Source organism: Phaeobacter sp. CAU 1743 (assembly GCF_039839315.1).
Taxonomy (GTDB): domain Bacteria; phylum Pseudomonadota; class Alphaproteobacteria; order Rhodobacterales; family Rhodobacteraceae; genus Phycobacter; species Phycobacter gallaeciensis_A.
Map to the genome: position 1 here is coordinate 1 of NZ_JBDOQR010000016.1, position 57,671 is coordinate 57,671.

The 57,671-nt window shown below is 61.9% G+C and carries 49 protein-coding genes and 1 riboswitch (1 of these 50 running past the window's edge); of the genes, 29 read left to right on the forward strand and 20 right to left on the reverse strand.

Annotated features, from left to right (window positions below; all coding sequences use genetic code 11):
* Positions 1-126: 126 nt before the first annotated feature.
* Positions 127-2,112, forward strand: coding sequence for an ATP-binding protein (locus AAFO90_RS08450; RefSeq protein ID WP_347509098.1), 1,986 nt, complete (start codon positions 127-129; stop codon positions 2,110-2,112).
* Positions 2,113-2,218: 106 nt separating this feature from the next.
* Here the strand turns inward: AAFO90_RS08450 and AAFO90_RS08455 are convergent, their stop codons facing one another.
* On the reverse strand, positions 2,219-3,796 hold the full coding sequence (locus AAFO90_RS08455) for a bifunctional metallophosphatase/5'-nucleotidase (protein WP_347509155.1): 1,578 nt from the start codon (positions 3,794-3,796) through the stop codon (positions 2,219-2,221).
* A gap of 174 nt (positions 3,797-3,970) precedes the next feature.
* On the opposite strand from AAFO90_RS08455, the gene AAFO90_RS08460 reads away from it, so the two are divergent.
* Genes AAFO90_RS08460 through arsC form a run of 4 tightly spaced genes read left to right on the forward strand, consistent with a single transcriptional unit; the run spans position 3,971 to position 6,130 of the window.
* Entirely contained in the window at positions 3,971-4,309 is a 339-nt protein-coding gene (locus tag AAFO90_RS08460) for a DUF952 domain-containing protein (RefSeq protein ID WP_347509099.1), read from the forward strand.
* On the forward strand, positions 4,306-4,737 hold the full coding sequence (locus AAFO90_RS08465) for a DUF1330 domain-containing protein (RefSeq protein ID WP_347509100.1): 432 nt from the start codon (positions 4,306-4,308) through the stop codon (positions 4,735-4,737). Before AAFO90_RS08460 ends, AAFO90_RS08465 begins: the two co-directional genes overlap by 4 nt.
* Positions 4,734-5,792 carry a quinone-dependent dihydroorotate dehydrogenase gene (locus AAFO90_RS08470; RefSeq protein ID WP_347509102.1) on the forward strand — a complete coding sequence of 353 codons (1,059 nt, stop codon included), beginning with the start codon at positions 4,734-4,736 and terminating at the stop codon, positions 5,790-5,792. Before AAFO90_RS08465 ends, AAFO90_RS08470 begins: the two co-directional genes overlap by 4 nt.
* Positions 5,789-6,130, forward strand: a complete 342-nt coding sequence (gene arsC / locus AAFO90_RS08475) for an arsenate reductase (glutaredoxin) (RefSeq protein ID WP_347509104.1) — start codon at positions 5,789-5,791, stop codon at positions 6,128-6,130. The genes AAFO90_RS08470 and arsC overlap by 4 nt, the downstream gene beginning before the upstream one ends.
* Here the strand turns inward: arsC and AAFO90_RS08480 are convergent.
* From AAFO90_RS08480 to AAFO90_RS08490, 3 genes are read right to left on the reverse strand one after another with little or no spacing between them, the layout of a single operon-like run.
* Positions 6,127-7,449, reverse strand: a complete 1,323-nt coding sequence (locus AAFO90_RS08480) for an MATE family efflux transporter (RefSeq protein ID WP_347509105.1) — start codon at positions 7,447-7,449, stop codon at positions 6,127-6,129. The genes arsC and AAFO90_RS08480 overlap by 4 nt on opposite strands.
* Positions 7,450-7,462: 13 nt before the next feature.
* Positions 7,463-7,981, reverse strand: coding sequence for a PaaI family thioesterase (locus tag AAFO90_RS08485; protein WP_065273350.1), 519 nt, complete (start codon positions 7,979-7,981; stop codon positions 7,463-7,465).
* Positions 7,978-8,400, reverse strand: coding sequence for a PaaI family thioesterase (locus AAFO90_RS08490; protein WP_065273823.1), 423 nt, complete (start codon positions 8,398-8,400; stop codon positions 7,978-7,980). Before AAFO90_RS08490 ends, AAFO90_RS08485 begins: the two co-directional genes overlap by 4 nt.
* 173 nt (positions 8,401-8,573) lie before the next feature.
* On the opposite strand from AAFO90_RS08490, the gene AAFO90_RS08495 reads away from it, so the two are divergent.
* The 9 genes from AAFO90_RS08495 (at position 8,574) to AAFO90_RS08535 (ending at position 17,610) form a co-directional block, all read left to right on the forward strand.
* Positions 8,574-8,942, forward strand: a complete 369-nt coding sequence (locus AAFO90_RS08495) for a MerR family DNA-binding transcriptional regulator (RefSeq protein ID WP_065273349.1) — start codon at positions 8,574-8,576, stop codon at positions 8,940-8,942.
* Between the two features lie 351 nt (positions 8,943-9,293).
* A complete protein-coding gene (locus AAFO90_RS08500; RefSeq protein ID WP_347509107.1) occupies positions 9,294-9,695 on the forward strand; it encodes a MerR family DNA-binding transcriptional regulator in 402 nt (133 codons plus the stop codon).
* Positions 9,696-9,773: 78 nt separating this feature from the next.
* A complete protein-coding gene (locus tag AAFO90_RS08505; protein ID WP_347509109.1) occupies positions 9,774-11,555 on the forward strand; it encodes an acyl-CoA dehydrogenase C-terminal domain-containing protein in 1,782 nt (593 codons plus the stop codon).
* Between the two features lie 84 nt (positions 11,556-11,639).
* Positions 11,640-11,852, forward strand: coding sequence for a hypothetical protein (locus AAFO90_RS08510; protein WP_274832081.1), 213 nt, complete (start codon positions 11,640-11,642; stop codon positions 11,850-11,852).
* 35 nt (positions 11,853-11,887) lie between these two features.
* Positions 11,888-13,039 (forward strand): acyl-CoA dehydrogenase family protein, encoded by a 1,152-nt coding sequence (locus AAFO90_RS08515; RefSeq protein WP_347509110.1) that lies wholly within the window; start codon positions 11,888-11,890, stop codon positions 13,037-13,039.
* Between the two features lie 30 nt (positions 13,040-13,069).
* Complete coding sequence (locus tag AAFO90_RS08520) at positions 13,070-13,702, forward strand: glutathione S-transferase (RefSeq protein ID WP_274827892.1); 633 nt, start codon at positions 13,070-13,072, stop codon at positions 13,700-13,702.
* Positions 13,703-13,712: 10 nt separating this feature from the next.
* Entirely contained in the window at positions 13,713-14,924 is a 1,212-nt protein-coding gene (locus AAFO90_RS08525) for an acetyl-CoA C-acetyltransferase (RefSeq protein ID WP_274827891.1), read from the forward strand.
* Complete coding sequence (locus AAFO90_RS08530; RefSeq protein ID WP_347509112.1) at positions 14,924-15,409, forward strand: cupin domain-containing protein; 486 nt, start codon at positions 14,924-14,926, stop codon at positions 15,407-15,409. The genes AAFO90_RS08525 and AAFO90_RS08530 overlap by 1 nt, the downstream gene beginning before the upstream one ends.
* Complete coding sequence (locus AAFO90_RS08535; RefSeq protein WP_347509113.1) at positions 15,406-17,610, forward strand: 3-hydroxyacyl-CoA dehydrogenase NAD-binding domain-containing protein; 2,205 nt, start codon at positions 15,406-15,408, stop codon at positions 17,608-17,610. Before AAFO90_RS08530 ends, AAFO90_RS08535 begins: the two co-directional genes overlap by 4 nt.
* A 125-nt stretch (positions 17,611-17,735) precedes the next feature.
* On the opposite strand, the gene AAFO90_RS08540 is transcribed toward AAFO90_RS08535, so the two are convergent.
* From AAFO90_RS08540 to AAFO90_RS08550, 3 genes are all read right to left on the reverse strand, one after another.
* Positions 17,736-18,398: a Hint domain-containing protein gene (locus AAFO90_RS08540; protein ID WP_274832077.1), complete on the reverse strand. Its 663-nt coding sequence runs from the start codon at positions 18,396-18,398 to the stop codon at positions 17,736-17,738.
* Positions 18,399-18,507: 109 nt separating this feature from the next.
* Positions 18,508-19,158 carry a sulfotransferase family 2 domain-containing protein gene (locus AAFO90_RS08545; RefSeq protein ID WP_347509114.1) on the reverse strand — a complete coding sequence of 217 codons (651 nt, stop codon included), beginning with the start codon at positions 19,156-19,158 and terminating at the stop codon, positions 18,508-18,510.
* A 52-nt stretch (positions 19,159-19,210) separates the two neighbouring features.
* Positions 19,211-20,134, reverse strand: a complete 924-nt coding sequence (locus AAFO90_RS08550; protein WP_347509115.1) for a DMT family transporter — start codon at positions 20,132-20,134, stop codon at positions 19,211-19,213.
* A gap of 77 nt (positions 20,135-20,211) precedes the next feature.
* Here AAFO90_RS08550 and AAFO90_RS08555 point away from each other — a divergent pair, with 77 nt between their 5' ends.
* The 3 genes from AAFO90_RS08555 (at position 20,212) to AAFO90_RS08565 (ending at position 23,277) form a co-directional block, all read left to right on the forward strand.
* Positions 20,212-21,840, forward strand: a complete 1,629-nt coding sequence (locus tag AAFO90_RS08555; protein ID WP_274833829.1) for an AMP-binding protein — start codon at positions 20,212-20,214, stop codon at positions 21,838-21,840.
* Between the two features lie 110 nt (positions 21,841-21,950).
* Entirely contained in the window at positions 21,951-22,142 is a 192-nt protein-coding gene (locus AAFO90_RS08560) for a DUF2892 domain-containing protein (RefSeq protein ID WP_065273337.1), read from the forward strand.
* Positions 22,143-22,266: 124 nt separating this feature from the next.
* Positions 22,267-23,277, forward strand: coding sequence for a hypothetical protein (locus AAFO90_RS08565; RefSeq protein WP_065273336.1), 1,011 nt, complete (start codon positions 22,267-22,269; stop codon positions 23,275-23,277).
* A gap of 72 nt (positions 23,278-23,349) precedes the next feature.
* On the opposite strand, the gene AAFO90_RS08570 is transcribed toward AAFO90_RS08565, so the two are convergent.
* The 7 genes from AAFO90_RS08570 to AAFO90_RS08600 form a co-directional block, all read right to left on the reverse strand.
* The gene (locus AAFO90_RS08570) at positions 23,350-25,128 is read right to left on the reverse strand and encodes a methyl-accepting chemotaxis protein (protein WP_347509117.1); all 1,779 of its coding nucleotides are present in this window, start codon (positions 25,126-25,128) and stop codon (positions 23,350-23,352) included.
* A 255-nt stretch (positions 25,129-25,383) separates the two neighbouring features.
* On the reverse strand, positions 25,384-26,160 hold the full coding sequence (locus tag AAFO90_RS08575) for a transporter substrate-binding domain-containing protein (protein ID WP_274827884.1): 777 nt from the start codon (positions 26,158-26,160) through the stop codon (positions 25,384-25,386).
* A gap of 324 nt (positions 26,161-26,484) precedes the next feature.
* Complete coding sequence (gcvP, locus tag AAFO90_RS08580) at positions 26,485-29,334, reverse strand: aminomethyl-transferring glycine dehydrogenase (RefSeq protein ID WP_347509118.1); 2,850 nt, start codon at positions 29,332-29,334, stop codon at positions 26,485-26,487.
* A 110-nt stretch (positions 29,335-29,444) separates the two neighbouring features.
* On the reverse strand, positions 29,445-29,804 hold the full coding sequence (gene gcvH / locus AAFO90_RS08585; RefSeq protein ID WP_065273332.1) for a glycine cleavage system protein GcvH: 360 nt from the start codon (positions 29,802-29,804) through the stop codon (positions 29,445-29,447).
* Between the two features lie 40 nt (positions 29,805-29,844).
* Entirely contained in the window at positions 29,845-30,984 is a 1,140-nt protein-coding gene (gene gcvT / locus AAFO90_RS08590) for a glycine cleavage system aminomethyltransferase GcvT (protein ID WP_347509119.1), read from the reverse strand.
* A gap of 91 nt (positions 30,985-31,075) precedes the next feature.
* Positions 31,076-31,160, reverse strand: a riboswitch (glycine riboswitch).
* 186 nt (positions 31,161-31,346) lie between these two features.
* The gene (locus AAFO90_RS08595) at positions 31,347-32,801 is read right to left on the reverse strand and encodes a glutamine synthetase family protein (protein WP_347509121.1); all 1,455 of its coding nucleotides are present in this window, start codon (positions 32,799-32,801) and stop codon (positions 31,347-31,349) included.
* Positions 32,802-32,879: 78 nt separating this feature from the next.
* Positions 32,880-34,196, reverse strand: a complete 1,317-nt coding sequence (locus tag AAFO90_RS08600; RefSeq protein ID WP_065273329.1) for an aromatic ring-hydroxylating dioxygenase subunit alpha — start codon at positions 34,194-34,196, stop codon at positions 32,880-32,882.
* Positions 34,197-34,375: 179 nt separating this feature from the next.
* Between AAFO90_RS08600 and AAFO90_RS08605 the strand changes: the two genes are divergently transcribed.
* From AAFO90_RS08605 to AAFO90_RS08620, 4 genes are all read left to right on the forward strand, one after another.
* Positions 34,376-35,152: an IclR family transcriptional regulator C-terminal domain-containing protein gene (locus AAFO90_RS08605; protein ID WP_347509123.1), complete on the forward strand. Its 777-nt coding sequence runs from the start codon at positions 34,376-34,378 to the stop codon at positions 35,150-35,152.
* 199 nt (positions 35,153-35,351) lie between these two features.
* Positions 35,352-36,182, forward strand: a complete 831-nt coding sequence (locus AAFO90_RS08610; RefSeq protein WP_347509124.1) for a bifunctional allantoicase/(S)-ureidoglycine aminohydrolase — start codon at positions 35,352-35,354, stop codon at positions 36,180-36,182.
* Positions 36,183-36,277: 95 nt separating this feature from the next.
* Positions 36,278-36,670: a hypothetical protein gene (locus AAFO90_RS08615; protein ID WP_274827877.1), complete on the forward strand. Its 393-nt coding sequence runs from the start codon at positions 36,278-36,280 to the stop codon at positions 36,668-36,670.
* A gap of 121 nt (positions 36,671-36,791) precedes the next feature.
* On the forward strand, positions 36,792-37,778 hold the full coding sequence (locus AAFO90_RS08620) for a glyceraldehyde 3-phosphate dehydrogenase NAD-binding domain-containing protein (protein ID WP_347509125.1): 987 nt from the start codon (positions 36,792-36,794) through the stop codon (positions 37,776-37,778).
* A gap of 273 nt (positions 37,779-38,051) precedes the next feature.
* On the opposite strand, the gene AAFO90_RS08625 is transcribed toward AAFO90_RS08620, so the two are convergent.
* The 3 genes from AAFO90_RS08625 to puuE all read right to left on the reverse strand — a co-directional run bounded on the left by AAFO90_RS08625 (position 38,052) and on the right by puuE (position 41,467).
* Positions 38,052-39,479 (reverse strand): nucleobase:cation symporter-2 family protein, encoded by a 1,428-nt coding sequence (locus AAFO90_RS08625; protein WP_347509126.1) that lies wholly within the window; start codon positions 39,477-39,479, stop codon positions 38,052-38,054.
* 87 nt (positions 39,480-39,566) lie between these two features.
* Positions 39,567-40,055, reverse strand: coding sequence for an ureidoglycolate lyase (locus AAFO90_RS08630; protein WP_347509127.1), 489 nt, complete (start codon positions 40,053-40,055; stop codon positions 39,567-39,569).
* Entirely contained in the window at positions 40,052-41,467 is a 1,416-nt protein-coding gene (puuE, locus tag AAFO90_RS08635) for an allantoinase PuuE (RefSeq protein ID WP_347509129.1), read from the reverse strand. Before puuE ends, AAFO90_RS08630 begins: the two co-directional genes overlap by 4 nt.
* 182 nt (positions 41,468-41,649) lie before the next feature.
* Here puuE and uraH point away from each other — a divergent pair, with 182 nt between their 5' ends.
* Complete coding sequence (gene uraH, locus AAFO90_RS08640) at positions 41,650-42,006, forward strand: hydroxyisourate hydrolase (RefSeq protein WP_347509130.1); 357 nt, start codon at positions 41,650-41,652, stop codon at positions 42,004-42,006.
* 12 nt (positions 42,007-42,018) lie between these two features.
* On the opposite strand, the gene AAFO90_RS08645 is transcribed toward uraH, so the two are convergent.
* The gene (locus tag AAFO90_RS08645) at positions 42,019-42,954 is read right to left on the reverse strand and encodes a LysR family transcriptional regulator (RefSeq protein ID WP_347509131.1); all 936 of its coding nucleotides are present in this window, start codon (positions 42,952-42,954) and stop codon (positions 42,019-42,021) included.
* A gap of 139 nt (positions 42,955-43,093) precedes the next feature.
* On the opposite strand from AAFO90_RS08645, the gene AAFO90_RS08650 reads away from it, so the two are divergent.
* The 3 genes from AAFO90_RS08650 (at position 43,094) to AAFO90_RS08660 (ending at position 49,781) form a co-directional block, all read left to right on the forward strand.
* Positions 43,094-44,323, forward strand: a complete 1,230-nt coding sequence (locus AAFO90_RS08650) for a urate hydroxylase PuuD (RefSeq protein ID WP_347509132.1) — start codon at positions 43,094-43,096, stop codon at positions 44,321-44,323.
* Positions 44,324-44,490: 167 nt separating this feature from the next.
* The gene (locus tag AAFO90_RS08655; protein ID WP_347509134.1) at positions 44,491-46,302 is read left to right on the forward strand and encodes a BamA/TamA family outer membrane protein; all 1,812 of its coding nucleotides are present in this window, start codon (positions 44,491-44,493) and stop codon (positions 46,300-46,302) included.
* On the forward strand, positions 46,299-49,781 hold the full coding sequence (locus tag AAFO90_RS08660) for a translocation/assembly module TamB domain-containing protein (protein WP_347509135.1): 3,483 nt from the start codon (positions 46,299-46,301) through the stop codon (positions 49,779-49,781). Before AAFO90_RS08655 ends, AAFO90_RS08660 begins: the two co-directional genes overlap by 4 nt.
* A 54-nt stretch (positions 49,782-49,835) precedes the next feature.
* Here AAFO90_RS08660 and AAFO90_RS08665 read toward each other — a convergent pair whose 3' ends face one another.
* Entirely contained in the window at positions 49,836-50,804 is a 969-nt protein-coding gene (locus AAFO90_RS08665) for a glucokinase (protein WP_347509136.1), read from the reverse strand.
* Positions 50,805-50,986: 182 nt separating this feature from the next.
* Between AAFO90_RS08665 and AAFO90_RS08670 the strand changes: the two genes are divergently transcribed.
* Complete coding sequence (locus AAFO90_RS08670) at positions 50,987-52,075, forward strand: glycosyltransferase family 2 protein (protein WP_347509137.1); 1,089 nt, start codon at positions 50,987-50,989, stop codon at positions 52,073-52,075.
* Complete coding sequence (locus tag AAFO90_RS08675) at positions 52,068-53,057, forward strand: glycosyltransferase (RefSeq protein WP_347509138.1); 990 nt, start codon at positions 52,068-52,070, stop codon at positions 53,055-53,057. The genes AAFO90_RS08670 and AAFO90_RS08675 overlap by 8 nt, the downstream gene beginning before the upstream one ends.
* An 8-nt stretch (positions 53,058-53,065) precedes the next feature.
* On the opposite strand, the gene AAFO90_RS08680 is transcribed toward AAFO90_RS08675, so the two are convergent.
* Entirely contained in the window at positions 53,066-53,818 is a 753-nt protein-coding gene (locus AAFO90_RS08680) for a WecB/TagA/CpsF family glycosyltransferase (RefSeq protein ID WP_347509140.1), read from the reverse strand.
* A gap of 257 nt (positions 53,819-54,075) precedes the next feature.
* Here AAFO90_RS08680 and AAFO90_RS08685 point away from each other — a divergent pair, with 257 nt between their 5' ends.
* Together AAFO90_RS08685 and AAFO90_RS08690 are read left to right on the forward strand one after the other, a co-directional pair.
* Positions 54,076-55,539: a hypothetical protein gene (locus AAFO90_RS08685; RefSeq protein ID WP_347509142.1), complete on the forward strand. Its 1,464-nt coding sequence runs from the start codon at positions 54,076-54,078 to the stop codon at positions 55,537-55,539.
* Between the two features lie 346 nt (positions 55,540-55,885).
* On the forward strand, positions 55,886-57,671 hold the beginning of the coding sequence (locus tag AAFO90_RS08690; protein WP_347509143.1) for a beta-ketoacyl synthase N-terminal-like domain-containing protein. It continues 4,760 nt past the right edge of the window; the window shows 1,786 of its 6,546 coding nt (coding positions 1-1,786); it begins with the start codon at positions 55,886-55,888; its stop codon lies off the right edge, out of view.

The following is a 57,671-nucleotide window of genomic DNA, read 5'->3' on the forward strand; positions in this document are numbered from 1 at the left end:
GCCGCATTGGAAAAACACCGCGACCCACAAAATGATGCGCTGGTTGACCCGTTGGATCAAGCCGCATAACCATGAAATCCGCAGCGTCGCCCGAAACGCTTTTCAACATCGTTCGGGACATTCCCCTTGCTGCCGATCGCCTGGTCCTTCTTTGTCTTCGACTACACGATGAATTCCAGCCGCAAGCGGCAACCGATCCGGTTGTTGCTCTATGTCGCTCTGCCAATCCTTGTCGCCCTCATCGCTGCCACCAACAGTCAGACGCAGCTGTTGTATGGTCCTGACACCCGGCTTGTGACCGAGGGCAAAAATACATTCGTCATTTTTGACCATGGCCCCCTGTTTTATGCGGTTGCGGCTGGGCTTTATATTTTTGTGAGCACCGCCCTTGGGCTGCTGACCTATGCGCTGATCCGGGCCAGGAAAATCATTCGGCCATTCCTCGCGGTGCTGATTTTCATCACCGCAGCGCCGCTCACGGCCAATCTGGCCTATATCTTCAATGGTTTCACTGTTTTCGGATATGATCCCACCCCCTTCATGTTTGCCGTGACCCTTATCGCGCTGAGCTGGCTGCTGCTGAACAATACGATGATGGATACCGTCGCACAGGGCCGGAGCCTGTTGTTCTATGCCACCCATGATCCGGTGATCATTCTGGACGCAGACGGTCGCTTTGCAGGGGCCAATCCCGCCGCCAAAATGCTGTTTGGTGAAACCCTTCCACGCCATGGCGACACGCTGGATCATCTGGACAAGATCGGTACGACACTGCAGTCCTTCCTGAACAGTGGCGTTCTGGCCAACGCGGAACCGATCCGGCTCAACCAGCGTATCTTTGATCTGCGCGCGCTGCCGATCGAAAGCCCGATGCAAAGCAAGAGCCCGCTCCTGGGTTGGTCCGTTTCCCTTGTCGACATCACCGAAAGAGAACGGTCTGCCGAGGCCCTGCGCGAGGCGCTGGCGACAGCAGAAGCCGCAAACCGCGCGAAATCGCATTTTCTGGCAAATGTCAGCCACGAAATCCGTACGCCGTTGAATGGCATTCTGGGGATGGCCTCGGTGCTGAGCGAAACCGCGCTGGACAGGGAACAGCATGACTATCTTCGCATTATCGAGGATTCCGGTCAGGTGCTGCTCACGACGATCGGCGATGTTCTCGATCTGTCAAAGATCGAAGCGGGACGGATGGCTCTGGAAACCCGGCCTTTCGCACTCCGCGATGCAATCGAAGGTGCGCGATCACTGTTTTCAGCTAGAGCCGAAGAAAAACACCTGCAGCTCAGCGCCAGCATTCACGAGGATTTGCCTCAGATGATAGTCGGCGACGGACACCGGTTCCGCCAGGTCCTCCACAATCTGGTCTCCAATGCCATCAAGTTCACCCAGTCAGGCAGCGTCACCATCACAGCGGAACCCACGGCTGAGGGCAGCGAGCTGTTGGTCCGGGTCAGTGATACCGGTGCCGGCGTTCCCATCGGGGCCCGGCAGGCGATCTTTCTTCCTTTTCAGCAGGCGGATGCGGGCGACACACGCAAGTTCGGCGGAACCGGTCTGGGGCTGTCGATCTCCCGTCAATTGTGCCACCTGATGGGCGGCAGCCTGGAACTGGCCGATAAAGCCGGGAAAGGCGAAACCTTTGAAATCAGACTACCGCTGGTCCCAGGCCCTGACGTAGACACGGGACCGCTTCAGTCCACCACGGATGTCGCCACAGTGTCAGACGCTCCGGCGATGGAGGTTCTGGTAGTCGATGACAACAAGACCAACCGGCTGATCCTCGAAAAGTTCCTCTGCCATACCTCCTGCGAGGTTCACAGTGCCTGTAGCGGCACAGAAGCGCTCGACATGGTGCGCGCTTCTGCCTTTGATGTGGTTCTGATGGATATTCAGATGCCCGGTATGGACGGCGTAGAGGCGACGCAGAAGATCCGTGCCATGGAACAGGCCACCCGTCGGCCGCCCTGCTTTATCGTCGCCGTCACCGCCAACGCCATGCCTGAGCAACTGGAACAATATTTGGCGGCAGGCATGGACGAGGTTCTGGCGAAGCCGGTGTCAAAGCCTCAGTTGCTGTCGCTCTTGCAACAGGTCCCCCGGAAGGCCGCATAGGGGCAGTTCAGTGTTCCAGAACCGGCCCCATAGAGGCGGGGCACGTCAAATGTATGATTTGCGCGCAGCCTTTGACCGCGCGCGAATCCACTACCCGCAAGCCCGATTACTTCTGCGCGATGCGCCCATCGGTATAGGGCGAATATGCCCCTTGCTCTGCCAAATATTCCGCCAGCACATCCGCAAGATCGGGACCAAAGTCATAGGCGTTCTTGTCATCGCCTGAGAAGACCTTGTAGCCATCGCCGCCATTGCGCACGTAGTTGTTGGTTACAACCAGATAGGTCTTGGCCGGATCCAGCGGGGTAAACCCGTCGCCCATATCGACCATCACCTCCTGCACGCGACCTTCGTTCGGGGCAACCGTAGGATCCCAGGTGAAAGTCAGCCCGGCTACCTGCGGAAAGCGGCCTTTCACCTCTTCCACCTGGCTGACACCGTTTTCAAGCGCAGCAACCAGTTCCTGACCTGAGATTTCAAAGGTCGAAAGCGTATTCTGGAACGGCAGGATGGTCAGAACCTCGCCCATCGTCACCTCGCCCGGCTCCAGGCTGGCGCGGATGCCGCCCGAGTTGGCAATGGCGATCTGTACGCCCTGATCCTTGACCCGGTCCAGCATCGCATCCGCAACAAGATTACCCATCTGGCATTCCTGAATACGGCAGGTCTGGCGGTCTCCGTCCACCGCAGCCGCAGCCTCGGCCACCACCTTGTTGCGGATCTCATCAAGCGGCTGCGCCAGCTCGGCGATACGGGCGACGGTGGCTTCATCCTCAGCCACGGTGCCATCCATGATCAGCGGCTCACCTTTCGCCTCGACCAGGTTCCCAGCCTCATCAAAGGTCACGTTCAGTTCGCCCAGAAATTTGCCATAGGCATAGGCTTGCACGATGGCCACACCGTTCACCATCGTCGGATAAGGCCCAACCGCCCGATCCGAAACATTGGAGAGATAAGTGTTACTGTGCCCTCCTACGATCACATCGACGCCCTTGGTTTCGGCCGCAACGCGCTGATCTACGCCATAGCCCGAATGGCTCAGCACGATGATCTTGTTGACGCCTTCCGCTGTCAGACGGTCGACCTCGTCCTGCACGGCAACCACCGGATCGGAGAAGGTGATATTCTTGCCGGGGCTGGCCAGCTCATGTGTGTCTTCGGGCGTAAGGCCGATCAGACCGATCTTTTCGCCGCCGCGCTCGATCACAGTGGATTTCTTCAGCACATCCGCCAGCGCCGGTTCCGCGCTGACATCGGCGTTGGACATCAGCACCGGAAACCCGACGGAATCCATGAACCCGCGCAGCACCTCGGGGCCGTCGTCGAACTCGTGGTTGCCGACGGTCATCCCGTCATAGCCCATCTTGTTCATCATCTCGGCCGCGGCTTTACCCTTGTAATAGGTGTAAAACAGCGAGCCCTGGAATTGGTCACCACCATCCACCAGGATCGAATTGTTGCTGCGAGTTCGGGCATCGGCAATCGCGCTCACCAGACGGGCGGAACCGCCAAAGCATTTGCCCTCGGCGTTGTCACCCTCGCGGCAGCCGCTGTCGTATTTGCTGATTGGTTCAAACCGGGAGTGGAAATCATTGGTGTGCAGAATGGTCAGCTTGTAATCGGCGGCCGCAACGCCGGCCGTCAGCCCCAGTGCCGCAACCGACAAAAGGAAACGTGTCATCATCATCAGGACTCCCTTGTTTTATGATTGGAGGAATGGTGCGACCAAACAACGCGCCAGTCAAAGGGGAAAAACAACCAGACCGGGTTTCCTAGGGTCAGCCTGCGCAGGCAGTGGGCATCAGCAACGCCGGATTACAGGCTTGATTCCATACGCGGCGCGGGGCATCACGATTTCATGCTGATCTACAAAATTTTCCGGGCGGACGAATGGGCCGCATTTGAGGCTGCGGGCACCACCCGTGGCGCGCCGATCGACCTTTCCGATGGCTATATCCACTTCTCTACCGCCGCGCAGGCCGCCGAAACCGCGGCCAAGCATTTCGCGGGCGCGGAGGGGCTGTTTCTCCTCGCGCTGGAGGCTGACACCCTGGGCGATGCGCTGAAATGGGAAGTCTCTCGCGGCGGCGCGGAGTTCCCCCATCTTTATCGCGAAATGAAGCTGGACGAGGTGCTTTGGGCCAAACCGCTTCCGCTGAAGGATGGCCGCCACCAATTCCCGCAGGAGATGACATGAGCCATTATATCGACCCGGACCGCGCCCAGTTCGAAGCCTTCAAGGGGCTGGACCGCGACCAGCCCATCGAGATGCTGAACCTTGTGAAGTTCCGCGACGCTGCCGCCTACCCCGAGGATCACGCGCTGGCTGGCACCGGGCTGACGGGGGCCGAGGCCTACAAGAATTACGGTCGCGAAACCGCGCCGATCATCGCGCGCCTGGGCGCCGGTATCGTCTGGCGCGGCAATTGGCAGGCAACCCTGATCGGCCCGGGGGATGAGGTCTGGGACGAGATGTTCATCGCCCGCTACCCCACTGCCCATGCGTTTCTGGAGATGGTGACCGACCCCGATTACCGCAAGGCGGTGGTGCACCGTCAGGCCGCGGTTGAGACCTCGCGCCTGATCCGCACCAGCCCTGCGAAAGGCGGAGCGAGTTTCGGATGAAGCTGACAGAGAAGCTAGCCCTTGCCGCCCTGCACCGCGTTGATCCCGAAACCGCACACGGGCTGTCGATCAAGGCGCTGACATCGGGGCTCACACCGACGCCCGGCCCGGTGACGTCGCCGCGTCTGAAGACAACGCTGGCCGGGATCGAGTTGCCGAACCCGGTGGGTCTGGCGGCAGGGTTTGACAAGAACGCCGAGGCGTTGTTGCCGCTGTCACGCGCCGGTTTCGGGTTCATCGAGGTGGGCGCCGCAACGCCCCGCCCGCAGCCCGGCAACCCCAAACCGCGCCTGTTCCGCCTGACCGAGGATAGCGCCGCCATCAACCGCTTTGGCTTCAATAACGAAGGCATGGAGGTGATCGGCAAGCGCCTTTCGCAGCGTCCCCGCGATGCCATCATCGGTTTGAACCTTGGCGCCAACAAGGACAGCGAAGACCGCGCTGCCGATTTCGCCCGGGTCCTGGCCCATTGCGGTGCGCATCTGGATTTCGCCACCGTCAATGTGTCCTCCCCCAATACCGAAAAACTGCGCGACCTGCAGGGCAAGGCAGCGCTGTCGGCGCTGCTGGCCGGGGTGATCGAGACCCGCGATGGTCTGCCGCGCCGGGTTCCCGTGTTCCTGAAAATCGCCCCCGATCTGGACCGCGCCGGGATCGAGGACATCGCCGCCGTGGCGCTGGAAAGCGGCATCGATGCGGTGATCGCCACCAACACCACCCTGTCGCGCGACGGGTTGAAAAGCGCCCATCGGGACGAGGCAGGCGGGCTATCCGGGGCGCCGCTGTTTGATCGCTCTACCCGGGTTCTGGCGCAGCTATCAGAGCTGTTGCAAGACCGGGTACCGCTGATCGGGGTTGGCGGGATCAGCAACGCAGAACAAGCCTATGCAAAGATCTGTGCAGGGGCCTCGGTGGTGCAGTTCTACACGGCGATGGTCTTTGGCGGTCTGTCGCTGGCGGGCGATATCGCACGCGGGCTGGATGCCCTTTTGGCACGCGACGGCTTTAACAGCGTTGCGCAAGCTGTTGGAACCAAAAGAAAGGACTGGCTATGATCACCTATTGGCACAATCCTCGCTGCTCAAAATCCCGCGCCGGTCTGGCCCTGCTGGAAGAGCGTGGCGCAGAGGCAGAAGTGCGGCAATATCTGAAAGACGCGCCCAGCCTGGAGGAAATCAAGACGGTGCAAGCCGCGCTGGACCTGCCTGCAATCGGCATGATGCGCACGGGTGAGAAGACCTTCAAGGAGCTGGACCTCAGCAAGGACAGCGCCGAAGCGGATCTGCTCGCCGCAATGGCGGAACATCCGATCCTGATCGAACGCCCTATCGCCATCAAGGGTGACCGGGCCGTCATTGGCCGCCCGACCGAGGCTATCGAGGCGCTGCTTTAGGCGGCGACGCTGGCCTCCAGCCGTGGATATCGAAGGGCAAGCGTGGCGGCCCGCGCCACGTTCAGCACCATCAGTGCGCCCCAAAGGCCATGATTGCCAAACAGCGGCACCAGAACCAGCAGCGACACCACATAAAGCGTTACCGATTGGATCATCGCAACGCGCATATCCCGCGTCCATGTGGCGCCGATAAAGACACCATCGAGCATGTAACTGGCCACGCTCAGCACCGGCGCCAGCGCTGCCCAGAAGAGGAACAGCCGCGCCGTGCTGCGCACCTCAGGCGAGGTTGTCATCACATCGATGATCGCACCGCCGCCAAGCGCAAAGGCCAGCGACAGTGCCACCGCCCCGCCAAGCGCCCAGAAAGAGGCCAGCAAGGCCGCCCGGCGCATCCGGTCGCGGCTATTTGCGCCCACGGCGCCGCCCACCAGGACCTCGGCTGAGAAGGCAAAGCCATCAAGCGCAAAGGCGGTGATCTCCAGAAACTGCAACAGCACCTGATTGGCCGCCAGTTGTACATCGCCAAGATCCGCGCCAATGAATAGGAAGGTGGTGAAGGAGCCGGTCAGCAGAACCGAACGCACCATGATGTCGCCGTTGACCTGCAGCATACGGCGCAGCCTTGCGGGGTCGAATACCCGCCCCCAGTCGCGCCACTGATTGCCACCAAAGGCATCGCGGCACAGCCACAGCCCCAGCGACAGGCCGCTCCATTCGGCGATCAGGGTCGCCGCTGCGACGCCTTCGACGCCCCAGTCGAGGCCCAGAACAAACCACAGATCCAGCAGGATATTGAGCCCGTTCATCCAGATCTGCAGGATGAAGACGCCGCGTGTCCGCTCCATCGCGATCAGCCAGCCGGTCACTGCATAAAGCGCAATCGTGGCAGGGGCGCCCCAGATCCGGATGGTCAGATACTCGCGCGCCAGCGTCTCCACCTCGGCGCTGGCCGGGGCCAGCGCAAAGGCACCCCAGAACAGAAGCGTCTGAAACACGATAAAGACGCCACCGGCCAATGCGGCCAGGATCAGTCCCCGCATCAAAAGGGCGCCGGTTTCAGCCATATCCCCGGCGCCACGCGCCTGCGCCGCAAGCCCGGTGGTGCCCATGCGCAGGAACCCAAAGATCCAATAGACCGTGGCCAGGATGACGGCGCCAATTCCCACGGCGCCAATCGGAGCCGCCTGCCCCATCTGCCCCACCACGCCGGTGTCGACCGCGCCAAGGATCGGCACCGTCACGTTGGACAGCACGATCGGCACCGCGATCTTCAGAACTCGACTGTGGGTGATTGGCGCCTCGGACGCGGCAGTCATCGCGACACCCGGTTCAATCCTTTTTCACGGGATCCTGCGGGATCAGGAAATGGCCGGTGGCCTGTGCGAACAGCCGGTCCTTGTGATCCTGCCAGGCCTCGACATGGACCGAGGCATAGCGGCGCCCAGCCCGGTTCACCGTCGCCCGCGCATAGGCATCACGCGGCAGGCCAGATCGCAGGTAATCAACTGTGAAATCAATCGTCTTGGGCTGGCGCGGCAGTTTGCCTGCCGTCAGCTCATTCGGGTCCAGCTCGCCGGATTCGATTTTCGGCCACAAATGCGCCCAGTTCAGTGTGACCACTGAGGTGACCTCAAGGAAAGCCGCCGTGACCCCGCCATGGATAGCGGGCAGGAACGGATTGCCGATCAACTTCTCATCGAAGTTGAGGATCGCCGTCAGCTCATCCCCGCGCCGGTCAAAGGTGATCCCCAGAAAACGGATATAAGGCACGGCCTCGACAAGGGCGGCAAGGGCCGCATCGCGGCGCTGCTTGACCACCTGAACGGGTTCGGGTCGGGAACGGTTCAAAACCCTTTCTCCACTGTGAAGGCACCCGAAGCCGTAGCCACGGGGCGGTCGCTGTCGTCATCCATCGCAACCGCGCGGACAAAGGCAACGTTGCGGGTGATGTGGTGGCAGGTGGCCCGGGTGACAATGGTCTGCCCCGGGGTCGCTGCCCGCATGTAATCGATGCGCAGATCAATGGTTGCGGTGCCGCCGGGCGCCGAGGGATGGCTCATCACTGCCGCACCGCAGCAGGTGTCCATCACGGCCGAAACCGCGCCGCCATGAATAACGCCCGTTTCTGGATCACCGATCAGTTTTTCGTCATAAGCCATGGTGATTTCGGCCATGCCATCGCCGATTTCGGTCAGCACCATGCCCAATTCACGGGCGTGGGGGATCGCTTCGATGAACTGGCGCGCCAGCTGGGTCTTGTCCGCCATAGGGGCGTTCCCTTTGATCTGTTTGGTCTTTGTATGCGCAACCTTGGCCCTGCCCGCCCCAAAGCGCAACCCCGTGATCACAGCGCTCCGTGACGTCGGATGAAGTTGCCTGCTGCGGGTGCTTGCACTGTTTGCCGCAGTTGCATAGGTTCGCGGCCAAGGGGAGAAAGTGGATGACCGAAGCCAGATTGTCATTCAAGGAAATGTGCGCTGCGTTCGATGTGACACCGCGTACATTGCGCTATTACGAGTACATCGAGCTGCTGCAGCCCGATCGCGAAGGGCGGTCGCGGTTCTACGGCCCGCGCGAAAAGGCGCGGATGAAGCTAATCCTGCGCGGACGCCGGTTCGGCTTTCAGCTGGAAGAGATCCGGCAATGGCTGCTGATCCGCGAAAACGAAGGCGATCAGGCGCAAATGCAGGCCTTTGTGGAGATGGCGGACCGGCAGATGATCGAGCTGCAAAAGCAGCGCGAACAGCTGGATGAGGCCATGGAAGAGCTGAGCGCCCTGCGCGTCACCACCTTGGCGCTGGCAAAGTAAAACTCAAATACCCGTTTCGGCGGCTCTGGGACCAGCGGCTTCACAGGCATAACTGTGGAGCGCCGTTGGGCTGTCCGCTCTGCATGTCCCACGCGCGGAACAGGATTCGCTGCGCCGCCGCATCGAATCCCTCAAAACCGACCTGAATTCCGTCTTTTCCCCTGCCCCGGATCCGCATTTCGTCGGATTTTCCGGGCGTTCCGGAGTCCGACGCAGCGTCATAAATGGCTCTCTCCACGTCACCCACGCATGTGACGCAGCGTACAGCTTACGTAAACGTCAAGAAGATGTTGTAAAACACGCCTCAGCTGTTCAATTTTAGGCTGCACCCAGCAGTCAAGAGTGACGATGATGACCGAAGAGACAAAATCCATCCGTCAGATGTGCGATGAGTTCGACGTGTCTCCGCGCACCCTGCGGTTTTACGAAGCCAAGGAACTGTTGTTCCCGATCCGCGACGGCCAGAAACGCCTGTTCACCAAACGGGACGGCGCACGCCTGAAACTGATCCTGCGCGGAAAACGGTTTGGCTTCAGCCTTGAGGAAATCCGCCAGCTTCTGGACCTTTATCACATTGGGGACCAGCAGCTGACCCAGCTGTCGCGGACCTATGATGTCGCCTGCGAACGGCTCGCCGATATGGAACGCCAGCGGGACGAGCTGAACGAAGCGATCGAAGATCTGCAACAGCAGCTGAAATGGGGCGAAAGTGTCATCGCCTCGATGAAATCCGAACAGGAGGCTGCCGAATAACCGGTTGCCCCGCCCCGGCCTTCCGCCCTTCGGGAGGTCACGCCAGACAAACACTGAAGAAATTCAACGAGGACCGCGATGCCCGTTTACAATGCTCCCACCAAGGACACCCAGTTCATCCTGCACGATGTCTTGAAAGTCTCCGAGGCCGCCACGCCGGGATATAACGAGTTGGAACGCGATTTCACCGGCGCCATTCTGGAAGAGGCTGGTAAGATCAGCTCCGAGGTTCTGCACCCGCTGAACGTGGTGGGTGATACCGAAGGCTGCCGCCTGGAAAACGGGATTATCTACACCCCAACCGGCTTCAAGGACGCCTTTGAGCAGGTCAAGGAAGGCGGCTGGACCGGTCTGGATATGCCGGAACAATACGGCGGCCAGAACATGCCCTATGTGCTGGGCACCGCGGTGGGTGAGCTGTTCTCCTCGGCCAACCAAGCATTTGTGATGTATCAGGGCCTGACCCATGGCGCCGCGTCGGCGATCCTGGCGCATGGCACCGACGCGCAGAAAGACACCTACCTGCCCAAGATGGTGTCTTGCGAATGGACCGGCACCATGAACCTGACCGAACCGCATTGCGGTACCGATCTGGGCCTGATGCGCACCAAGGCGGAACCGCAGGCAGATGGCACCTACAAGGTGTCAGGCCAGAAGATCTTTATCTCGGCCGGCGATCACGACATGTCCGACAACGTGATCCATCTGGTTCTGGCCAAGATCCCCGGCGGCCCCGACGGCATCAAGGGCGTCAGCCTGTTCATCGTGCCCAAGTTTATCGTCAACGAAGACGGCTCGGTCGGCGAACGCAATGGCGTCTCGGTGGGCAACATCGAAAAGAAAATGGGCATCCACGGCAACTCGACCTGTGTGATGAACTATGACGAGGCAACCGGCTACCTCCTCGGCACCGAGCACAAGGGCATGCGCGCCATGTTCACCATGATGAACGAAGCCCGTCTGGGTGTCGGCATGCAGGGGGTTGCCCAGGCCGAGGCCGCCTATCAGAACGCTGTTGAATACGCCAAGGACCGCCTCCAGGGCCGCGACGTGACCGGCGTCAAGAACCCAGATGGCCCGGCCGATCCGCTGATCGTGCACCCGGACATCCGCCGCAGCCTGATGGATCAGAAAAGCTTTGTCGAAGGGGGCCGTGCCTTCCTTCTGTGGGGCGCAACCATGATCGACAAGGCGCACCGCGACGGTGACAAGGACGCCGACGGTCTGGTCTCGCTGCTGACTCCAGTGATCAAGGGTTTCCTGACCGACGAAGGCTACGACATGACCGTGAAGGCCCAGCAGGTCTATGGCGGCCACGGCTATATCGAAGAACACGGGATGAGCCAGTACACACGCGACGCCCGTATCGCGCAGATCTACGAAGGGGCAAACGGCGTTCAGGCGCTCGACCTCGTGGGCCGCAAGCTGGCGCAGGACGGTGGCAAGCACGTCATGGCCTTCTTTGAGCTGGTGAAAAATTTCTGCAAGGAAAACGCTGGTATCTCCGAGGATTACGCCAAGGATTTCATTGAACCTCTGAAGGCCGCCTCCAAGGATCTTCAGGCCGCGGGCATGTATTTCATGCAGAACGGCATGAAGAACCCCAACAACGCGCTCTCTGGTTCTTATGACTTCATGCACATGTTCGGTCATGTCTGCCTTGGCCTGATGTGGGCGCAGATGGCAAAGGCGGCGCATGAGGCGCTGGAGGCCGGAACCTCTGACGCGGCGTTCTACGAGACAAAGCTGACCACCGGCCGTTACTACATGGCACGGCGCCTGCCCGCCACGCAGCTGCACCTTGTGCGCATCCAGAGCGGTGCGGATACGGTGATGGCGCTGGACGCGGCAAGCTTCTGATCCTTTGCCGGGGCGTTCCAACCGGGACGCCCTGCTTTGCCTTCCCTTCCGGCCCGGTGCCCAGACCAAAAGGACCACCGAACCATGCCAAAACGGTTCCGCCTGACCCGCCGCTTTCCGGTTGCCATGACCGAGGATGGTTATCGCAGGCTGAAACGTTTTGCCCATGAGGCCGGGTTGGACGAAGGCGAGGCGCTGTCATTCCTTTTTGAGAATTTCGACAGCGTCACCAACAGCGAAAACCTGACCCACCGGCTGCGTCTTTTCAACAGCGCGCTGGAGGACAGAAAACGATAGGCACGCCGCAACGACGCGTGCTGAAAGGGAGAGACATGAGCACCGAGACCCGTTCCGCCTGGATGACAGACGAGCACCAGATGCTGGCCGACATGACGGCGCAGTTCATCACCAACGAATGGATGCCAAAATACGAAAAATGGCGCAAACAGGGGATGATGGACCGCGAGACGTGGAACCAAGCCGGTGAATTGGGGCTTCTCTGCCCCTCGATCCCCGAGGAATACGGCGGCGCGGGCGGTGATTTCGGGCACGAGGCCGCAATCCTGATCGAAGGCAGCCGCGCCAATCTGGCGAGCTGGGGCCATGGCATCCATTCCGGTATCGTTGCGCATTACATTCTTCAGTACGGCACCGAGGAGCAGAAAAAACGCTGGCTGCCCAAGATGGTATCGGGTGAGCTGGTTGGCGCACTGGCGATGACCGAACCCTCCACCGGTTCGGACGTGCAGCGGATCAAGACCAAGGCGATCCGCGATGGCAACGCCTACCGTCTGTCCGGGCAAAAAACCTTTATTACCAATGGCCAACACGCCAATCTTATTCTGGTCGCAGCCAAGACGGATCCCTCGCAGGGTTCCAAAGGTGTGTCGCTGGTGGCGCTTGAAACCGACGGCGCCGAGGGCTTCCAGCGTGGGCGCAACCTCGACAAGGTGGGCTTGCATGCTGCCGATACCTCCGAGCTGTTCTTCGACAACGTCGAAATCCCGCCGGAAAACATCCTTGGCCAGGAAGAGGGCAAAGGCTTTTATCAGATGATGCAGCAGCTGCCGCAGGAACGTCTGATCATCGCCTGTGGTGCCGTGGGCGCCATGGAGGGCGCGGTCGAGCGCACCATCGCCTATTGCAAGGAACGCGAAGCCTTTGGTGGCCCGTTGACGCAGTTCCAGAACACCCGTTTCAAACTGGTGGAATGCCTGACCAAGACCAAGGTTGCGCGCGCCTTCCTGGATGAATGCATGGCCGAGCATCTGGAAGGCAAGCTGACCGTCGAAAAGGCGGCGATGGCGAAATACTGGACCACCGACACCCAAGGCGAAGTGCTGGATGAATGCGTCCAGATGCATGGCGGTTATGGCTTCATGCAGGAATATGCCGTCGCGGAAATGTGGGCTGACGCCCGGGTGCAGCGCATCTACGGTGGCACCAATGAAATCATGAAGGAACTGATTTCGCGCAGCCTTTGAGCTGCTGAATTCCGTGGGAGGATTTGAAGAATGACCATCAAACTGCACTGTTTCGGAGAAAGCGGTAACGCCTATAAGGCCGCCCTGGCGCTTGAGCTGTCGGGCCTTGAGTGGGAGCCGGTCTTTGTTGATTTCTTTGCCGGGGTGAACCGCACGCCGGAATTCCGGGAAATGAACGTGATGGGCGAAGCACCGGTGCTAGAAGACGGCGACATGCGCCTGACCCAGTCCGGCGCCATCCAGCAGTATATCACCGACAAAACGGGCAAATTCGGCGGCGCGCCGGAGGACAAATACGAGGTGCTGCGCTGGGTTCTGTGGGATAACCACAAACTCTCAAGCCAGGCGGGCATGACCCGGTTCCTGATGAACTTCCTGCCCGAAGACAAACGCCCCGATCAGGTGATCGGCTTCATGCAGGGAAGGCTCAAGGCCGCCTATGCAACGCTGAATGCCCATCTTGAGGGGCGCGACTGGATCGTTGGTGACGGGATCACCAATGCCGATCTTTCCTGCTGCGGCTACCTTTATTATCCCGAACCCTTCGGCTTTGACCGCGCCGAATGGCCCCATATCGACGCCTGGCTGACGCGCCTTAGCGAAACACCCGGCTGGAAACACCCCTATGATCTGATGCCCGGCAACCCGTCGGACCGAGCTTGAGGAGATACTTATGACCGAAGCTTATATCTATGACGCGATCCGCACCCCGCGCGGAAAGGGCCGCAAGGACGGCTCCCTGCACGAGGTGACCTCGGTGCGACTGTCCGCGCTGACCCTGAACGCCCTGAAGGCGCGCAACAATCTGGACGGTCACGCCGTCGAGGACGTGATCTGGGGCAACGTCACCCAGGTGATGGAACAGGGCGGCTGCCTTGCACGCACCGCGGTTCTGGCCTCGGATCTGGACGAAAGCATTCCGGGCCTCGCCATCAACCGTTTCTGCGCCTCGGGCATGGAGGCCGTGAACCTGGCCTCCAACCAGGTGAAGGGCGGCGCAGGCAAGGCCTATATCGCAGGCGGCGTTGAGATGATGGGCCGCGTTGCCATGGGCAGCGATGGCGCGGCCATCGCCGTGGATCCCTCGGTTGCAATGGAAACCTATTTCGTCCCGCAAGGCATCTCGGCCGATATCATCGCCACAGAATACGGCTTTTCGCGTGAGCAGGCCGATGCGCTGGCCGTTGAATCGCAGCGGCGCGCCAAGGAAGCCTGGGACGATGGCCGTTTCGACAAGTCGGTGATCGCCGTCACCGATCAGAACGGTCTGACCATTCTGGATCGCGACGAATACATGCGCCCCCAGACCGACATGCAGAGCCTTGGTGCGCTGAACCCTTCGTTCCAGATGATGGGTGAACAGATGCCCGGCTTTGATGCTGTGGCAAAGCTGAAGTACCCGCACCTGGAGCGGATCAACCATATCCACCACGCGGGCAACTCCTCTGGCATCGTCGATGGCGCTGCCGCCGTTCTGATCGGCAACAAGGAGTTCGGCGAGGAATACGGCCTGAAACCCCGCGCGCGCATCAAGGCGACGACCAAGATCGGCACCGATCCCACCATCATGCTGACCGGCCCCGTGCCCGCAACGCAGAAGATCCTTGCCGACAACGGCATGGCGATCGGCGACATCGACCTGTTCGAAGTGAACGAAGCCTTTGCCTCGGTCGTGCTGCGCTTCCAGCAGGCGTTTGACGTGGACCCTGCCATCGTGAACCCCAACGGCGGCTCCATCGCCATGGGCCACCCGCTGGGCGCCACCGGCGCGATGATCATCGGCACGCTGCTGGACGAGTTGGAGCGCACCGACAAGGAAGTTGGTCTCGCGACACTCTGCATCGCATCCGGCATGGGCGCGGCCACCATCATCGAGCGCGTCTGATGCCCAAGCTGAACCTGGCCGATATCCCCTGGCGGACCGGCTCCGCCTACCCCGGCAAGCTGGCAGAGGCGGTTGCAGGCCGCTCCAGCCAGCGTCTGGGGGATGCAGGTGGGCTGACGCAGTTCGGGGTCAATCTGGTTCAGCTGGAACCGGGTGGCCTGTCGTCCTTGCGCCATTACCACATGGAGCAGGACGAATTCCTGATGGTCACATCCGGGGTCTGCACCCTGATCGATGATCACGGGGAAACCGAGCTGCACCCCGGCGACTGCGCCACATTCCCTGCGGGTGAGGCCAACGGCCATCACCTGAAAAACAACACCGACGCGCCGGCCACCTTCCTGGTGGTGGGCACGCGCACCGACACAGAGACCGCTTATTACAGCGACATAGACATGATGGTGAAGGACGACGCCAATGGCTTCAACTTCACCCGCAAGGACGGCAGCCCGCTGACGGCTGACCAGATCGGAGACGAAACATGACTGAGTTTACGCTTTCCAAGGACGCTGACGGCGTCGCAACCATCACCTGGGATGTGCCCGGCAAGACCATGAACGTGATGTCCTTTGACGGGCTCATGGAACTGGAAGCCGCCATCGACGACGCATTGGCCGATGACGCGGTCAAGGGCATCGTGATCACCTCGGGCAAGGAAGGCTCCTTTGCCGGCGGCATGGACCTGAACCTGCTGGCGGTGATGAAGGAAGAAGCCGGAGACGATCCCGCACGCGGCGTTTTTGACGGCATCATGAAAATGCATGCCCTGCTGCGCAAGATCGAGCTGGCAGGCATGGACCCCAAGACCAAGAAGGGCGGCAAGCCGATTGCCACCGCCCTGCCCGGCACCGCCGCGGGCATCGGCATGGAGCTGCCGCTGTCCACGCATCGCATCTTTGCCGCGGAAAACCCCAAGGCGAAATATGGCCTGCCGGAAATCCTGATCGGTATCTTCCCCGGCGCCGGCGGTACCACCCGCATGGTACGCAAGGTGGGCGCCATCGCAGCCGCACCGCTGCTGCTCGAAGGCAAGATGCTGGACGCGAAAAAGGCCAAGGGCGCTGGCTACATCGATGAGATCGCAGCCGATCCCGTCGCCGCCGCGAAAGAATGGGTGCTGAATGCCAAACCCACCGATCTGGTGAAACCCTGGGACGCAAAAGGCTACAAGATGCCCGGCGGCGCGCCCTATCACCCGGCTGGTTTCATGAACTTCGTCGGCGCCTCCGCAATGATCAACGGCAAGACCCAAGGTGCCTTCCCGGCGGCCAAGGCGCTTCTATCGGCAGTCTATGAAGGCGCGCTCGTCGATTTCGACACAGCGCTCAAGATCGAGGCCCGCTGGTTCACCTCCGTGATCATGAACCCCTCGTCGGGCGCGATGATCCGTTCGCTGTTCCTCAACAAGGAAGCCCTGGAAAAAGGCGCCGTGCGGCCCAAGGACGTGCCGGATCAGCGGGTAAAGAAATTGGGCGTTCTGGGTGCGGGCATGATGGGCGCAGGCATCGCGCTGGTTTCGGCGCAGGCCGGTATGGAAGTGGTTCTGGTGGACCGCGATCAGGCCGCAGCCGACAAGGGCAAGGCCTATACCGAAGCCTATCTCGACAAGGGCATCAAGCGCGGCAAGGTCACTGCCGAGAAGAAAGAGGCGATGCTGGGCCTGATCAACGCAACGCCGGATCTGGACGCGTTGAAGGGCTGCGATCTGATCATCGAAGCGGTCTTCGAAGATCCGGCCGTCAAGGCCGAGATGACCCAGAAGGTCGAGGCAATCATCCCCGAGGATTGTATCTTTGCCTCCAACACCTCGACCCTACCGATCACCGATCTGGCCAAGGCGTCGAGCCGTCCTGAGCAGTTCATCGGCATCCACTTCTTCTCTCCGGTTGAGAAGATGCTGCTGGTTGAGATCATCAAGGGCAAGGAAACCGGCGATCGCGCGGTGGCCAAGGCGCTCGACTATGTGCGTCAGATCCGCAAGACCCCGATCGTGGTGAATGATGCGCGTTTCTTCTACGCCAACCGCTGCATCATTCCCTATATCAACGAAGGTCTGCGCATGATCACCGAGGGCGTGTCGCCCGTGCTGATCGACAATGCGGCGCGTCAGCTGGGCTTCCCGGTGGGTCCGATCCAGCTCAACGACGAGACCTCGATCGACCTGGGTGCCAAGATCGCCCGCGCGACCAAGGCTGCCATGGGCGATGCCTATCCCGACAGCCCGGCGGATGATCTGATCTTCTGGATGGAAGGACTGGGTCGTCTGGGCCGCAAATCCAATGCCGGCTTCTTCGACTATGACGAAAAGGGCAAGCGGGTTGAATACTGGAAAGGCATGCAGGAAAAATACCCGCTGGCCGAAGACCAGCCCGATCTGATCGAAGTGCAGGAACGCCTGATGTTTGCGCAGGTGCTGGAAGCCGTGCGCGCGCTGGAAGAAGGCGTTCTGATGGATATCCGCGAAGGCGACGTGGGCGCGATCCTGGCCTGGGGCTTTGCGCCTTGGTCAGGCGGCCCGCTCAGCTGGCTCGACATCATCGGCACGCCCTATGCTGCCGAACGCTGCGATCAGCTGACCGAAGCCTACGGTGAGCGCTTCACCTGCCCGGCGCTGCTGCGGGAGATGGCGGAGAAGGGACAGACCTTCTATGGCCGGTTCAATCCGGATGCAGCCGCCGCTGCTTAAGATTGGGTATTTGAAAAAAGAAATGGCCGACCCGAAACCGGGTCGGCCATTTTTGTTTCTTGGTAAGGCTCTATAGTAAAATAAAAGCCCTGACCGGCTCACCCAGTTTTTTATCGGGCGAAACCTCAGATCAGGGACGGAGCTCCCGAAGGGTCAATCGTGGGGCCAGCACCGAAACCCCCAAGTTGCTCTGCGGCAGCCATGGCCAGCACAAGATCGCGCGCCTCGGCTGCCGACAGTACATTGTAGAACTCAGGTGCGGCGGCGCCATTCAGCAGATCGCCTTGCATCGGTGCAAAGCCAAGGAAGCCAGCCTCCAGATAGATCACCTCGTCCCGGGCAAAGCGGGGGATGATCAACTCCATCCGCTCGCCTGGATGCAGGCGGCGGATACCGCGATAGCCGTCCAGCGCACAGGCGGGAACCACGGCAAAGGGATCGCCATGGGCGTCCTCGACCAGATCACTTTCTATCAGAACGCCCTGATCCGGCATCAGATACATCGGCACGCGGTTGTTCAGCGCGTCCTGCGGCACCAGCAGTGGGCAGAACACCGGATCCACGTCGCCTTCACCCACCAGCACCGTTTCGCGCCGCACTTCGACCAGTGGCTGCATGCCATGATCAAAGGTCAAAAGCTGGTCGCCGACAGTCAACGCCTCGACCGGGCGCCAGCCCAGGTTCGACGCCGCATGGGTTCCAGCCAGAAAACCACCCTGCCCAACCGACACCATCGGCGCCGCGCCCTCGGAAAAAGGGTTGCTGCGTTTCTGGAACCAATCAAGCATCTGCGATCCTTTCCGGCCTTTCGGTCCGGGGTGCCTGTCCCCTGCGCCGTTTTGCCTGTTACATCCGTTTCGCGCGGGCGGTCTTGCCCGTCTTAAACAGAGGTAAAGGTTAAACGTTAAAAGAATATTCAAATTGTTCGATTTCTTCAGCGCAGCTTGCCGCCAGTGCAGCGCGACTTTGCGGATCGTAATATTCCCGCCAATCCCGCGCCCGGACCGAGGCATTGGCCCGCTCTAGGTCCAGCCGAAAGCCGAGATGATCAAACAGTGGCTCAGCATCCTTTTCAAAATACTCGATACGGATATAGGCCTGACACTGTTCGCTCCCGTCCGCATGGCGCATGTAGGAACGCGGCGGATGCGCACGAAACGCCGAAAGCGTATCGGAATGCAGGATAAATTCGCGGAAACCCAAGGCCTTGGATCGCGTGACTGCGGGATGATCGAACGTCTGGTCCCGCAGCCAGTGGTAATAGCTGACCGCCCGATCAAAGGGATTGCGCACCAGAGTAAAGGCAAAAAGCCCCCTCATCTGGTCCTCTGGCAGCAGCCCTTCGATATCTGCGAGGGTGGAATGTTTCCACAACCTACCCCGCGTCTGCACGTCCTTCAGCCGCCGCCGCCGGTTGCGCGCCTTGGGCGTATCCCCCAGCATCATGTCGTCCTTCATCGCCCGCGCCTCCAGCGCCAACGACAAAGAGGTGCCCCCGGTTTTTGGGATATGGATAAAAACGAAGTTGCGGCCGGGGGACAGGATCATGACACCAGCCTATGCAGTCCCGCGGGAAAAGAAAACGGCGGACCGCTGCGGTTTACGATCCGCGCAGGGCCAGTGTCGCCCCGGCCAGCACAATCAGTCCGATCCCCGCCATCTGCAGCAGATCCAGCGTCTGACCGAACACAAGCCAGGCAAAGGCGGGTCCGACGATGATCACCGAATATTCGAAGACTGCAACATAAGACGCCTCGCCCTGCTGATAGGCCTTGGTGATCAGGAACACCCCGACGACCGAAGCCATCCCCTGCAGCAGCAGCCAATGCGAAATCTCCCACACTGGCCAGACCCAGCCCCGGGTCACAAACCCATCGGCGCCCTCGGCCACCGGCAACGGCCAGATCGCCAGCCCGCCTAGGGCCACAGCCCCGATCACCGCCTGCGCCAGCAGCATGGCAAACAACATCGACACCGTGCTTTCGCCCCGGCACATCAGCCCGGTCGCCATAGATCCCAGCGCGTAGAACAGCCCGCCACAGACCGGCAGCAGGATCAGCCAGTCGAAATCGGACAGGTCCGGCTGCAACACGCACAGCACACCGACAAACCCCAGCACCACCGCCCCGATGCGGACCGGGCCAATACGGTGCTTCAGGAACAGCACCGAGATCAGCACGATCAGGATCGGCGAGGTGAAGAGCCCGGCCAGCGCCTGCGCCAGCGGCATCAGCGCGACGGCTGAAAAGTAGAACACCATCGACACCGCCACCAGAAAGCCCCGCAGCGCCACCGGCCCCAGCCGCTGAGGCCGTAGCCTGCCCAGGCCGGCACGCATCATGACCCAGATCAACGGCAGGGTGATGACCGTACGCAAAAAGTAGAACTGCCAGATTCCGATCTGCTCCGCCATGAGCGGCACGGCATTGTCACTGATACCGATGATGGCCATGGCGGCCAGCATCGCCTGCGCGGCTGTGGTCTGGCTGCCTGCCACGCCGGGGGGAATGGTCAATTGTTTCATATCTCTTTCAATGAAAGTAACTTTCGGCAATATCTGTCCTCTAAGCGACACGGCGCAGAATCATGGGAGGAAAATTCATGGGCTGGATGCAGGATGAAACGGGACTCGACAAAAATGCGGCAAACTATGTTCCGCTGACCCCGCTGTCGCATCTGCGCCGGGCCGCGCATGTGTTTTCGGACGTTCCGGCGGTGGTCTATGGCAAGCACCGCAAGACCTATGCCGCCTATTATGATCGCTGCACCCGGCTGGCCTCGGCGCTGGCGGGGATGGGCGTGAAACCAGGCGATGTGGTCGCAACGCTGATCCCCAACCTGCCCGCCCAGGCCGAAGCGCATTTTGGCGTGCCCGCCTGCGGCGCCGTCCTCAACACCATCAACACCCGCCTGGATGTGGACACGGTCGCCTATATCTTTGAGCATGGCGAGGCCAAGGTCGCACTGGTGGACAGCGAATTCCTGGCCCTCGCCGAAGCGGCCAAGGAGCGGATGGAGGGCGACGGACCGATCCTGATCGAAGTGCCGGACACCGAGGCTGGTTTCACCGCTTCTGGCCGCTATTCCGTTTATGAGGACGTGCTAGGCAATGCAGCGCATGATTTCGACTGGATCATGCCCGAGGACGAATGGGAAAGCCTGGCGCTGAACTATACCTCTGGCACCACGGGACGGCCCAAGGGGGTCGTCTATCATCACCGCGGCGCCTACCTGATGACCATGGGCACGGTGATCTCCTGGCGCATGGTGATGCACCCGGTCTACCTGACCATCGTGCCACTGTTTCACTGCAACGGCTGGAACCACACATGGATGATGCCGGTTCTGGGCGGCACGCTGGTCTGCTGCCGCAACATTACCGCGTCTGCTGTCTATAACGCGATTGCGGATGAAGGCGTCACCCATTTCGGCGGCGCGCCCATTGTGCTCAACACCATCGTCAACGCCAAGGAAGAGGACCGCCGCGACTTTGACCACACGGTCGAGGTCTTTACCGCCGGCGCCCCGCCTGCCCCGGCAACGCTGGAGAAAATCGAAAAGCTCGGCTTTCACGTGACGCAGGTCTATGGCCTCACCGAGACCTATGGCCATGTCACCGAATGCCTGTGGAAAGGCGGCAGCTGGGACACGCTGGACCAGCAGGGCCGCGCCGCGATCAAGGCGCGTCAGGGCGTTGCCTTCCCGATGATGGACCATATCACCGTCGTGGATGACGACATGCATCAGATCCCGATGAATGCCAAGGATCAGGGCGAAATCGTCATGCGCGGCAATTCGGTGATGAAGGGGTATCTGAAAAACCCCGAAGCCACCGCCGAGAGCTTCAAAGGTGGCTACTTCCATTCGGGCGATATCGCGATCCAGCACCCCGACGGCTATATCCAGATCGCCGACCGTGCCAAGGACATCATCATTTCGGGCGGCGAGAATATCTCCTCGGTCGAGGTAGAGGGCGTGCTGATGGCACACCCGGATGTCAATCTGGCTGCCGTTGTGGCCAAGCAGGACGACAAATGGGGAGAGGTTCCCTGCGCCTTTGTCGAACTGAAAGAAGGCGCATCTGTGGATGAGGCCGGGCTGATCGCCTTCTCCCGCGAGACGCTGGCTGGGTTCAAGGCGCCCAAAAAGGTGGTGTTCCAGGAGTTGCCCAAGACATCGACCGGGAAAATCCAGAAATTTGAGCTGCGCAAGATCGCAAACGGTCAATAATATCGGCACCGGCGGGCCTGCCCGTCGGTTGCCTCTTGCATTCGCCAAGTCCTATTCTTATTTTTGAATATGAAGGCGCCGCACGGCGCGCGTATCAGAAAGGATAAGACATGACGATCAACAAAGCGGTTATGGCGCTTGCCGGTTTCATGGTGTTGCTGTCCGTGGTGCTGACGCAATTTGTATCGCCCAACTGGGTCTGGCTGACGGTCTTTGTCGGCGCCAACCTGTTTCAATCGGCCTTCACCGGCTTTTGCCCGGCGGCGATGATCTTTGCCCGTATGGGTTTGAAACCCGCGTGAGGCACGGCGGTCGCTAAGGCACCCCACTGAGTTGTGAAATCTGCGGCAAAGCGGTTTGCTGCCTTGCCGTGAGGCATGCTATCCTGCGGCAAACAGAACAACCGCAATGATACGGGCAGGCTGAATGACCGCACTCAGGGACTTCGAACGGCTGGAGGCTGCGGGTTTGTGGCGCGCAGCCCCTGATGCGCAGCGCCGGGATGTGATCATCTCGGTTGGGGATGCGACCCTCACCATTACCGACATGAGCGACCGCCCTCTGGCGCATTGGTCCTTGGCGGCGGTCGAACGTGCCAACCCCGGCGAATTCCCGGCGATCTTTCATCCCGATGGCGATCCCGGTGAAACGCTGGAGATCGCAGAAGATGAAACCACCATGCTCGAGGCGATCGACAAGGTGCGGGCCGCCATTGATAGGCGCCGTCCGCATCCCGGGCGCCTGCGCGCGGCAAGCGTCCTTGCCAGTCTGGTCGTCCTTGCGCTGGTGGTATTTCTATGGCTGCCGAGCGCGCTGCAGAACCACGCCGTCAGCGTTGTGCCCGATATCAAGCGCAAGGCGCTGGGTCAGGCGCTGCTTGGGCGGATTGAGCGGGTTACCGGTCAGGCCTGCAGCACGGCGGACACGGTGCCCATTCTGGAAAAACTCGCGCTGCGCACAGGCGTGCGCCGTCTTGTTGTGTTCCGCTCCGGCCTCGCCACCAGCCTGCACCTGCCGGGTGGTATCGTTCTTTTGAACCGGACGTTTGTCGAGGATCACGAAGACCCTGCCGTGGCAGCAGGAGCCGTTTTGGCCGAACGGGCCCGGGCCGAGGCGCAGGACCCGCTGGCAGAACTGCTGGCATCAGGCGGTGTGCTGGCCTCTTTCCGGCTTCTGACCACGGGACAGCTGAAACGCGAGACACTCGATCACTATGTTGAAACGGTTCTCAGCACACCGCGCCCCGAGGTTGCGGATGAGACGCTGCTGGCCGAATTTGCCCGCACCGCGATCCCGTCCACCCCTTACGCCTATGCGCTAGATATCACCGGAGAGACCACCATCGGGCTGATCGAGGCCGATCCGATGGCAGGCCGGGTTCTGGAACCGGTTCTCAATGACCGCGACTGGGTGCGCCTACAGAACATCTGCAGCTAACCCCAGGAAGACACAAAAACGCCCGGGCCAACGGCCCGGGCGCAATGGATTTCCCTGCGCGTAATATGCGAGTTAGCCCGCCATGAGCTCCTGACCAAAATCATCGTCATAGCCCTGCCCCGAGAGATCCCAATCACCATGGGCACTGGGCGTTGGAGCCGAAGCGAAAGACGAAGACGAGGGTTTGAACTGCGCCACCAGCTGCGCCAGCTCGGTCGCGGCCTGCTGCAACGACTTGCCTTGCTCACTGGATTTCAGAACCATGCTCGCGTTCTGCTGCGTCACCCTGTCCAGCTCGGTCATGCCCGAGTTGATCTCGGAGATGGTCGAGGCCTGCTCACCGGATGACTCCGCGATCTGGCTGGCCAGGGTCGACACCGACTGGATCTTGGTGATGATTTCGTCCAGAGATTTACCAGCCTCATCAACCAGTTCCACGCCGATCTTGACCTTTTCCGAGCTGCTCTGGATCAGTTCCCGGATTTCATTCGCCGAATTGGCCGACTTCAGCGCCAGCGACCGCACTTCGGAGGCCACCACGGCAAAACCACGGCCGGCCTCGCCCGCGCGCGCCGCCTCAACCCCAGCATTCAGCGCCAGCAGATTGGTCTGGAACGAGATATCGTCGATCACGCTGTTGATCTCCGAAATCTTGCCCGAGGCCTCATTGATCTCCTGCATGGCCACGACGGTCCGCTTCACGATATCGCCGCTGCGCATCGCCTCGCTGGTGGTTTCGGCGATGGTGCCTTCCACGGCCTTGGTCTGTTCGGTGGCGGATTGAACATTGGAGGTGATATTGTCCAGTGCAGCCGCAGTTTCTTCCAGGGTCGCCGCCTGATTTTCGGTGCGGCGGGACAGTTCGTCCGTGCCAACTGCCATCTCGCCGATCTGACCTTCGATATCTCCGACCGTGCTCAGCACCCGCCCGATCACGTCATCCAATGCTTCGGCAGTCTGGTTAAAATCGGAGCGTAGCGCGGCATATTCGGCGCTCATTTCCTTGGTGATCCGGTACCCGAGGTTGCCCTTGGACAGGTTGTTCAGACCGTTCGCCAGCTCCTGAACGACATCCGCCTGCTCCTTCGCGGCAGCGCGGGACTGCCCCTCCAGCTCGGCATTGGCGCGCATCGCCTCGACGAATTCGACGACCGCAGCGGCCAGACGGCCCAGCTCGTCGCCACGCGATTTTTCAGGCACCGCGCTGTCAGTATCGCCATTGCGCAGCGCATCGATACGATCAACGATCCGGTCCAGCGGACGGGTCACCGAGGCCGCCGAGAAATAGACGATCAGGCCAATTGCAAGACAGATCGCAAGACCGATGACCGCAGACTGCAGATAGAGCGCAGAAACGGTGCCCTGGATCGCGCTGTTGTCAAAACCCATCACCATTTCACCCACAACGGTGCCATCGGTGAGGGAGATCGGAAACTTGACGTAGACCACTTGATTGACCTCGGTGGTCTTCTCTTCCTGCGGATCCGCCAGCAGGGTTTCCACCGCCCCGGTAACTTCCGCGCGCCGGTCCTCGCTCACGAACACCTCGGTAAAGGTCTCACCATCGACCACGACCTGCGCGAACAGAGCGTTTTCCATATCCGCCACGCCCTGGATCACCCCCTGCGCCGCATCACTGTTGAAATCCCAGACCGCCGCAGCGACCGGAGGCCCGACAAACCGTTGCGCCAGCCCGACCTCATCCTCGAAGGCGTCAATCAAGGCGCTGCTGTGCTTGGACGCCCAGAAGACGGTGTAAGCAATGTTCGATACAACAATGCAGGCGAGGATGGGCAGCAGCAGTTTCTTCTTGATGGACATGCCCAAGAAACGTGAAAGCTGGCGTTTCATTATGGTGCTCCGGTTTGGTGACGAACGTGTCAGTGATCTTGAGGCCAGGCTGCATGCAGAGCTGCGTACACCCCCGGCAAGCAGGGTTCCGGGTTCAAAAATTCTTTTTGGAGGCGCCACGCATGGCGCCCCGTTTTCCCGAAGGAGAGGTTTTGCGCCTGCCACACGCAAAGGGGGCGTTCCCCCGCGAAGGCAGATTGCACAGGGTGGCAGGCGCGGGCCGGGTTAGACCGACACGCCTGCCACCGCTGCGGATCAGAAGGACATGTAGTTGTCTTCCAGCGCGTCCCGGTATTTGTCGGTCCAGCGGGTGTTGATCTCCTGGATGGTCCCATCTGCTTCCAGCTCACCAAAGCAGCGGTCGAAATCAGCAGCAATCGCCGGATCCCGGAAGCTCATGACATAGGGGCTGGGTTCAAAGATGGCGCGGAATTCAAGCGGCTGGCTGGCGTCGACACCAGCGGAAGAACCAGCTTCCTGCAGTTGGCGGCTGAACTCTGCGAAAAGCATGCCATCGCCCAGAATGCCATCGACCCGCTTGCCATAGAGCAGCTTGCTCTGGGTCTTCTGGTCAGCCATCTCGCGATAGGATTTGAAGCCTGCGGTTGCCCCATCCAGACCGGGAATGATGTTGCTCGCGCCCTCAAAGGCCACGATGTTCCAGCCATCCAGATCCGACAGCGCATCGGCCTGCTGCTCTGAAGAGGTCAGGAACGAAACACCATTCTGATAGTTGATGTAGGTCTTGGTTTGAGTCCCGGCTGTGGGCATGCCCAGCGGCACGGTGGCCACCGCATCACCAGACCCTTTTTCGAAGGACTGCCAGTGACGGGTAAAGGGCTGCACCTTGAAAACAGCGCTGTGGCCGCAGTGCCCCAGAACCGCCGAGATAATCTCAGCCTCGCGCCCGGTGCCATCCTGATTGATCATCGGAGGCAGATCACCGGCCATGACTGTAATTTCGGCCGCTACTGCGGGATTAGAAAAGACGAGAAGAGACGCAGACACACATGCTGCAATTCCGAACTTCATACTTCGCTCCTGGTATTGAGTACCAAGCCAAAGAAGTCGATTCGTCTTAACGGGTGCTTATCACTCACACGCCTGTAGGTTGCAAAAAAGGTCATAACTTCGCGAAAAATTGACCTGCACATAAAATGTGCATCAATGTGGAAGCGCCTCGAAAGCGTTACGAAATTTTATTTCCAAAACAAGCCGCACTTTGAATACTTACGTCTCCTTGGCGGGTTAACGTATTCCTGCGCAAACAGAGATAGTCGGCCGCCGAAGGCAATACGCCAATAGAAAACGGGCCCCAAATGGTGCCCGCTGTCCTTCTTCAATTAAGACCGCGCCTTACTCTGCCGCTTCGGCGTAGTCCTCCAGCGGCGGGCAGGTGCAGATCAGATGGCGGTCGCCATAGACATTGTCGACCCGGTTGACCGGTGGCCAGTATTTGTCGACGCGGAAGGCGCCCGGCGGGAAGCAGCCCTGTTCGCGGCTGTAGGGACGGTCCCAATCCTTGACCAGATCCTCCATCGTGTGCGGTGCGTGTTTCAGCGGGTTGTTCTCCCCGTCGATACGGCCTTCCTCGATGTCGCGGATCTCTTCGCGGATCGACAGCATGGCCTCACAGAACCGGTCCAGTTCGGCTTTGGTTTCGGATTCCGTCGGCTCCACCATCAGGGTACCTGCCACCGGCCAGCTCATCGTCGGGGCGTGAAAACCGCTGTCCATCAGACGTTTGGCAACATCGTCCACGGTGACATGAGCACTGTCCGCATAGGGGCGCGTGTCCAGGATACACTCATGCGCGACGCGGCCCGAGGGACCTTTATACAGGACGTCGTAGGCCCCTTCGAGCCGCTTGGCGATGTAGTTGGCGTTGAGGATCGCCACCCGCGTCGCCTGGGTCAGACCGGCGCCCCCCATCATCAGGCAATAGGCCCAGCTGATGGTCAGGATCGAAGCCGATCCGAAGGGCGCACCCGACACCGGACCTTCTTCGCCGCCGGTTTCGGGATGGCCCGGCAGGTGCGAGACGAGGTGCGATTTCACACCGATCGGTCCCATGCCGGGGCCGCCGCCGCCATGCGGGATGGCAAAGGTCTTGTGCAGGTTCAGGTGGCTGACATCGCCGCCCAGATCACCGGGACGGGACAGGCCGACCATGGCGTTCATATTGGCGCCGTCGATATAGACCTGACCGCCCAGATCATGGGTAATCTTGCAGACCTCATGCACGGTTTCCTCGAACACGCCGTGGGTCGAGGGATAGGTAATCATGCAGCCCGCAAGGTTGTCGCGGTGCTTTTCCGCCTTGGCCCGGAAATCGTCGAGGTCGATATCACCGTTCTCGGCCGATTTCACCACCACGACCTTCCATCCGACCATCTGCGCCGAGGCCGGGTTGGTGCCATGCGCCGAGACCGGGATCAGGCAGATGTTGCGGTGCCCTTCGCCACGCGCCCGGTGGTAGGCTGCAATGGTCAGAAGACCGGCGTATTCGCCCTGCGCGCCGGAGTTCGGCTGCATCGAAATCGCGTCATAACCTGTGATCTGACACAGTTTGTCGGACAGATCCGTCACCATCTCGCCATAGCCTTCGGTCTGGTCTGCCGGGGCAAAGGGGTGGATATGGGCGAACTCGGGCCAGCTGAGCGGCATCATCTCGGCTGCAGCATTCAGCTTCATGGTGCAGGAACCCAGCGGGATCATCGCCCGGTCCAGCGCCAGATCGCGATCCGCAAGACGACGCATATAGCGCATCATCTCAGTCTCAGCCCGGTTCATGTGGAAGATCGGATGGGTCAGGTAGTCCGAGGTCCGATGCAGGTTCTCTGGCACCCGGTATTCCGGGGTGAAATCGTCATCCTTGCGGACAATCCCGAAGGCGCGCCAGACGGCTTCGATGGTTTCCGGACGGGTGGTTTCATCCAGCGTGATGCCAACCCGGGTCTCACCAACGCGGCGCAGGTTGACACCTTCGTCGACCGCGGATTTCAGGACTGCCGCCTGCAACGGGCCCACATCAACGGTGATGGTGTCAAAGAACACCTTGGGATCGACCTTGAAGTTCGCCTCTTCCAGCCCTTTGGCCAGACGTACGGTCTTGCGGTGGATACGCTGTGCAATCGCCTTCAGCCCCTTGGGACCATGGAAGACGCCATACATCGAGGCCATCACAGCCAGCAGCGCCTGCGCGGTACAAACGTTCGAGGTCGCCTTTTCGCGGCGGATGTGCTGTTCGCGGGTCTGCAGCGACAGGCGGTATGCCTTGTTGCCATGGGCATCGACCGAGACGCCGACGATCCGGCCCGGCATCGCGCGCTTGTAGGCGTCCTTGGTCGCCATATAGGCCGCGTGCGGCCCGCCTGCCCCCATCGGCACGCCAAACCGCTGGGTCGAGCCGACAGCGATATCGGCGCCCATGGCACCGGGCTCTTTCAGCAGCGTCAGCGCCAGCGGGTCGGCAGTGACCACGGCGATTGCCTTGTGCGCGTGCAGCTTTTCGATATGGGGGGTGAAATCGGTCACGTGACCATAGGTGCCGGGATACTGGAAGATGGCGCCAAACACCTGCTCGGGGTCCATCTTCTCCGGATTGCCGACGATCACCTCGATGCCCAGCGGTTCGGCGCGGGTCTTGATCACCGCGATGTTCTGCGGGTGGCAGTCGCGGTCGACGAAAAACGCCTTGGCCTTGGATTTGGCAACCCGCTGCGCCATGGTCATCGCTTCGGCGGCGGCAGTCGCCTCATCCAGAAGCGAGGCATTCGCAATTTCCAGACCAGTCAGATCGGAAATCATCGTCTGGAAATTCAACAGCGCCTCAAGTCGGCCCTGCGAGATTTCGGGCTGATAGGGGGTGTAGGCCGTGTACCAGGCCGGGTTTTCCAGAATGTTGCGCTGGATCGCGGGCGGGGTCACCGTGCCATGATAGCCCTGCCCGATCAGCGAGGTCATCACCTTGTTCTTTTGTGCGACTTCGCGCATGTGGAAAAGCAGCTCGCGCTCGGACAGCGGGCGACCAAAATCCAGCGCAGCCTTTTGCCGGATCGACGCCGGAACGGTGTCGTCGATCAGCGCATCCAGACTGTCGGCGCCCACGACGCGCAGCATCTCGTCCATCTCCTCGGGAGACGGGCCGATGTGGCGGCGGTTGGCAAAGTCATACGGCAGGTAGTCCGTCGGTTCAAAAGACATGAGGCACCCCTTCAGGTTCATGTTTCAGGCACAACCCTATCATTCGGGCAGGCCCGTTCGCACAGCGCAGTGGTTCCCCGCCCCCAGATCTGGCGGCGGGGAATGAGAAATCAGCCGATGAACGCCTTGTAACCGGCTTCGTCCATGTAATCGTCCATCGGAGACAGATCGGACGGTTTGATCTTGAAGAACCAGGCTTCGCCTTCGGGGTCTTCGTTGACCTTGCCCGGCTCATCCGCGATGGCTTCGTTGATCTCGACGATCTCGCCGTCCAGCGGCGACAGGATGTCCGAGGCGGCCTTGACGGATTCGATCACCACGATCTCTTCGTCCTTGGTCACTTCGCTGCCGACCTCGGGCAGTTCGACGAACACCACATCGCCCAACTGTTCAGCCGCATGGGCGGTGATGCCCACGGTGATGATCTCGCCTTCGGCCTGCAGCCACTCGTGTTCTTCGGTATATTTCATGTCCACTTTCCCTTTGAACAAACGCGCCTGTTTTTCTGTTTCAGCGCTTGAAGTTGGCCGCCACGAAAGGCAGCGTTGCAACGGTGACAGGCGCGCGTTTACCGCGCAGCTCGCCATAGATACGGGTGCCGGGCGTGGCCATGTCCGCAGGGACATATCCCATCGCCACCGGGCCGCCCTCGGTGGGGCCAAAGCCGCCAGAGGTGATCTTGCCGATGGGCGCGCCGCCCTCGGGTTCGGCAAACAGCTCCACACCTTCGCGCATCGGCGCGCGACCATCGGGTTTCAGGCCCACACGGCGCATGGCCGGCCCCTCTGCCATCTCGGCAAAGACATGCGCGGCGCCCGGAAAACCACCTTCGCGGTCGCCGCCGGGGCGACGCACCTTCTGGATGGCCCAGGTGAGCGAGGCCGCCGCCGGGCGGGTCTCTGCGTCAATGTCATGGCCGTAAAGGCACAGACCGCCTTCAAGGCGCAGGGAGTCCCGCGCGCCAAGGCCAATCGGCTCTACATCAGCGTGCGCCAGCAGGCGGCGGGCAAACGCTTCGGCCTGGTCTGCAGGTACGGAGATCTCATAGCCATCCTCGCCCGTGTAGCCCGAGCGGGAGACCCAGATTTCGACCCCATCTGCATCCAGCGTGGCCACATCCATGAAGGTCATATCGGCGGCGGCGGGAACAATTGAAGACAACACGGCCTCTGCCGCAGGGCCTTGCAGGGCCAGAAGCGCCCGGTCATTAATGGGGGTAACAGTCACAGCCGGTTCCAGCGCCGACTTCATGCGGGCGATATCGGCCTCTTTACAGGCAGCATTCACGACCACGAACAGGTGATCACCGCGATTGGCGAACATCAGATCGTCCTCGATGCCGCCCTGATCGTTGGTGAACAAACCATAGCGCTGGCGCCCTTCCTTGAGGCCCAGCACGTCCATCGGTACCAGCGTTTCGAATGCCTCGGCCACCGCCGCATAGCTCGCGCCGGTCAGGATCACCTGCCCCATGTGGCTGACATCAAAAAGGCCCGCCTTGGCGCGGGTGTGCTTGTGCTCGCCCATGATGCCCATGGGATACTGCACCGGCATCAGATACCCGGCAAAAGGCACCATCTTGCCACCCAGCTCTTCATGCAGGGCAAACAAAGGCGTCTTTTTCAAATCAGACGTGGTTTCATCAGACATGCGTGTCCGTCCCGTTGTCACGGCCGGTCCGATCCATCTGTTCGAATGGGTCCGGCATCCAAGTTCTGCGCAGATTTCGCCTGCACACTTCGATGCCCCCTCTGTCCCTTGCGCCTGAGATCGCTATCCCTTCGGCGCCCCGGTACCTACGCCGGGGTCTCTCCAGAGTTTATTGCGTAGGCGGTCCCTTTGGCCTGAGAGTTTCCGGGGCGGTTGCTCCTTCGGCACCGGTTGGAGCGAGGTGATTCCGCTCCGCTGCGGTTCTCCCGTCTGCGCGCCCCCGAAGCTAACAGCGTGCCGCCCGCCGTTCAAGACGCAAACGGCAGCAATACTGTCGCTTTCAAGGAAGTTTGATGCCGATTTCAGAACAGGTTGAAATATTCGGCCTGTTCCCATTCGCTGATGGTGTTCAGGTAACGATCCCATTCGAAGCGCTTGAGATGGGACAGATACCCCGTGAAGCCCTCCCCCAGAACGCCACTGAACAGATCGCTCCCTGCCTCGAATGCCGCCAGCGCCGCGCCCAGCGATTTCGGCAATTCCTGCGCCCCCTCGCCATAGGGAGAGGTCGTGGGCAACGGCGCCTTGAGCCCCGCCGCAATTCCATCGCCGCCCGCGATCAGCTGCGCGGCAAAGGCGTAATAGGGGTTTGCGGAACTGTCCGGCGCGCGGTTTTCGATCCGGCTCGCGGGATCGCCGGGCGCCATCAGCCCGCGCAGCATGGCGCCGCGGTTGTCGGCGCCCCACTGGATCCGGTTCGGCGCCAACTGGAACGGCATATAGCGTTTGTAGCTGTTGACCGTCGGTGCGATCATCAGCGACGACGCCTCCGCATGGGTCAGCAGCCCGGCGATCCAGCCCGACGCGTCGGCGCTAAGGCTGCCATCCGCCTGCGGCATGAACAGGTTGCGGCCCGTAGCGATATCCTGCAGCGACTGATGCACATGCCAGCCGTTGGCCATGGCATTCTCCAGCCGTGGCTTGGCCATGAAGCTGGCGTGCAATCCTTCGCGCGCGCAGACCTCCTTGACCATGGTGCGGAACATCACCATCGCGTCGGCCTGTGTCACCGGATCGGCAGGGGCAAAGGTCAGCTCGACCTGGCTTGGCCCCATTTCGATCTCGACCGAGCGCACCTGCAGACCCAGCCCCTGCGCATTGCGGCGGATGAGATCCAGCACGTTTTCCATTTCGCCATAACGGGTTTCGGTCAGATACTGGTACCCCTGCGCCAGATTGCGGGTCTCAACCGGCGCGCCAGGCATGCCCGACTGACCGTGTTCGCGGGCATCACCGGTTCGCTCAAAGACCTGAAACTCCACCTCCAGCCCCAGCGTCGCAGCCATGCCCTGCCCGGCCAGCAGGTCCACCGCCGTCTGCAGCACGGTTTGCGAGGCAAAGGGAACCGGGCTGCCATCGCGCATCACCGGCGTGCAGAGGATCCAGGCCGAATGCGGCGACCACGGCAGTACGCGGAAGGTTTCCGGACGCGGCACCAGCAGCACATCACTCGCCCCCTGCATCAGGCTGGCAGGACCGTCATCTGCCTCGCTCCAGACGGGAAAGGCGGTGCGATGCGAGGTATCTTTCAACAGCAGGGTCGAAGGCACATTGAGCCCCGCAGAGAACAGGCTGTCAAAGGCGTCGGCCACGATGGTTTTGCCACGCAGGATACCGTGCTGATCGGCAAACAGAACCCGGACGGTTTCTATACCCTCTGACCTGACCCTTTGCAGCAGATCCGCCGCCCCAGCGCAGAATGCATCGGACAAGAGGCCAAGACGGGCCAGCTTGCCTGTGGAAATATCTTCGGCCATCTCGCCTCTTTCATCGCTATGCTCCCGACCCTGAGCGGGCCGAGGCTGGCTGTGGTATCGCATCGACTCCGGAACGGTTCAGACGCTCGCATCCCAAGAGCACTGGCCACGGCGCGCATCGTCTGCCTCCTCCGCCGCCTTTTGCCAATCGCCGTCCTGGGCGATCGAGTCATTGGAAATAGGCCCGAAAATGCTGCCAAGGTCCAGTCCGCCTGCCATCGGCAGATCCGCTTCGCGGCCTTCCTTCACGGCCGCAATCGCCGCCCGCAGCATACGACGGTAGCGGATGATGGCCACATCCGACTTGCCCAGATGCTCCTGCGTGCGGTCCTGAATGGCGCCCATGCTCTCAACTGCCCATTGATCGTGCACGTTGATGTCGAGCCCCATGCCCGTATAGGTCTCGCTTTCCTGCTCGGCCGGGTTATAGCCGTATTCGTTGCGCTTGTTCTTTTTCGGCGCATAGCTCGGCAGCACGTGTTCCTTGAGGCGCTGTTCGCGCATCAACTCCTTGTTCACCGGTTTGTCGAAGCTGGTGAACATCGAATACCAATAACAATTCTCGTCATCGATCGGCACGTGCCACTGGGTGATGGTCATTTCCCGGCTCATCGGAATGCAGATCGCCTCGGGGAAGATCTGGTTGGTGACCCGCACGTGGCTGCGGCCATCCTCCATGTGGCGCAGGGCGGTGATTTTCAGCCCGTGATCGGCCTCTTCCACCTGAATTTCGGGGCGCGGATAGTCGCGCAGCAACTTGGTCATCGGGATTTCGGTGTTGCCCGCCTTATCGCGGAACTGCTTGCCATAGCTGTCGGCGGGATCTTCATCCTGCAGGAACCGGTGCAGGAAAGAGGCATGCGCCGGGTCGATCCCCACTTCCATCGCCTGCAGCCAGTTGCACTCCCACAGGCCCTTGAAGGCAAAGACATGCGTATCGGGTGCCCGGAAACAGTCAAAGTTGGGGAATTCCGGCGGCTCTCCCGGCCCCATATAAGCCCAGACGATACCGTTCTTTTCGACCACCGGGTAAGACGCAGTCTGGATCTTCTCGTGCATCCGGCTGCCTTCCGGCTCACCCGGCTGCTCAACGCATTGCCCCGAACGGTTGAAATGCCAGCCATGGAAGGGGCAGCGCAGACCGTTATCCTCAAGCCGCCCATAGCACATGTCTGCGCCCCGGTGCGGACAGTGCCGCCCGATGAGGCCGAGCTTGCCCTCGGTATCGCGGAACAGCACCAGATCCTCACCCAGCAGACGCACCGGCACCACCGGGCGGCCCTGCTGCAGTTCATCCGAGAGCGCCGCAGGCTGCCAATAGCGGCGCAGCACCTCTCCGGCATCGCTCCCCTTTCCGACGCGTGTCAGACTGTCGTTGAGTTCCTGGCTGATCATGGCGGGATCCTTATTCCTGTCTGCAATAATTCGAACCGAAGGTAACAGGCTGCAACGAGTGACTTGACGAAGTTCGAAATACGCACCAATATATGTTGATACGCACAATTACTGCGCAGCCTGAGGATCGGTGTCAAGACCTGTTCCCCTTATGGCGAGCGGCTTCTTTGGGACTTCGAATGGACAAACCTCCTCAGGACCGGAACATTTCATCCAGCTTTGCCAAGGGGCTGGCCGTCATGGCGACCTTTGACGCCGAAACACCCAGCCTCACCCTGGCCGAAATCGCGCGCCGCAGCGGACAGGACCGGGCAACTGCGCGCCGGGGGGCCCTGACACTGGTGCAAGCCGGGTATCTGCGGCAGGACGGCCGCATGCTATCGTTGACGCCGCGGGTTCTGGCGCTCGCGGGCGGTTTCCTGCAGGCCAACCAGTTCGGCCACCGGGTTCAGCCGGTGCTGAACCAGCATGCCCGCAAGCTGGAGGTCGGCATCACCCTTTGCATTCTGGATCAGGACCGGGTTCTGCTGTTGGCACAATCCACCGTTGATCAAGGACCGGTCACCTACGGCTTTACTGCAGGGGCGCATATCCCGCTGCTGCACACCAGTCTCGGACGGATGCTTCTGGCCTGCCTACCACCCGAGGAGGCGGGCGAAGCCGTCGCGCGCGCGGATAAACCGCGCCATACGGAGCAGTCCCTGACCCACCCCGAAGACATCACCAATCAGGTCGACCTCGCCCGTCGTCAGGGATGGTGCCTGACCGATAGCGAATTCGAACCGGGCATCCTTGGCCTTGCGGTGCCCGTCTCCGTTCCGGGACAAACTCCGATCGTGGTTGGCGCCTCCGTCCCGCGCGGCAACAACCCCGAGGCCGACACCGGCGATCTGCTGCAGGGATTACAACTCTGCGCCGCTGATCTGCGCCAGTCCAAAGCCGTGGACTCTCTCTGATCGTTGCACGCTCGCTCCCCGGGGCGCCGACTCCGGGGCATATTCAAAAATTATTGAACAATGTTTTTACCACGCCGCACCTTGGACCCGCGCGCGCATCGGCTCATAGTCGCTCCTGACGCGCGGTAACCGCCTGCCCAAACAATACCAGGCGGGACAGTCCGCGCCCCATCAGAGCCTCACAAAGGACGGCGGCACCATGACAGAGCGCAGCTATTTTACCCCAACAGGCGGGCACCCCGGGCAGGACCAGCTGCTGACAGACCGTGCCATGTTCACCGATGCCTATGCGGTCATTCCCAAGGGCACCATGCGGGACATTGTCACCTCGGTCCTGCCGGGCTGGCAGGGCATGCGCATGTGGGTGATCGCGCGCCCGCTCAGCGGGTTTGCCGAAACCTTCTCTCAGTATATCGTCGAGCTGCAACCGGGCGGCGGCTCTGACACCCCGGAAACCGATCCGGCTGCGCAGGGTAGCCTGTTTGTTACCGCTGGCCAGGTCGAGCTCAGCATCGACGGCACCACGCATGTGCTGGAGGAAGGCGGGTTTGCCTATGTGCCCCCGGGCAGCGACTGGTCGCTGCGCAATCCCGCCGCAGACACCGCCTCCTTCCACTGGATCCGCAAACAGTGGCAGTCTGCACCGGGCCTGACCGCGCCCGCCTTTTTCACCGTCAATGAAAAGGATCTGTCACCCCATATGATGCCTGGAACCGAGGGGCGCTGGGGCACCACGCGCTTCATGGATCCCGAAGACCTCTCGCATGACATGCATGTGACCATCGTTACCTTTGAACCCGGCGGCACCATTCCTTTTGCCGAAACCCATGTGATGGAGCACGGGCTTTATGTGCTGGAGGGTAAGGCGGTCTACCGGCTTAATCAGGACTGGGTCGAGGTGGAAGCTGGTGATTTCATGTGGCTCCGCGCTTTCTGCCCACAGGCCTGCTATGCGGGTGGACCGGGCCGGTTCCGCTACCTGCTTTACAAGGATGTGAACCGCCATATGCCGCTCACGCCCCTGCGCTGAACGGCCGGGTCGGCGGCTTTTCCTCGGACGCCCCATTGCAAACCGCAGCCGCGACGCTAGGCTGCGAGTACGTTTTTGCCTTCAGGAGCAGTCCGATGACTTTTGCTTTTGCCCCGGCCCGCACCCTTGCCCGCCTTGTTTTCAGCCGCCGCACAACGGTTCCCACTCTGGCGCTTTGCGCGACGCTCGGCGCGGGTATGCTGACGCTGCCCCCCACACCCGCCGCGGCCGGGGAGAAGGTGCAGGGAAGTCAGGTTACAATTCTGGGCCGCACCTGGATCGTCAGCCCTGTCGGCGATGGCACCGGTCGCTACCGGGCCGAGCGGCTGAACCGCAAGCTGGAAGCCTTCCGCCCTCCTGCAATGATCAGCGCCCGTCAGGCTGCGCGCGCCTACAAGGCCGCCACCGGTTGCACCGTCCGCCGCGACAGCATGCTTAGGACGATCTCCGGCGTCTACTACGCCGATCTGGTCTGCCGGTCGCGGTAACCGCGCACCGCGACACCGCACGGCGCCTGCCAATCGCTCCCTTTTGCCTTCCCATTCAGATATTCATCGCCCCAATCCGGACCGGCTGCGCCGCTCCATTTCCGGGGCCGGAGAACAATTCATGAAAATTGCCATCAACGGATTTGGCCGCATTGGCCGCACCATCCTGCGCCAGATCCTGACACTGCCCGGATCCGGAAGCATCGAGATCGCCCGGATCAACGATATCGCACCGCTCGATATCTGCGCATACCTGTTCCAATACGACAGCACATTCGGCCCCTTCCCCGCGCCGGTGGAGACGGGAGAAGCCAGCCTGCACGTGATGGGGCGCACTATCCCGGTCAGCCATGCAGCGGACCTGACTGAGGTCGATCTGTCCGGTGTCGATGTGGTTCTCGAATGCACCGGCATCGCCCGAACCTCCGACGTGGCGCAACGCGGCCTGCAGGCCGGCGCGCGCAAGGTGCTGATCTCCGGCCCCTCCCCCGCCGCCGAACGCACCGTGGTTCTGGGCGCCAACGAGGATAGGCTGACAGACGCCCGCATCGTCTCCAACGCCTCCTGCACCACCAATGCCCTGGCGCCGCTGGTACGCCTGCTTGATGAACTCGCGGGCATTGCTTCGGCCCATATGACCACGATCCACTGCTACACCAATTCGCAGCCGCTGGTAGATGCGCCCCGCGGCGATTTCGCACGCTCGCGTGCGGCGGCAATGTCGATGGTTCCGACCACCAGTTCGGCCACTCACCTGATCGACGAGGTCCTGCCGCAGCTGAAGGGCCGGATCAGCGGCGCTGCCGTCAGGGTGCCTGCCGCCAGTGTTTCCGCCGTCGATCTGGTGGCTAGCCTTGAAACCCCGTTCAGCGAAACTGACGCCCTCAGCGCGCTGAAGAAAGCCGTCGAAGGCTCTCCGGTGCTGGGCTGGACCGATCTGCCGCTGGTTTCCTCGGACCTGCGAGCCCGGCCGGAATCACTGGTGATCGCAGCGCCGGAAACCCGGATGTGCGGAGACCGGCAGATCCGTCTGTTCGGTTGGTACGACAATGAATGGGGCTTTTCCGCCCGCATGCTGGATGTGGCCCGGCTGATGGCGCAAAGCTGACCTCATCCCCGGCCCGATCTTGGCCCCGCTCCCAAGGTCTGGCTTCGGGGTCAAGGGCAGCGCAGCTGCCGCGCCTTGGCGCGGGCTCCCTTGAGGCCGAAACCAGACCGATAGAATGGCGCAGGTGCCTGAAGGCAGACCTGCCCTTCAAGCACCTCTCAGCAAAAAGAAAAGCGCCGCGCGGCAGCGCGGCGCCCGGCCCAACGGGACCAGATCATCACAGGATGATCGCAGGACGGGCGGGAGAGCCCCCGCCAATCCTTGGGACTTGGATCAGTCGTGCCCGAGGCTGCCCTGACCATGCCCCGACATGCCGCCCGAGACCTCCTCGGTGACGCTGCCGGGCAGTTCCATGGGCAGCACCAGGTTCAGCACGATGGCGATTACCGCCGCAGGCAGTAGGCCGCTGGTCATCAGGATCCGAAGCGTATCGGGCAGGTACTGAACCGCACCGGGTTCCAGCTGCAGTCCCAGCCCCACCGACAGGGAGATCGCAAAGATCACCATGTTGCGCCGGTTCCAGTCCACATCGGACAGCATCGAAATGCCCGCAGCGACCACCATGCCGAACATGACGATGACACCGCCCCCCAGCACCTCGATCGGAATGGTGCGGATAATGGCGCCGACCTTGGGCACCAGGCCGCAAATGATCAGAAAGATCGCGCCGCAGGTCACCACATGGCGGCTCATCACGCCGGTCATGGCGATAAGGCCGACGTTCTGGCTGAAAGATGTATTCGGCAACCCGCCAAAGATCCCCGCAACCGCCGTGCCTAGACCATCGGCATAGGTCGCTCCGGCGATCTCTTTGTCGGTAGCCTCGCGCCCGGCGCCACCCTGAGTGATGCCGCTGACATCACCCACGGTCTCAACAGCCGAGACAAAGGCCATCAGGCAGAAACCCAGGATCGCGGCGAAGGAGAACTCGAACCCGTATTTGAACGGCACCGGCAAGGCAAAGGCCGATGCGCGCGACCAGCTGGTTCCGATGGCCTCAAAGCTCACCATGCCGACCATCAGCGCGTAGATATAGCCCACGATCAGCCCCAGAAGCACCGCCGAAACCGACAGCATGCCACGGGCAAAGAATTTCAGCCCCAAGGTGGCAAAGATCACGATCAACGCGGCCGACCAGTTCAAGAGCGAGCCGTATTCCGGCTTGCCGATGGCAGGCACGCCGCCTGCCGCGTACTGGATGCCGACCTTGACCAGCGCCAGACCAATCATCGTCACCACCAGCCCGGTCACCAGCGGCGGCAGGGCAAAACGGATCTTGCCGATCACCGTCCCGAGCAACGCATGAAACAGGCCGCCGATCAGAACCCCGCCATAAAGCGCGCCCAGCGCATCGACGCCCTTGCCCGCGACCAGCGGGATCATGATCGGTAAAAAGGCAAAACTGGTACCCTGCACGATCGGAAGCGCGGCGCCAACCGGGCCAAGGGTGATCGTCTGCAGCAGCGTCGCCACCCCGGCAAACAGCATCGACATCTGGATCATGTACAGAAGTTCGGGAAAGTCGGGTGAGTTCGAACCAAATCCAAACCCGGCCGCCCCCGCGACGATGATCGCCGGCGTTACATTGGACACGAACATCGCAAGCACATGCTGGATCCCCAGCGGTATCGCCTGGGTCAGCGGCGGCGTGTAATTCGGATCGCGCAGCTCTGCTGTCGTTCCGATGGAACCATCTGCCATTTTCATTTCCCTCTTCTGTTGGATCTGTTGGTATTTTTGTTGGTGCCACCTCTTTTCGGGTGGGCTTGAAAACAGACGAGGCGCCCGTCAGGGGCGCCTCACCTCATATGCGGTATCGAACCAGTGTTCCTGCAGATTTGCGCCGGGACCGATCCGGTCCACCACGGCAAAGAGGCCGGGTTCGCACAGCGGCGTCAACACGCCGTGCCAGGTGCCACGGTGGAAATTGATGGCCTGTCCCGGCTCTGTCTCAAAAGCCAGCGGCCTGCCCGGCGCATCGCCCAAATCTTGGGCAACAACCACAAGGAAACCCTGCCCCCCCATGGGGATAAAGGCCTGGCTTCCCTCCGGGTGGCGCTCCACCATTTCCAGTCGCATCGGCAGGGTGCGCGGCTCGGCGTTGAACAGGCTGAGGCCCGCACGCCCGTCCGCAAAATCCATCTTTGCCCGGTCATGATAACGCCCGCACAGGCCCTGATTGATGATCTTGTCGGGCGCGCCGGAAATGTCGATCAGATCCCCGAACGGTGCGAATGCCTCGGCGCTGATCGGCGCGATCTCGATGATCTGGCTCATGGCAGGAGATCCTTCAGGCGGAATTCGGCAATCCGTTCAACCTGTCGGCAGGCCTCGGCAAATTCGGTATCCTGGTCGTTTTCGATCCGCCGTTCAAAGGCCGCCAGGATCGATGCCTTGTCGTGATCGCGCACGGCGATGATGAAGGGGAAACCGTGTTTTTCCACATAAGCAGTGTTGAGCTGCGTGAATCTCTCCCGCTCAGCGTCAGTCAACGCGTCCAGCCCGGCGCTGGCCTGCTCTGAAGTGCTTTCTGCAGTCAGGCGTTTCGCGGCGGCCAGCTTTCCGGCCAGATCCGGATGGGCGGTCAGCACGCCCAGACGCTCAGCCTCACTGGCGGAGCGGAACATCCGGCACAGCGCATTGTGCAGCCCCAGTGCCGTGTCATGCGCCGGTCCCAGCTCCAGATCAAAGGCGCGTTCGGCGATCCAGGGGGAATGTTCGAAGATGCCGCCATAGGCCGCAACAAAGCTTTCCCGCTCCATCTGGCTCGGACGCGTGTAGCGCTTGTGCGGGTGGGTCTCTGCCCAGTGATCGGCGATATCGGCCCGGCGCGGGCACCAGACGCCCTCAAACCCTTGGATATAATCAAGGAACCGCTTCAGCCCTGCGGCCTTGCCCGGCCTGCCGATCAGGCGGCAATGCAGCCCCACCGACATCATCTTGGGTGCTCCGGCCTCTCCTTCGGCATAGAGCACGTCAAAGGCGTCCTTCAGATACTGAAAGAACTGCTCGCCCGTGATGTAGCCCGGTGCGGTGGCAAAGCGCATGTCGTTGGCTTCCAGCGTATAGGGAATGATCAGCTGGTCCCGATCGCCCACCTCGAGCCAATAGGGCAGATCGTCGTCATAGGTGTCCGAGATATAGTCGAACCCGCCTTCCTCTGCGACCAGCCGCACGGTGTTGGCGCTGCAGCGCCCGGTGTACCAGCCGCGCGGGCGGGTTCCGACCACCTCGGTATGAAGGCTCACCGCCTCGGCGATGGCGGCGCGTTCCTCCGCCTCGGGCATGTCCTTGTGCTCGACCCATTTCAGCCCATGGCTGGCGATCTCCCACCCGGCGGACTTCATCGCAGCCACCTGCTCCGGGGAGCGCGCCAGCGCAGAGGCGACGCCATAGATGGTGACCGGGATATCCGCATCGGTGAACATCCGGTGCAGCCGCCAGAACCCGGCGCGGGCGCCGTATTCGTAGATCGACTCCATGTTCCAGTGCCGCTGCCCCGGCCAGGGCGCGGCCCCGGCGATATCCGACAGAAAGGCCTCGGACGCAGCATCCCCGTGCAGCACGCAATTCTCGCCGCCTTCTTCGTAGTTCAGCACGAATTGCACCGCGACCTTCGCACCGCCCGGCCAGGCTGCATCCGGAGGGGTGGCGCCATAGCCGATCATATTGCGCGGATATCTGTTCATGGTCTGCTGTCTCTTTGTTGATGTCGCCCGCCACTTTGGCAGGCAACCGCAAGCATAACCTCTATAATGGCAGAAGACCTGGCCCTTTTATCAAAATTTCCCGAAAACACTGTCAATCCGGCGCCATTTGCTCAACTCTCGCGCTTGGTGCAGGAAGAACAGACATAGCGAAGGAACTGCCAATGACCGGATACCTTACCACCCATGTTCTGGATACCGCCCGCGGCTACCCGGCCGAGGGGCTGTCGATCACGCTTTATCGTGTCGAAGGTGGCACCCGAACCGAGCTGGCGCAGATGCAGACCAACGCAGATGGGCGCACCGACAGTCCGATCCTGCCACAGGGGGAGTTTGCGACCGGCACATACGAGTTGGAGTTCGACGCAGGCGGCTATCTGCGCGCCGCCGGTCAGACCGCAGAGGAGCCGTTGTTCCTCGACGTCGTGCCGATCCGGTTTGGCATCAGCGATCCAGAGGCCCACTACCACGTGCCGCTGCTGCTATCGCCCTATGGCTATTCCACTTACCGGGGCAGCTGAACGCCGCATCGGTCAGGCGCCGGGGTCCTCGGCGCCTGTTTCGGTCTGGCGCATCGCCCGCGCCATGCGCTCGGTCATGAAATCCATGAACAGCCGGGTTTTCGGATCCTGATGGCGCCGATGGGTGTAAAGACAGGCCATCTGCACCGGCACCGGCGGCGTCGCGGTTGCAACCGGTACCAGCCGACCGGCCTCCAAATGCGGGGCCACCTCGAACACCGGTTTCAGGGCAATTCCTTCTCCGGCCAGAGCCCAATCGGTCAGCACATCGCCATCATCGCATTCATAGCGCCCGGACACGGCAAAGCGTTGCGGCCCCTCCGGGGTTTGCAGCATCCACTGGAACTCGCTCGCGCCGGGATAGCGCAGGTTGAGACAATTGTGCCCCTCTCGGATCAGTGCCGCCCCGTCCTTTGGCATGCCACAGCGAGCAATATACTCCGGCGCCGCAACCAGAACCCGGCGGCAATCGGCGATCTTGCGGATCCGCAGGGTGCTGTCTTCGGGTTGCCCCAGAAAAAACGCCAAATCCAGCCCTTCGGTGGTCAGATCCACCGCCCGGTCCGATAGTCTCAAACGCAGGTTGATTTCAGGATAGCTCGCCAGGAATTCCGGCACCGCAGGCGCAACCAGTCGCCGCCCCAGTCCCAGAGGCGCCGCTACGAACAGCGTGCCGCGCGGCGCATCGGTGAGATGCATCACCTTCGCCTCGGCCTGATCCACCGCATCCAGCACCGTGACCGCGCCGCTATAGAACACCTGCCCCTGCTCGGTCGCGGTCAGGTTGCGGGTGGTGCGCTGGAACAGACGAACGCCCAGATAATCCTCAAGCTGGGAAATCCGTGCCGAAGTTACAGCCGGAGAGATCCGCAGATCCCGCCCCGCCGCCGACATGGAGCCAAGTTCGTAGACACGCACAAAGGTGCGGATATTGTCGAGGTAAGACATGGACGGGGCCGATATTATTCCAGAATTTTTGATACAGCTTGGATTTTATCTGCAATACCGAAGAATGTCCCCCTTGCCTAGGGTAAGGGCCAGAGACCGGACTGAGACCAGAAAGCAAAGACAATAGGGGCGTTTGCGCATGTATGAACTCGTGATGATGTGGGATTGGCTGGGCTTTGCCATCCGCTGGCTGCATGTGATCACCGCGATCGCCTGGATCGGCTCGTCCTTCTATTTCATCGCGCTGGACCTGGGCCTGCGCAAGGCGGCGGATCTGCCCCCCGGCGCCCATGGCGAGGAATGGCAGGTCCATGGCGGCGGCTTCTACCATATCCGCAAATACCTGGTGGCCCCGGCCGAGATGCCGGAGCATCTGATCTGGTTCAAATGGGAAAGCTATTCGGCCTGGCTCTCCGGCTTTGCGCTGCTGATGGTGGTCTACTGGGCCGGGGGTGAGCTTTACCTTATCGACCAGTCCAAGGCGGATCTGTCCCTGTGGCAGGGCATCGCGATCTCTGCCGCCACCTTGTCGATTGGCTGGCTCGTCTACGACCGCCTGTGCAAATCCGGTCTGGCCAAGCGCCCAACCCTGCTGATGGTACTGCTGTTCGTACTGCTGGTGGCCATGGGTTGGGGACTCAATCAGGTCTTCACCGGCCGCGCCATGATGCTGCATCTGGGGGCCTTTACCGCCACCATCATGACCGCGAATGTCTTTTTCATCATCATGCCGAACCAGCGCATCGTGGTGAAGGACCTGCAGGAAGGGCGCACCCCCGATGCCAAATACGGCAAGATCGCCAAACTGCGCTCGACCCATAACAACTACCTGACCCTGCCAGTCATCTTCCTGATGCTGTCGAACCACTATCCGCTGGCCTTTGCCAGTGAATACAACTGGCTGATCGCGGCGCTGGTATTCTTGATGGGGGTGACGATCCGGCATTATTTCAACACCCGCCACGCCAATGCTGGCAACCCGACCTGGACCTGGCTGGCCACATTCCTGCTGTTCCTCGGTGTGATCATCCTGTCCACTGCCGGGCTGGAGCACGAAGGCGATACTGAGGAAGAGGCGGCTCTCCAAGGCAACGCCCTGGTGATGGCAGAGGCCGCAGGGTTCGAAGAGGTGCATGAGATCGTCATGGGCCGCTGTAGCATGTGCCACGCGCGCGAACCTTTCTGGGACGGCATCCGCACAGCGCCCAAGGGCGTGGTTCTGGAAACCGAGCGCGACGTGGCCCGCCGCGCCCGCGAAATCTACCTGCAGGCAGGCGTCACCCATGCAATGCCACCGGCCAATATCACCTATATGGAATCCGAAGACCGTGCCGCGATCCGCCGCTGGTTCCGCGCCGCGCAGATGTGATCCGCGCCTTCTGATGGCGGGCGGCATGTCTATGTGCGCACCAATCCGCCACCTGCCCGATCCGCTCCTGCGATGATACCTATCCCGGCTTTACCTCGGCTGTTGCTGTGCTAGGTTTTCCGCCGACAGGGGGGCACGCCCGCCCCCTGCCGCTGCCCGGAGCCTTGATGTACTCAAAACCGAAATCACGCTTTGCCTTGCGGCGTTTGGCGTCGGGCCTGCTGGTCTGCGGCTGCCTGCTGTCCGCTCCTGCTGAGGCCGCCGAAACCCTGCTGGTCGCTCCCGGTGCGCCGGATGATCTGACCGCGCGTCTGCAAGGCGCCTCTGCGGTTCTGGCCACCGGGGATCAGAGCGACGTTCAGGATCTTCTGGCGGCAGCGCTGTCGGATTACCGCACCATGGTGCAGGTTCTGTATGATGCGGGCTATTTCGCGCCGGTGGTTAATATTCGCCTTGATGGGCGCGAGGCAGCGGCGATTGATCCCGTAACACCGCCCAGCCGCATCGACCGGATCGAGATTTCGGTCAAACCGGGGCGCAGATTCACCTTTGGCGTGGCCGAGGTTCGTCCCTGGCCCAAGACCAGCGATGTGGAGCTGCCGGACGAGTTCACCAGCGGCGCCCCCGCCAGCACCGGTGCCATCCGCGATGCAGCCAATGCCGGGATCCGTGCCTGGCGGCGACAGGGGCATGCCAAGGTCGCCCTTGGCGGGCAGGACATCACCGCAGATCATCGCAGCGCCACGCTGAACGCGCGGCTGCGGCTGCAGCCCGGTCCGCAGCTGCGGTTCGGCAAGACCACGATTCTCAGCCCCAGCGCCGTCCGCGAAGACGCCATCCGCAAGATCGCAGGTTTCCCGCAAGGCGAAGTCTTTCACCCCGATCTGATGTCGAAATCCGCGACGCGCCTTCGCCGCACCGGGGCCTTCTCCTCGGTCTCGCTGCAAGAGGCCGAGCGCGCCAACACCGATGGCACGCTTGATCTGAACGTAACGCTGGAAGACATGCCGCCCCGCAGGCTGACCTTCGGCGCCGAGCTGAGCACCACCGAGGGGGTGACGCTCACCACCAGCTGGATGCACCGCAACCTGTTCGGCGCTGCCGAAAAACTACGCTTCGAGGCCCGCGTCAGCGGCATCGGCGGCAGCAGCGATATCGACGGGCGCATCGCTGTGCGTCTGGACAGGCCTGCCACGCTCGGCCCCGATGACAATATTTTCTACCTGGCCGAAGCCGAGCGTCTGGATCAGGAGCATTTCACCGCCACCCATGGCATGGGCGGCATCGGGGTTCGGCGGGTGTTTTCCGACACGCTCTTCGCCGAAGCAACCGTCGGCTTCGATTCCATCCTCGCCACGGACGCCTTTGGCAAACGGCGCTTCAAATATGCTTTCGCCAGCCTGCGGGCCGAATACGACGGACGCGACAGCACGGTGGATCCCACCCGGGGCCGGTTCCTGAGTGGCCGCTTTACGCCCTTCTTTGGTGTCGATGGCAGCGATCCCGGTGCGCAGATCACGCTGGATGCCCGGACCTATCATGGGTTTGGCGCCGATGACCGGATCCTGCTGGCCGGGCGGGCGCAGCTCGGCTCGGTCATTGGTCCATCGCACAGTGGGGTCTCTCCGACGCTGCTGTTCTTCTCCGGCGGTGGCGGGTCGGTGCGCGGGCATGAATATCAATCCCTTGGCGTGCCCGTCGCAGGAAAGACCGCAGGCGGCCGGGGCTATCTGGCCCTGTCCGCGGAACTGCGCGGCCGCATCACAGAGAAAATCTCACTCGTCGGCTTTTACGACCACGCCTATGTCGATGCGGATAGCTTCGTGTCGTCGGACTCGGCCAGCCACTCGGGCGCCGGGCTGGGCCTGCGCTACAACGTGTCGGGCATCGGCTCGATCCGGGTCGACCTCGCCTATCCCGTGACCGGCGGCAGCGACGACGGGCCACAACTCTACATCGGCATAGGACAGGCGTTTTGACCAGTACCCGCACCCTCACGCGCGGCAGCTGCCTGGCTGCGGCCCTGTCGCTCACCGCTGCTGTCGGCCCCTCCGGCGCTCAGGAAACAGAAAGCGACAGCGGCGGCATGCTGGTGGGGTTCCTCGAAGACACCCTGTCTGCCGACAGTCGCTATATCACCGTGACCGGCCTCACTGGTGCCCTGTCCTCACAAGCCACGATCGAACGGCTGACCGTCGCGGATGATGATGGCATCTGGCTCACCATCGAAGAGGCAAAACTGGACTGGAACCGGCTGGCCCTTCTGCAGGGGCGGTTTTCGGTCAACAGCCTCAGCGCCGAGAGCATCACCGTGGTTCGCAGCCCGACACCGGTGCCCGCAGACCCGGAGCTGCCCACCCCGGAAGCCACCCCACTCCGCCTGCCCGAATTGCCCGTCGCGATTGAACTGGGCGAGATCCGCGCAGGCCGGGTGGATCTGGGCGAAGACCTGCTGGGCCAATCCGCCAGCCTCTCCGTCACGGGGGCACTGAGCCTGGCCGATGGCGCGCTGCAGACCCGGCTGGAAACGGCGCGGCTCGACAAACCCGGCGACCGGCTGTCGCTGGTGGCGGGCTATTCCGATCAGACCCGCCAAATTGATCTGGACCTGTCCCTGACCGAGGCCGCAGGCGGTTTGCTCTCCACCGTCCTGGCACTTCCCGGTCGCCCGACCCTTGGCCTCACCGCAAAGGGCAGTGGCCCGGTCAGTGATTTCAAAGCGGATATCGCGCTCAGCAGCAACGGACAGGAACGTCTTTCGGGTCAGGTCGTTCTGGCTGCGCTGCAGGATGCCGAAAGAGAACAGGACGCAGGCCCCAGCGGGATCGCCTTCTCGGCTGATCTGGGCGGCGATATCGATCCGCTTCTCTTGCCCGACTACCGCCCCTTCTTTGGCCCGGGCCTGCGACTGGTGACCCGTGGCCAGACCGTGGCAGAAGGCGGTGTCGCGCTTGATACGTTCGCGCTCAGCACCCGCGCCCTGCGCGTGACCGGCGCGCTTGCCACCGGCGCCACCGGCAACCTTGATACCGCCAACCTGAAGGTCCAAATCCAGCCCCCGTCAGGAGAAGCCGCCGTCGTCCTGCCCGTCCCCGGCGCGGCAACGACCCTTGCCGGGGCAGATCTCACCGCGCGCAAGACCACCGATGGCGCCTGGAGCGTCGCCGGAACGGTGAGCCAGCTCAGCCATCCGCAGATGCGCCTTGGGGAACTGCGCCTTGACGGCTCCGGCACCCTCAAGAGCGCAGCAGATGACACCGGCCCGGCAGGTCTTGTCGGAGATCTACGTCTGGCCCTGCGCGATTTCGCGCCGCGCGATCCGGCGCTGGCACAGGCAACCGGTAGCGAACTGGAGCTTGTCACCACTCTCACCACCGACGGGCCGGATGCGCTGTCGCTGACCGGCCTGACGCTGAGCGGCTCCGACTACCGCGCCGCGGGCGACGTCACGTTTTCCGGCCTCGATAGCGGTCTCCGGGTGGCGGCGGACCTCAGTGCAGGTGCTGGCGACCTGTCACGGTTCTCTGCGCTGGCGGGCCGCCCGCTGGGCGGCGCGGTGCAGGCATTGTTCACCGGGCAGTTCACGCCTCTTTCCGGCGCCTTTGACGTGGATCTGAACCTGCAGGCGCAGGACCTGAGCGCGGATATCGCCCAGCTGGATACGCTGATGACCGGTCCTACCACGCTGAAACTTGTAGCCGCGCGCGGCGCAGACGGATTGCGGATTGACGATTTCAACCTAGATAGCCGCGCCCTGTCTGCCACTGCCAGCGGCAGTCTGGACAGCGCCGCCGGACGGCTCTCCCTCACCGCCCGCCTGCTGGAGCTGGAACAGCTGGTGCCAGAGGTGCCCGGCACGCTGGAACTTGCGGCGGACCTGACCCGCGATGGCGACATCCTGTCGGGCCAGGCACGGCTCAAGGGACCGCATTCCTCCCGTGCGGATCTGGAAGGGTCCGTGCAGCTGGATGGCAGCGCCGATCTGACATTTGATGCGGCGCTCAACGAATTGCAGCGGTTCGTACCGGAATTGACGGGCGTCCTAGCCGCCAAGGGCGAGGCGCAGCGCAAAGACGGGGTCTGGAGCATCAATGCCAGTGCCACAGCCCCTGCAGAGGCCCGCGCCGATCTCTCCGGCACCTTTAACGAGGCCAGCGGCGCGGCCGATATCGCCGCCACCGGTCAGCTGCGTCTGGAGGGGGCGAACCCCTTCATCAAGCCCAACCTTGCCAAGGGCGCGGCCCGCTTCGATCTGGCCATGAAAGGCCCGCCCGCACTCGAAAGCATTACGGGCACGATCACCACGTCCGGGGCAACACTGGCCCTGCCATCGGCGGGACAGCGCGTCGATGATATCAACGCCACCGTGACCCTGCAGCAGGCGCGCGCCTTGCTACAACTTTCAGCCAGCCCCGGCGACAGCGGCAGCCTGCGCGTCTCCGGGCCGGTGGCTCTGGCAGCGCCGTTCAATGCGGACCTCAGCATTGAGATTCTCAATCTGCTGATGAGCGATCATCTGAGCTACGACAGCAAGTTGAACGGGCGGCTGGCCCTCACCGGCGCGCTCACCGGCAACAGCCGCCTGTCCGGGCGCATCGACGTGGGTGAAACCAATATCAACCTCAACGCCACTGGCGGTTCGGTCACTGCAGCGCCGATCCCGCCGATCTCTCATATCGGGGCCTCTGGCGCCGTGAATGCCACCCGCGCCCGCGCCGGGCTGATCACATCGGCGCAAAGCACGGGCGGCAGCGCGGGCCGTTCGAACATTGCGCTGGATGTCGTGATCGATGCTCCGGGCAAAATCTTTGCCCGTGGGCGCGGCCTGCGCGCCGAACTGGGCGGACGCATTCACCTGCGGGGCAGCACAGCGCGGATCTCACCCGCCGGTCAAATCGGCCTGATCCGCGGCACCTTCGACATTCTGGGGCGGCGTCTGGATCTGGACGAAGGACAGATCACCCTGCTGGGCAACCTGGTTCCTTATCTTGAATTCCGCTCCTCGGCGCAGACAGAACAGGGCAGCGCCACGCTGGAGATTTCGGGCCTGATCGATGCACCGGAAATCAAGGTCACCTCCGAGCCGCCCCGCCCCAGCGAAGAAGCCCTGGCGTTGCTGCTCTTTGGGGATAACATCAAGGATCTGTCGCCGCTGGCACTGGCCCGGCTGGCGGCCTCGGCCCTGCAGCTGAGCGGTCGGGGCGGGCAAACTCAGGACACTCTGCGCCAAAGCACCGGCGCCGACGATGCCGAAGTCGGCCTAGACAGCCTTGGCGCCGGGCGACTGGGTCTGGGCGGTTATATCTCCGAGAACGTCTATACCGATGTGGATGTGAACACCCGCGGCGATAGCGAACTGAGCATCAATCTTGACCTATCCAAAAGCCTGACGGTGAGCGGCAAGGTCGACAGTGAAGGCGAATCCGGTCTGGGACTGTTTTTCAAACGTGATTACTGACAGGCAGGCGCCGCGCCCGGCAACACTCTCCGCTCCGCGTTGGTAGCCGACCGATTACGCTTGAACGGGTGCGGCACCCCGGCGCTGCGCTGCTTCGATGGCATAGCGGGCGGTGCCGCTGACGCCGGCAGCATCATCGGTGATCAGCCATAGGGGCGTGGTGGCGCATTGCGCGGCAAGTTTGCCCCCCGGTTCAGCAAAGGCCGCCAGAAAATCACCGCGCGCACCGGTGCCAAGCACCCCGCGGGCGACGCTACCGGCAAAGAAGATCCCCTGTCCCGGCATATAGGCAGGCACCAGTTCGCGGGCCAACAGACCAAGCAGCCGCGCCCAGGCAGGCACGCTGCGCTGCGCGACGTGTTCTTCGCCATCCTGAAAGGCGGCAACGATCTCTGCCCCGCCTTCGGACGGATCGCCGCCAAGGGCGCGGTGCAGCCGCACGAGTCCGCGACCGGAAAACAGCTCTTCCACGCTGGGAAATTCCTCCGGACTACGCCCCAGAAGACGTGCCAACTCCTGCGCCAGCGGATCCGGCAGGCTGGCGTGACCCAGTTCCGCCTCGATCGTGTTCCCACCGGCCGAAAGCGAGACATTGAAGCCGGTGCCGACACCGGCCACCAGTGCCTGCTCTCCCTGCTGGCGCCCGGCGCGCAGCGAGGACAGCTGTCCGGGGATCAGCACCGGCAGCGCATGACCAAGGGCGGCTAGGTCATTCACCACATCGACCCGGCCACCCGGTTCCAGCGGCAATCTCTCAGCCAGCCCCGCCGCCGTGCCATGCCAGTCTCGGTTGGTCAGCCGGTAGGTTCCACCATAAACCGGCCCGGCCACGGCCAGGCAGCAGCCCTGCAAGGGCGGCAGATCCGGCTGCGCGCAATAGGCGGCCAGAACTTCATCCAGGCTGGAATAGCTGTCGTTGGGGAAATGTTTGAGCCCTGTCACGCCGATTTCCGGCCCCGCAAGAGCCAGCCGCGTATTACTGCCCCCAACATCCCCCACCAATACGGTCAGATCCGATGCCATTCCTGTCAGCCTCCTCGGGCGCCCCGGTTGTCGGGTGCTGTTATTTTAAGCTGCCGCATCGAATAGCAAAATGCAAATGTTGGCGCAACCATTGCCCGTGCCGGGATCGGCAAACACATCTTGCCGCAGATACGGCCCTCGCCGTAGGTTGGCCGCACCTAAGCTGAAGGAAACAGATGCAAATGAAGGACAGTGCCGAACCAAGCTCCGTCTCTGTACGGCTGCGCAAACGGCTCGGCCGAACCTATCAGCGGATGCGGTTCCTGTCCTCGCTGCGCCACTTGCACGGGCCGCGCGGCGTCTTTGCAGCCCCGGATGAGGTCACCCTGATCGCCCTTGTGCGTGACGGGAGTTATTACCTCGACGCGTTTTTCGATCACTACAGCAGCCTTGGCATCCGCCATTTCGTGTTCTTCGACAACGGCTCGGAGGATGACACGATTGCGCGGATCCGCGAAAGACCGGGCACCGCCATCCTGCAATCGCGCCTGCCCTGGGGCCAGTTCGAGAACATGTTCCGCAGCTATGCCGCACAGCGCTATGCGCAAAAACGCTGGTGCCTGATCGTGGATATGGACGAGATCTTTGATTTCGAAGGGCGCACTGAGATCGGACTTCAGGAGCTGGTGCGCTACATGTCCGCGCGCGGATATACCGCCATGATAGCGCAGATGCTGGAAATGTTCCCCAAAGCGCCTTTGGCCGAGGTCGCGGACATGACCTACCCCGAGGTGCTGCGCCAGTTCAGCTGGTGCGACCTCAGCGCGATTACCGCCCATGACTATGACGCGCCGGACACCGGGCTGTCCTATTTCCTGAACCAGAACCGGATCGTCGCGGGCGGTTCGCAGCCGCTGCGAGTGCTGTTTGGCGGCGTGCGGGCCAAGGTGTTTTCCGAGCATTGCTGCCTGACGAAACACCCGTTGGTCTTTGTCGGTCCCGGGGTTGAGGCGGGCGTGCATCCCCATGCCGCCACCGGGGTGACACTGGCGCCGATGACGGGGCTGCTTAAGCACTATAAATTCGCCAACGACAGCTTGGCGCGCGACCGTAAATCCGTCGCCGAGGCGGCCATCGCTCATGGTGAGGACCAATTGCGCCTGTCAGTTCTGTCCGGCAAACCCGATCTGTCTCTGTGGTCGGAGGCGGCGCTGCAGGCACCGGATATCGCCACCCTGCAGGACAAGGGGTTTCTGATCGCGTCTGAGGACTACAGTCAGCACACCCGCACCACAGGTGATACCAAAGGTGAGGCGCGGACCAGTGACTGATCAATTCGTGCAGCAAGCCGCTGCAACAGAGCCAACATCAAAGACCGCGGCCGTGGTGATCGGCCGCAACGAAGGCGCACGGCTGAAACGCTGCATTCTGTCACTACAGGATCAGGTCGGGCAGATTGTCTATGTGGACAGCGGATCAACGGATGGATCGGTCGCCGCGGCGCGGGATTTGGGGGCCGATGTTGTCGAGCTCGATATGTCACGCCCCTTTACTGCGGCGCGAGCACGCAATGCAGGCGTAGCGGCGCTGCCTGCCGAGTGTGATCTGGTGCAATTCGTCGATGGCGATTGCGAGGTCGCCCCGGGATGGATCGATGCGGCCCGGCAATTTCTAGCAGGCCACGACGATGTCGCCGTCGTCTGCGGTCGGCGCCGTGAACAACACCCCGAGGTCTCGGTCTATAACCGGCTCTGCGATGCGGAATGGGATACCCCGGTTGGACAGGCTCTGGCCTGCGGTGGCGATGCGTTGATGCGGCTGGCTCCGCTGCGCGCTGTTGGCGGATACCGCGAGACACTGATTGCCGGGGAAGAGCCGGAACTCTGCGTCCGGCTACGGCAGGCTGGTTGGCAGATCTGGCGGCTCGATACCGAGATGACCCGGCATGACGCGCAGATCATCAGGATGTCCCAATGGGCGAAACGGGGGCGCCGGGCGGGCCACGCCTTTGCCGAAGGCGCCGCGCTGCATGGGGCCTCGCCGGAACGGCACTGGGTTCACGAAACCCGCCGCGCCTTGGTCTGGGGCGCAGGGTTGCCGCTTGCGCTGGCCGTACTTGCCCTACTCCTGTCGTCCTGGGCGCTGCTCGGCTTTGCCATCTATCCACTGCAGGTCTTGCGGCTGGCGCGCCGAATACCCTCAGAGCAGGCATTTTTTACCGTGCTGGGTAAATTCCCCGAAGCGCTTGGCGCGCTTGAGTTTCACATGAACCGCCTGCGGGGCCGCAAACGCGAAATTCTGGAATACAAATAGCGACCGGCCTAGCTGCGCCTGATCCGCAGGGCGCGCCAAATCTGACGTGGCAGAATGGCAAAACACTTAAGATACCGGGGAACCATCCGGCCCGGGCTGCTGAGCGCCCGCCAAAGCCATTCAAGTGCCAGTTTGCGCATCCACAGTGGCGCGCGTTGCTGGTGCCCACCGAGAAAATCCAAACCCGCACCGACCGAAGCAAACCCGACGCCCGGGGCTAATTCGCGCCCGCGCGCCGCCAGAAGCTCCTGTTTCGGCGCGCCAAGCGCAAGGAAACACAGGCGGATTCCTTTTTGATCCAAGTTGCGCAGGATCTCTGCCGCCTCGGCACCCGCAGGATCGAACACGCCAGATGGCGCATGGCACCATGCCAGATCCAGTCCCGGCACCTTGGCTGTCAGCGCAGCGGAGGCATCCGAAAGCGCCTCGGCAGTGCTGCCGACCAGCGCCACCGGCACCCCTGCCTTTGCGGCCAGCCTGCACAGGGGAAGCACCATGTCCGATCCCGGCATCAGCTCAACCGGCCTGCCCGCCAGCTGTGACAGCCAGACCACCGGGCGCCCATCGGCAACAACCAGATCCTGCGCCGCATAAGCAGCCAGAAAATCGGCGCTTGTTTCCAGTTTGACGAGATGATCCAGATTGACCGTAGCAAGAGCAAAGCCTTCACCGCTTGCAAACCGGAACAGGACCTCACTCTCCAGCCGGGGCCGGTCTGCGATATTGACCTCAATCCGTGTGCCTTGAAACTCGAAATACACCAGTCCGCCTCATCCCTGTCTGCAAACCCTGCCTGTAAATCCAGTCTGCGAAGGACTGATTACCCGTCTACCCGCGTCCGGACCAGCCCGGCCGAGGCGCCCGCAGTTAAACGTGTCATTGTTGCCATTCGTTTACCCGATTTCGCATTTCAGCGGGACACGAGGTGCAAGTTTACCTAAACTTTGACATGTAAGGCCCATAAAAAAGGCCAGTACTGATCGCTTGTGATCGTCACCGTCGAGAGTCCCGCACGCCGATGCCCAACGCCCTGGCCTATCTTATGCTGCTTATCTGGCCCTTGGTCAGCCTGCTGCTGTTCCTGCGCCTGCCGCTGGAGCGGGCGATCCTTTGGTGTTTCATCGGTGGCTACCTTATGCTCCCCCCCGTGGCCGAGTTCGACCTACCGCTGGTGCCGGACATGGACAAATACTCGATCCCCTCGGTCGTGGCCTTTGCTCTGTGCGTCTGGCTTTTGCGCAAGCCGGTGCCGCTGTGGCCACGTCATAAACTGGCCCGCGCGCTGAGTATTCTCTTTGTCCTCTGTGTCGTGCCTACCGTGCTGACCAACGGTGACCCGGTGCTGTTCCGGGTGCTCGGGGATTCTGGCCCCATCGTGTTTCTGACTGATATGCTGCCGGGCCTGCGCTGGCGGGACCTGGGATCGGTAATCATCAACCAGATCATCGTGCTGATGCCTTTTCTGCTGGCCCGGCGGTACCTGTCCTGCGAAGCGGGCCAGAAAGAGCTGCTGCTTGCTCTGTTCCTGGCCGGATTGGCCTATAGCATTCCCGCCCTCTTCGAAATCCGCTTCAGCCCGCAGCTCAACACCTGGATCTACGGATTTTTCCAGCATGATTTTGCCCAGATGATGCGCCAGGGCGGGTTCCGGCCGATCGTGTTCCTGCCGCATGCGCTGTGGCTGGCGTTTTTCATCTTTACCACCATCGTCGCCGCCGTCGCTCTTGGCCGGGCCGCACAGGAGCGGGAGCGGACCAATTTCGCGCTCGCGGCGGTTTATCTTTTTGCAGTGCTCTATCTGTGCAAGAGCCTGGCGTCACTGGTCTACGGTCTGGCCATTGTTCCGATGGTGGCGCTGGCACCGCCCCGCTGGCAGATCCGCCTGGCGATGGTGATCGCGGTGATCGCGGTGACCTATCCCATGTTGCGCAATCTTGGCCTAATACCCACCGATGCCATTCTTGCCCAGGCCGAAGCGATCAGCGCTGATCGGGCGCAATCGCTTGGCTACCGCTTTGACAATGAGGCGATGATGTTGGAGCGGGCCGCCGAGAAGCCCTGGTTCGGCTGGGGGGGCTGGGGCCGCAATCTGGTGCGTGATATGGAGACCGGCCAGATCATATCGGTGCCCGACGGGCGCTGGATCATCACCTTCGGCACTTTTGGCTGGCTCGGGTATGTCGCGGAGATGGGGCTGCTGACCTTGCCGATTTTTCTGCTCGGGCGGGAGCTGCGTCGCCACAAGGGCAGCGCCACCTCGCCATATGCAACGCCGATTGCCCTGATCCTGGCCGCTACTCTGGCCGACATGCTGCTGAACGCCACGCTGATCCCGATTACATGGCTTTGTGCCGGATCCGTGCTTGGATATGCTGAACGCCTAGGCAATCCGGACGTTTTTCGCAGCAAGCGCAGCCTGTTCGATGGTCAGCAGGCCATGTCAGCCTCCGGGACTGCCGCGGGGCCGCGCACCCTCTTGTGACCCGGCCACGGCGCACCGCTGCCTCATTTTTATCGCGTTTCCGGCGTAATTGGTCACCGTCCGTTCATAGCTTGGCCGCATATGGCGATCACTCTGGCCTTGGGCAATCAGGATTTCGGGTGTCATGTTTCCGAGGTTTTGACTGAATTCGGCCCAGCCACGTTTTGGTTCACGATACCTCTGCACCCGCTTTCCCGGGGGCTTTTCCTATTTCGGAACAGAGGTTAACCGGGCGCGACAAGGGGTTGAAGGGATTGACAAAAGACGACCGGCCGTTCCACTTTCACGGCGCTGCGGGTTTCGGTTCAGGGTTGATGCGTAAGACGCGTAAAAGGTGAAGACTAAGTTGGGAAACAAAGACGAGAGCCAAACACGCGCCGACGCCTACTCCGGTGACATCGCCATCGTCGGACTTTCCGTCTGCCTGCCTGGCGCCGAGTCAGCTGCTGCGTTCTGGCGCAATCTGCGTGACGGCATTGAATCCATCGAAGTGCTGGACGAGGCGAGCCTGCTGGAAGCCGGTGAACGCACCTCTATCCTCAGCGATCCCAACTATGTGCCTGCCGCCGCGCGTCTTGAGGGCTATGACGAATTCGATGCCGATTTCTTTGGCTTCAGCCCCAAGGAAGCCGCCATTCTGGACCCCCAGCACCGAAAGTTCCTTGAGGTCGCCTGGGGTGCCATGGAGGATGCCAGCCACCCGCCCGAAAGCCTGGATGAACCCATCGGGGTCTATGCGGGCTGCGGCATGGGTAGCTATTTCTATTTCAACATCTGCTCGAACCCGGCCCTGGTGGACGAGGTCGGCATGTTCCTGCTGCGCCACACCGGCAACGACAAGGACTTCCTGTCGACCCGCGTCAGCCATGTGTTTGATCTGAAAGGGCCATCGGTCAACATTCAGACCGCCTGCTCGACTTCTCTGGTGGCGGTGCATTACGCCTGCAAGGCGCTGCGCGAAGGGGAATGCGGCATGGCGCTGGCAGGCGGCGTCACCATCGAGCTGCCGCAGGGGCGTGGATACCTTTACAAGGAAAACGAGATCCTGTCGCCCGACGGCCATTGTCATGCTTTTGACCACCGGGCGCAGGGCACCGTCTTCGGCTCTGGTGCTGGGGCGGTGGCGCTCAGACGGCTGGAGGATGCCATCGCCGATGGCGACCATATCTGGGCCGTGATCAAAGGCTCCGCGATCAACAACGACGGCGCCGACAAGGCTGGCTATCTGGCGCCTTCGGTCGGAGGACAGGCCACTGCCGTACGCAAAGCGCTGGCGGCAGCGGATGTGACGGCTGAGACCATCGACTATGTGGAATGCCATGGCACCGGAACCTACCTAGGTGATCCAATCGAGGTCACCGCCCTCACAGAAGCCTACCGCGACAGCACCGAGGAAAGCGGCTTTTGCCGCATCGGCTCGGTCAAGACCAACATTGGCCATCTCGATACGGCCGCAGGGGTCGCTGGGCTGGCCAAGACCGCGCTGGCGCTCAAACATCAGCAGATCCCGGCCTCGCTTGGCTACGAGGCACCAAACCCGGCCATTGATTTCGACGGCTCACCATTCAAGGTCAACGCCGCTCTCAGCGACTGGCAGTCCCATTCCGGACCGCGACGTGCTGCGGTGAACGCGCTGGGGGTTGGCGGCACCAACGCCCATGTCATTTTGGAGGAAGCGCCGGACCGCGCCGCCTCCGAGGAAAGCGATTTCCCCTTCCATGTGCTCTGCATCTCGGGCCGGTCCAAGGCGGCGCTTGACGACAACAGCGCCGCGCTGGCCGCGTGGCTGCGCCAGAACCCCGAGGTGGATCTGGCCGATGTGGCCTATACTCTGAAGGAAGGGCGGCGCGGTTTTGCCAAGCGTCGGGTGCTGGTGGCCGAAACCGCAAGCGAGGCCGCCGATCTTTTGGAGACTGGCGATCCACGCAAGGTCTTTACACACGACCATCTGGGCGATGCGCCCGAGGTCGTCTTCATGTTCCCGGGCGGCGGTGCACAATACGCGGGCATGGCGCGCGACCTTTACGAGACCGAACCGGTCTTTGCCGATAGGATGGACCGAGGGATTGATCACCTCCAAGCCAGCCTCGACTATGACATCCGCGCCCTGTGGCTCCCCGAAGAGGGGCAGG

Excerpts from the sequence above, each read along its gene's own strand:
- AAFO90_RS08455 (WP_347509155.1), bottom strand. The coding sequence starts at position 3,796 with ATGATGACACGTTTCCTTTTGTCGGTTGCGGCACTGGGGCTGACGGCC.
- AAFO90_RS08460 (WP_347509099.1), top strand. The coding sequence starts at position 3,971 with ATGCTGATCTACAAAATTTTCCGGGCGGACGAATGGGCCGCATTTGAG.
- AAFO90_RS08465 (WP_347509100.1), top strand. The coding sequence starts at position 4,306 with ATGAGCCATTATATCGACCCGGACCGCGCCCAGTTCGAAGCCTTCAAG.
- AAFO90_RS08470 (WP_347509102.1), top strand. The coding sequence starts at position 4,734 with ATGAAGCTGACAGAGAAGCTAGCCCTTGCCGCCCTGCACCGCGTTGAT.
- arsC (WP_347509104.1), top strand. The coding sequence starts at position 5,789 with ATGATCACCTATTGGCACAATCCTCGCTGCTCAAAATCCCGCGCCGGT.
- AAFO90_RS08480 (WP_347509105.1), bottom strand. The coding sequence starts at position 7,449 with ATGACTGCCGCGTCCGAGGCGCCAATCACCCACAGTCGAGTTCTGAAG.
- AAFO90_RS08490 (WP_065273823.1), bottom strand. The coding sequence starts at position 8,400 with ATGGCGGACAAGACCCAGCTGGCGCGCCAGTTCATCGAAGCGATCCCC.
- AAFO90_RS08495 (WP_065273349.1), top strand. The coding sequence starts at position 8,574 with ATGACCGAAGCCAGATTGTCATTCAAGGAAATGTGCGCTGCGTTCGAT.
- AAFO90_RS08500 (WP_347509107.1), top strand. The coding sequence starts at position 9,294 with ATGACCGAAGAGACAAAATCCATCCGTCAGATGTGCGATGAGTTCGAC.
- AAFO90_RS08505 (WP_347509109.1), top strand. The coding sequence starts at position 9,774 with ATGCCCGTTTACAATGCTCCCACCAAGGACACCCAGTTCATCCTGCAC.
- AAFO90_RS08510 (WP_274832081.1), top strand. The coding sequence starts at position 11,640 with ATGCCAAAACGGTTCCGCCTGACCCGCCGCTTTCCGGTTGCCATGACC.
- AAFO90_RS08515 (WP_347509110.1), top strand. The coding sequence starts at position 11,888 with ATGAGCACCGAGACCCGTTCCGCCTGGATGACAGACGAGCACCAGATG.
- AAFO90_RS08520 (WP_274827892.1), top strand. The coding sequence starts at position 13,070 with ATGACCATCAAACTGCACTGTTTCGGAGAAAGCGGTAACGCCTATAAG.
- AAFO90_RS08525 (WP_274827891.1), top strand. The coding sequence starts at position 13,713 with ATGACCGAAGCTTATATCTATGACGCGATCCGCACCCCGCGCGGAAAG.
- AAFO90_RS08530 (WP_347509112.1), top strand. The coding sequence starts at position 14,924 with ATGCCCAAGCTGAACCTGGCCGATATCCCCTGGCGGACCGGCTCCGCC.
- AAFO90_RS08535 (WP_347509113.1), top strand. The coding sequence starts at position 15,406 with ATGACTGAGTTTACGCTTTCCAAGGACGCTGACGGCGTCGCAACCATC.
- AAFO90_RS08540 (WP_274832077.1), bottom strand. The coding sequence starts at position 18,398 with ATGCTTGATTGGTTCCAGAAACGCAGCAACCCTTTTTCCGAGGGCGCG.
- AAFO90_RS08545 (WP_347509114.1), bottom strand. The coding sequence starts at position 19,158 with ATGATCCTGTCCCCCGGCCGCAACTTCGTTTTTATCCATATCCCAAAA.
- AAFO90_RS08550 (WP_347509115.1), bottom strand. The coding sequence starts at position 20,134 with ATGAAACAATTGACCATTCCCCCCGGCGTGGCAGGCAGCCAGACCACA.
- AAFO90_RS08555 (WP_274833829.1), top strand. The coding sequence starts at position 20,212 with ATGGGCTGGATGCAGGATGAAACGGGACTCGACAAAAATGCGGCAAAC.
- AAFO90_RS08560 (WP_065273337.1), top strand. The coding sequence starts at position 21,951 with ATGACGATCAACAAAGCGGTTATGGCGCTTGCCGGTTTCATGGTGTTG.
- AAFO90_RS08565 (WP_065273336.1), top strand. The coding sequence starts at position 22,267 with ATGACCGCACTCAGGGACTTCGAACGGCTGGAGGCTGCGGGTTTGTGG.
- AAFO90_RS08570 (WP_347509117.1), bottom strand. The coding sequence starts at position 25,128 with ATGAAACGCCAGCTTTCACGTTTCTTGGGCATGTCCATCAAGAAGAAA.
- AAFO90_RS08575 (WP_274827884.1), bottom strand. The coding sequence starts at position 26,160 with ATGAAGTTCGGAATTGCAGCATGTGTGTCTGCGTCTCTTCTCGTCTTT.
- gcvP (WP_347509118.1), bottom strand. The coding sequence starts at position 29,334 with ATGTCTTTTGAACCGACGGACTACCTGCCGTATGACTTTGCCAACCGC.
- gcvH (WP_065273332.1), bottom strand. The coding sequence starts at position 29,804 with ATGAAATATACCGAAGAACACGAGTGGCTGCAGGCCGAAGGCGAGATC.
- gcvT (WP_347509119.1), bottom strand. The coding sequence starts at position 30,984 with ATGTCTGATGAAACCACGTCTGATTTGAAAAAGACGCCTTTGTTTGCC.
- AAFO90_RS08595 (WP_347509121.1), bottom strand. The coding sequence starts at position 32,801 with ATGGCCGAAGATATTTCCACAGGCAAGCTGGCCCGTCTTGGCCTCTTG.
- AAFO90_RS08600 (WP_065273329.1), bottom strand. The coding sequence starts at position 34,196 with ATGATCAGCCAGGAACTCAACGACAGTCTGACACGCGTCGGAAAGGGG.
- AAFO90_RS08605 (WP_347509123.1), top strand. The coding sequence starts at position 34,376 with ATGGACAAACCTCCTCAGGACCGGAACATTTCATCCAGCTTTGCCAAG.
- AAFO90_RS08610 (WP_347509124.1), top strand. The coding sequence starts at position 35,352 with ATGACAGAGCGCAGCTATTTTACCCCAACAGGCGGGCACCCCGGGCAG.
- AAFO90_RS08615 (WP_274827877.1), top strand. The coding sequence starts at position 36,278 with ATGACTTTTGCTTTTGCCCCGGCCCGCACCCTTGCCCGCCTTGTTTTC.
- AAFO90_RS08620 (WP_347509125.1), top strand. The coding sequence starts at position 36,792 with ATGAAAATTGCCATCAACGGATTTGGCCGCATTGGCCGCACCATCCTG.
- AAFO90_RS08625 (WP_347509126.1), bottom strand. The coding sequence starts at position 39,479 with ATGGCAGATGGTTCCATCGGAACGACAGCAGAGCTGCGCGATCCGAAT.
- AAFO90_RS08630 (WP_347509127.1), bottom strand. The coding sequence starts at position 40,055 with ATGAGCCAGATCATCGAGATCGCGCCGATCAGCGCCGAGGCATTCGCA.
- puuE (WP_347509129.1), bottom strand. The coding sequence starts at position 41,467 with ATGAACAGATATCCGCGCAATATGATCGGCTATGGCGCCACCCCTCCG.
- uraH (WP_347509130.1), top strand. The coding sequence starts at position 41,650 with ATGACCGGATACCTTACCACCCATGTTCTGGATACCGCCCGCGGCTAC.
- AAFO90_RS08645 (WP_347509131.1), bottom strand. The coding sequence starts at position 42,954 with ATGTCTTACCTCGACAATATCCGCACCTTTGTGCGTGTCTACGAACTT.
- AAFO90_RS08650 (WP_347509132.1), top strand. The coding sequence starts at position 43,094 with ATGTATGAACTCGTGATGATGTGGGATTGGCTGGGCTTTGCCATCCGC.
- AAFO90_RS08655 (WP_347509134.1), top strand. The coding sequence starts at position 44,491 with ATGTACTCAAAACCGAAATCACGCTTTGCCTTGCGGCGTTTGGCGTCG.
- AAFO90_RS08665 (WP_347509136.1), bottom strand. The coding sequence starts at position 50,804 with ATGGCATCGGATCTGACCGTATTGGTGGGGGATGTTGGGGGCAGTAAT.
- AAFO90_RS08670 (WP_347509137.1), top strand. The coding sequence starts at position 50,987 with ATGAAGGACAGTGCCGAACCAAGCTCCGTCTCTGTACGGCTGCGCAAA.
- AAFO90_RS08685 (WP_347509142.1), top strand. The coding sequence starts at position 54,076 with ATGCCCAACGCCCTGGCCTATCTTATGCTGCTTATCTGGCCCTTGGTC.